Source organism: Allobosea sp. NPDC003192 (assembly GCF_050275675.1).
Taxonomy (GTDB): Bacteria; Pseudomonadota; Alphaproteobacteria; order Rhizobiales; family Beijerinckiaceae; genus Allobosea.
Genome location: NZ_JBNNPK010000019.1, coordinates 1 through 56,756 on the forward strand (window position 1 = coordinate 1; position 56,756 = coordinate 56,756).

A 56,756-nucleotide genomic window follows, 5' to 3' on the forward strand; every position below is an offset into this window, starting at 1 on the left:
CAGCCGGTCGAGGATGGCGCACGTACGCTGATCGCGACGCTCGCCGTGGCCGAAGCGGCCGCCAGCGGCAAGCAGATCGACCTGCGCGAGCGCTACGCGATCTGCTGAGCCTGCCAAGGCTTCGGGACCCGGCGTCGCGGACACCGACGTGTCATGCGCTCGCGAACTGGCGATGAAGCTCCGCCACGGCTTCGTCGAGCGCATCTGCGATCAGAGCTTCCGCCCGCAGGTTGTAGCGAACCGCGGGAAGGGCCACGTTGAGGGAGCCGAGCGCTTCGCCGTCCTCGGCTAGCACTACCTTCGCCAGCCCGGCGATCCCCGGCGTGAATTCCTCGAGCGAATAGGCGATCCCCTCCCGCCGGATCTTGTCGAGTTGCCGGCACAGCTCGGCCGAGGAGGACAGCGTATTGGCCGTGATCGGCTCGAAACTCACGCCTGCCAGATACTCGTCCCGCCAGTCCTGCGGCATATGGGCCAGGATGATCTTGCCGCCGAAGGTCGCATAGAGCGGCGCCAGATCCCCGAGCCGCATATGGGAGACCAGCCGCTGCGAAGAGCTGCATCGACCAGAAGCCCGGCATCCCTGGGCGCCGCCTGCCGCAGCAGGTCATGCGCGCTGTCGAGATCGGCGATCGTCGCATAGGGGATGAATTCAAGCATCGGTCGCAGGCCGCGGGCGTTTGCGTGCAGGCACAGGCGCCCGAAATTATTGCCGCGCCGAGCGGCTGCTGAGTCTGGCCGGGCGCCTGGCAGCAAGAGAGCCCATGCCTCGGCTGGTCCATCTCGCCGCCGTGTCGCGGGCCGACTGGGTCGCCACGGCCTTCGAAGCACTGCACCGCGCCGGGCAGCGGGCACCCGAGCTCGTCCCTGTCCCGATGAGCGATCTCGGCTCCCCGGTCATCCGGCCCCATTCAGTGCCCACGACTCCAGCCTGGCGGCGAAGCTCTCCGGCGGGGAACTCGATTGGCGCCTCGCGGCCATGCAGGCCGAAACCTTCGCCGGCCGCCCCGTATCGACCTAGGATTACCGGCGGATAGGGTCCTGATCAGGCCGGGCACGCCCCGGATTTACCGGAACGCGACGACGCCACGATCCGCAGCCATTCGACGCAACCGCTCAAGGCCACGCGGTCATCGAGAAGAAGATGCGCGTCGAAATCCGCCATGAACGGGGCCATCCGGCCCTTGGCGCGGAAGGCGTCGCGAAACGTATCGGTGCCCACGATCAAGGGAGCCAGGGCCCGGCAGACGCCCCCATAGAGATAGATGCCGCCATGCGGCAGAAAGGTCAGCGCAAGGTCGCCCGCGACCCGTCCGAGCAGGCGCAGGAAGAGATGAGCGGCCGCGACCGCCTGCTCGTCGGCTCCCGCGACTGCGGCCGTGCTGATCTCGGCGCTCGTCCCGGCCTCGCACGGCTGGCCGTCGCGGTCGCAGACGAAGGCATAGATCTCGCGCAGGCCGTTGCCGGACAGCGCGCGCTCGACTGAAGCGCGACCGCGGCCGGCCGCCAGCGCCGCCTGGAGCACGCGTTCCTCCTCGCCCTCGATCGCCAGCGTTGTGTGGCCGCATTCGGCAGCTGCGACATGGGGAGCGGCGCCGAAGGCTGGCCAGTAGCAGGCGGCAGCGTTGAAGCCGGTGCCGGCACCCAGGACCATGCGGGTGGCCCTCGCCGGCCGTGGCGTGGCCGACGCGAGCACCGTCTGAGCGGCCAGCCGCTGGGGCGCGATGAGGGCATATCCCAGGGCCTCAAAATCGTTCAGGAAACCAATGAAGGGCGCTCCGGTCAGCGCCCGCATCCCGGTCCGGCCGATGGTCCAGTCGCGGTTCGTCAATTGCGCAGCGTCCGCCGTCGGGGCCGCTGCGAGTGCAATGCAGCAGGCATCGAGGCGACGCTGCCCGAGCCGTTCCAGATAGGTTTCGACCACGGCTTCATAGCTATCGAAATCGTCGTTGGCGAAGCTGTCCAGGCTCGTGGGCACGAGCTGGCCGTCCTCGACGAGACCCAGCCTGGTATTGGTGCCGCCGATATCGGAGACCAGCGCGGTCATCGGATCGCGCTCACTGCCTCACCGCGCGCGTCGCGCATCCGGCTCGCCATGGCGTTGCTCGCCTCTCTCTGCTCAGGAGCTGATCGGCTCGGCCCGACCGGAGCGCACCGAACGATAGGCTGCATCGATCATCGCGAAGGCCTGGCGGCCGTCATCGAGCGTGACGGGCATGGACCCGCCCTCCTTCAGGGCTTTGACGAAGGCCCAGGCGACGTGCTCGTGGAAGACACCGGTCTTGAAATGCGGCACCGTCGGCAACGAGGCCCAGTTGCCGCCGCCCGGCTCGCGGCGGAACACCCTGAGGAATTCGCTCTCGCGCGTCGGGCGCGAGGCGATGTCGACGCCGCCGAGCAGGATGGTGCCTTCCGTGCCGTAGATCTCGATCGAGGTATCGGCGGCGGCGAAAGCCCAGCTCGTCGTGACCTCGGCGATCATCCCGTTCTCGTAACGGAAGACCGCTGCGGCGGTGTCCTCCACCGGCAGGCCGAAGGTGTCGGAGGAGGTCGTCGCATAAGCGCTCTCCGGCATCCCGAACAGCCAGTGCAGGAAATCAGCGGCGTGAACGCCCTCGTCGAGCAAGGTGCCACCGCCCGATTGCGCGGGATCGACGAACCAGCCTTTGCGGAAATTCGGATCGAAGCCGTGGCTGTGCCCATGCCGGATGCGCACCATTGTGATGCGACCGACAACGCCATCGCGCAGCAGATCGGCGATCTCGTGGTTCACCGGGTCGAAGCGCTTGGGAAAACTCTGCATGAAGCGGATGCCGGTCTCCCCGACGATCGCGGCGATGGCGTCGCACTGCTCCATGGTGGCGCCAAGCGGCTTCTCGCAGAGAACCGGCAACCCCCTCTCGGCAGCGGCATGGACAAGCTCGGGATGGTTCACGGTTTCCGAGCAGATCGCGACGGCATCGCTGCCGGCGAGCAGCTGCGTCAGATCAGCGACGGCGTCGATGCCATGCTGTCTCGCGAAGGCCTCCAGACGCGCGGGATAGACATCGAAGGCGCCCGCGACCGTGACGCCCTCGCTCGCCAGGAAGGCCTTCGTCCAGAAATTGGCGTGGTAATGGGCGACCCCCAGGATCGCGATCCGCAGGCTCATTTCGGGTCCAGTTCTGCTGTGGGCGCGGCCGGCACACGCCGCCCGATCCGCGCCGCCTGATAGACCGCCTCGGCGACCTCGACCGAGCGCAAGCCGGCCTCGGCGGTACCATCAGCCGGCGCGAGGCCGCGCACGACGTCGAGCCAGTGGCGGTGATGGGCTTGCCCGAGCGGCGCATCGACCAGCGGCGGGGTGACCCAGGCCTTCTCGCCGGTGAGATCCGGCGCGAAGATCGCGGCCGACCCCCGTTCCGTGCGCAGGAAAACCGTGCCGGCATCGCTGTAGAGTTCGAGCCGGAAGCGGTCGCAGCCGGCCCGCTCGGTATAGCTCATCTCATGGCTGGCGATCGCACCGTCCGCCAGACCGTAGGTCGCGGCGACCGTATCCTCCAGCTCGGTGCGGACCATCCGGTCATCGGCCAGCCGCCGCTCCGGTCGCGCGGTCCGCGCCCGCGCCGCGACGTCGTCGATCTCGCCGAAGAGATGGCGGCAGAGGTCGATCCCATGCACGCCGAGCTGCATCACGACCCCGCCCGAAACCTCGCCGGGCCGGAAGAACCAGTCGGCCCAGTCGGCGCCGGGCGTGGCATTGCGCAGCCGCAGCGAATGAACCCTGCCGAGCCTGCCGCTTGCCAGCAGCTCGCGCAGCCAGAGCACCTCCGGAAAGTAGCGGTGCATGAAGCTGACGCTGAGCGGCGCCGAAACCTCCACCGAAGCCGCGAGGATCGCACGACATTGCCCGCTGTCGAGCGCCATCGGCTTTTGCAGCAGCACGGCCTTGCCGGCGGCGAGCGCGTCGATGGCGATCCGTTCATGGGTGCTATCGGGCGACGCGATGACGACGGCGTCGATCGCGGGGTCATCGAGCACCGCCCGGTAATCGGTCTCGACGCGGGCGATGCCGAGCGCGGCAGCGCGCGCCTCAGTCGTTTCACGCCGCCGGCCAACGAGCGCCGCGATCTCGACCCCATCAGCGGCCCTGAGGCCGCCGACATGATAGTCGGCGATGAAGCCCGCGCCGATCAGCGCCACGCAGACCTTGTCTGATGGGGAGCGGCTCATGATGCCTCGCACAAGGACGCTGGTTCAGGAGAGTTGGGCGAGGCGGCCGCCAGGAGAAGGCCGCCCCATCCGGTGATCAGGGCTTCCATCGCCCCTCGATCGCGACCAGAGCCGGATCCACCGCCTTCAGCGGGGCCGTGTAGGTATAGGTCAGCACGTCCATGGGCTGGCCCGGGATGCGGTTGGTCGCCTTCAGGAAGCCGACGATCGCCGCCATGTCGTCGACATAGGCCTGATCCACCTTCGAGCCGAAGCTGTAGTCCGCCAGCAGCGCCTCGTTCATCTCGACCGGCTGCTTCTGAGCGTCGGAGAAGATCTTGATGACCTCGGCCTTGTTGGCGGGATCGGCGACATAGGCCTGGGCCTTGAGCAGCACCTTGACCAGGGCATTCGCCGCATTCGGGTTCTTGCGCACCCAGTCCTGCGAGGCGACCCAGATGGTGCGGTTGTTGGAGACGGGCGCGGCCTCGCCCTTGTTCTTGGCGAAATAGCTGGTCGTGCCGCTATGGACGATCCTGGCGCCCTGCTCCTTGACGGCGCGGTACGGGAAGGGCTCCCAGAACACCATGCCCTGGATCTCGTTGCTGGCCATCGCTGCCATCGCTTCCGGCGGCCCGAGGTTGACGGTCTTGATCTTGCTCGCATCCAGTCCGTAGCGCTTGGCGACATTGTCGAGCAGCGCGCCGGAGGTCGAGCTGACCAAGAGGCCGAGCTTGACCTTGTAGAGGTCCTCGGGGTTCTCGACGCCGGCATCCTTGCGGACGACGATCTTCTCCAGGCCGTGGCTGACGGCATTGGTGCCGAGGATCACCACCGGCACGCCGTTATGCGCCATTGAGACCGGCGGCAGGTTGCCGGGCGTCCAGAGCTGGATCTGGTCGGCGAGCAGGGCCTCGCCAGCAAGATTGCCCGAGGCGAAGGTCTTGAACTCGACGGTCTTGAAGCCGGCCTCGATGAACCAGCCCTTCTCCTTCGCGACGATATGGACGAGGAAGGGCAGGTCGGGCCCGATGCTGATCGAGAGCTTGTCGGTTTCGATCTTCTGCGCCGCCGCCGGCAGCAGGCCGGCCAGGGTCAGCAGACCGGCGAACGCCGCGGTCCGCAAATACCTAGGAAATGCCGTCATTCGAACCTCCCCTTTTTTGGTTGGATAGTCGCCTCTAGCTGCCATGCCAGCGGCCGACCCAGTGCCGGATCGCCACGCCGATGGCCGCGTCGGTCAGGAGATTGAGGGCACCGATCAAGAGGATGCCGACGATGATGACGCCGACCGAGCCGCCGGCATTGCGCTCGGCGATGATCATGTAGCCGAGGCCCCTGTCGGCCGCGATCAGCTCGGCGGCGACCAGCACGCCGAAGCTCAGGCCCCAGCCGATGCGCAGGCCCGTCGCCAGATCGGGCGCGGCCGCGGGGATCGCGACGCGCAGCAGCAGCCGCACGCCCGAAAGGCCCATGGTCTGGCCGGCGCGCAGCAGCATCGGGTCGACGCCGCGCATGCCCTGATAGGCGGCGGTGACGACCGGAAAGAAGGCGCCGAGGAAGATGATGAAGAATTTCGAAGGTTCGCCGAGGCCGAACCAGATGATCGCCAGCGGGATCCAGGCGAGCGGTGGGATCGGCCGCAGCAGCTCGACCAGCGGGCTCACCAGTAGGCCGAAGCGGCGATACCAGCCGGCGAGGACGCCGACCACGATGCCCGCGAGCGCTCCGAGGGCAAAGCCGGAGAAGACCCGGGCCAGGCTCCAGGACAGGTTCTCGCCAAGCTGGCGCGCCGTCACCCGCTCGGTAGCTGCGGCGATGGCAAGCGAGGGGCTCGGGAATACTGCTGGGTCGATCGCGCCCGTACGCACCGCTGCTTCCCAGAGCAGGATCACCGCCAGCGTGCCGATGACACCGAGCGCGATATCATTGCTGCGGAGGGCGCCCGCGCTCATCGCCGCACCTGATCGAGATTGCCGGCCCACGGCATCAGCAGCCGTTCGAGCCCGGCGAGGCCACTGGAGATCAGGAAGCCGAGCAAGCCGATCACCAGCATGCCGACGATGGTGATCTCGCTGCGATAGAAGGTGCGGGCTTCCATGATCAGGGCGCCCAGGCCCTGGATCGTGCCGATCATCTCGGCGCCAACGATGACCATGAAGCCGACGCCGAGCGCCATGCGGGCGCCGGCGAAGATGCGCGGCAGCGCCGCGGGCAGCACGACCTCGCCATAGAGTTCCGGACCCTGCAGGCCGAAGGAGCGCGCCGCCCTCACCAGCACGGGATCGACGTAGCGGACGCCGGCGATCACGTTGGACAGCATGGTCCAGAAGCAGCCATAGCCGATCAGCACAACCTTGGTCAGCTCGCCCGCCCCGAACCAGACGATGACGAGCGGCAGCAGGCTCAGCGTCGCGACCGAGCGGCAGAACACGATCAGCGGGGCGCTCAGCTTGTCGAGCACCGGCATGGCGCCGATCAGCAGGCCGAGCGGCACGGCGAGCAGGATCGCCGCGACATAGCCCTGCAGCACGCGCCAGATCGTCACGCCCGTATGGGTCCAGAGCGAGACGCCAGTGGGAAAGCCGGTCAGCGACAATTCGACGAAGCCGCGGGCGATCTTGCTCGGGGGCGGGAACTGATAGGCCTTGAGCAGGCCATGGCCGACGGCGAGCTCCCAGGCCGCGAGCAGCACGGCGATGACCGCGAGCGAGCTGGCAGCGCGGGCGAGCCGGGCGCTCATGACGACAGCTCGCTCCAGATCTCGTCATAGAGCGCGTTGAAGGCCGGCTCGGTGCGCGAACGCGGGCGCGGCATCGGCACCTCGAAGATCCGCTGGATCCGCCCGGGATTGGGCGCGAGCAGCACGATCCGGTCAGACAGCATCAGCGCTTCGTCGATCGAATGGGTAACGAAGACCACGGTCTTGCGCCTGACTTGCCAGATGCGCAGCAGCTCCTGCTGCAATTCGATGCGGGTCAGTTCGTCGAGGGCGCCGAAGGGCTCATCCATCAGCAGGATCTGCGGATCGAGCGCGAGCGCCCGGGCGATCGAGACGCGCTGCTGCATGCCGCCCGACATCTCGCGCGGATATTTGTTCGCCGCCGCCTCCAGCCCGACGAGGCGCAGCAGTTCGAGGCTGCGTTCCCGGCGCTCCTCGCTTGGCAGGCCGGCCTTGCGGAAGCCGAAGGAGACATTGCCAAGGGCGGTGAGCCAGGGGAACAGCGCATGTTGCTGGAAGACGACGCCCTGGCCCTGACCGGGGCCGGTCACCGGCCGATCGCCGATCGCGATCCGGCCGGAGGTCGCGGCGTCGAGGCCGGCGATGATGTTGAGCAGAGTGGTCTTGCCGCAGCCGCTGCGGCCGATCAGGGAGACGAACTCGTTCTCGGCGATGTCGAGGTTGATGCTGTCGAGGACCGTGAGCTCGCCGCCCTGGCGCGCGGCGAAGGACTTGTGCACGGCCTCGATCCGGATGAAGGGCGGCCGGGCCGAGCGGCGCGCCTGCGGCGTCGCGTCCGGCTCGCGCATCGAGACATTGCCGGAACGGCTCATCGACACTCCTCCCCCGGCCTTTGGACCGGCCTTGAGGTCAGGCTAATGCAAGAGGACAAATTGTAAAGTGCAATTTGTATTTCAGCGCATATAATGCCGGCAGCGAGTCGAAGCCGGCATCTGCGGTTGCAGCGCGCTGGTGGCGATTGTATGCGGCCAAGGCACGTCGCCGGCGCCGCATCGGGAGGCTGTCGAGAGGGACCCATGCGCAACGGCTCGGCGAATATCGTCCTGAGGACGCTCTACGACATGATCGAGCGGCTCGACGACGGAGCCCGCCTGCCCACCGTGCGGGACCTGATGAAGAAGCATCAGGTCAGCCAGGCGACCGTCCAGGAAGCGCTCGACCATCTCAAGAGCGAAGGCCTGCTCGTCTCGCAGGTCGGACGCGGCACCTATGTCACCCGCGGCGGAGCGATGCGGGCCGACGGGAGCGGCAGCCGGACCGGGCTCGACAGCCTTCTCATCCTGTCGAATGCCAGCATGAACGAGCGCTGCGCGCTGGTGCAGAACTACATCGTCGAGGAGATGTCGCGGCAGGACGCCAAGGTCGTGCAGATCTCCTACCACCACACCGAGCATCTGCTCGAGATCCTCAACTCGATCCCGAATTTCGACGCGGTCGTGCTGCAATCGCATTACGAGAGCATTCCCATCCGCCTGCTGCACCTGCTGCAGCAGAAAGCGAAGGCGCTGGTCGTCGACGGCCATACCGTCTCAGGCGTCGATATCGACCGCATCGGCACCGACTGGGAGGACGCGCTGGAAATGGCGCTGCGCCAGCTCGTCGATCTCGGCCACCATTCCTTCGGCCTCATCTCGATCAACACCATGGCCCAGCCGATCCTGGCGGCACGCCGCGCCTTCGGCCGCCATGCAGCGATCGAGCGGGGCCGCTTCAGCTTCCATCCACCGATCGTGCTCGAACAGGTCCAGCACCCCAGCCACAGCGTGCTCGACGCCGTCGCCGATACTCTGACGCCGCTCTTGTCTGGCGATGGCAGGCTGCCGTTCACGGCGCTGCTGACGCTCGGCATCTCCGATACGCTGGGCGTCACCCAGGGCCTGCAGCGGCTCGGCATCGACTGGCCGAACGATCTGAGCGTGGTGGTGCTCGGCCATCGCGACGTCCCGAGCGAGCATCTCGGCGTCATGACCATCGCGGGCAGCTCGCAGCGCAAGGCGGCCGAAAAGCTGGTGGAGACCATCCGGCGGCGGATCGAGCAGCCGCAGCTCTCGCCGCAGATCGTCTACCTGCATTGCGACCAGGTCGTGCGCGGCAGCACGGCGCAGCCGAAGCGGTCCTGACGAGATCGCGTCAGAGGTACATTGCAATATATATTAGACCGCGCTAGCGTGCCCGCCATAAAGACCAATAAGCGGGCGGAAACGGCATGCTTGGCGAGCGTCTCCCGGAAAGGCTGTCACCCCTGGCCTCGAAGGCAGGGGTCCGACCCTTCTACGGCGACCTGCACAATCATTGCGGCATGTCTTACGGCCATGGCAGCCTCCAACAGGCACTGAAACGGGCGCGCCGGCAGCTCGATTTCGTCTCGGTCACCGGCCATGCCTATTGGCCGGACATGCCGGTCGACGACCCGAGCGTCGCCCATATCGTCGACTTCCACGTCAAGGGCTTCGCCCGGCTGGACAGGCTCTGGCCGGGGCACTTCGCCACGCTCGCCGCAGCCGACGAGCCGGGCCGGTTCACGGTTTTCCCCGGCTACGAGATCCATTCCTTCGCCCATGGCGACTACACGATCGTCTATCGCGATCTGACACCGCGCCCGATCCTCAAGGCGGACACTCCGGCGGAGCTGAAGTCGATGCTGCAGGCCGAGGCCGGCGCGGGCGCCTTCGCCTTCCCGCACCATATCGGCTACCGGCTCGGCGCGCGCGGCATCAACTGGGCCTCGCTCGATCCGGAGCTATCGCCGGTGCTGGAGATCATCTCCATGCATGGCTGCTCCGAAACCTCGCTGATGGACCGGCCCTTCCTGCATTCGATGGGGCCAAGCGACGGCCATTCGACCGTGCGGCACGGCCTCAATCTCGGCCACCGCTTCGGCTTCCTCGGCAATACCGACCATCATAGCGGCTATCCCGGCTCCTATGGCCATGGCCGCTCCGTAGTCTATGCCGGGAGCAATGATCGCGGCGCGCTCTGGGACGCGATCATGCAGCGGCGCACCGGCGCACTGACCGGCGATAACGCCCATCTCTTCTTCACGCTCGGCGGGGCGAGGCCCGGCAGCGAGGTCGAGGCCGGCGCGGACCCCATTCTCCACCTCGAAGCCGTCGCGCCGGGGCATATCGACTATATCGACGTCATCCGGAACGGCGCGCTGGTGCGGCGCGTCGTGCCGGAGATCGCGGCCTCGCCGATCGGCGCCGATGGCGCAGAACTGGAGACGATCCTCGTCCTGGAACTGGGCTGGGGCTCGCGCGGCAAGCAACACCATTGGACCGGCTCGCTACGGGTCGAAGATGGCGAAATCCTCTCGGTCGAACCGCGCCTGCGCGGCAACGAAGTCGTCTCGCCACTCGAAGGCGACGCCGACGGGCAGGACGAGGACGAGGTCGCGCTCGACGGAAACCGGATCGGCTTCACGATCACCGCATCGTCGAACCCGAACAACATGACGCCCGCCATGCAGGCGATCGCGGCGCGCGTGCGGCTCGGCAGCGATGCCCGCTTCGTGCTCGACGCCAACGGCCAGCGTTTCGAGGTCACCGCGGCACGCCTGATGGAAGGGGCGCTGGCGGGCAATCTCGGCCCGATCGACAGCCCGGCCTTCAGGCTTTTCCCGCTGCCCCGTCCGCATCAATGGCAATGGCAGGGCCGGATCGCGCTCGAACCGCTGCGGTCCGGCGACTGGGTCTATGTCCGCATGCGCCAGGCCAACGGCCAATGGGCCTGGGCCAGCCCGGCATTCTGCCGCTGAGGGCGCGCGAATGCGGGAAGACAGTTAGCTGACGGCAGACTGACGTGGAACGGTTTCGCAGGGAGGATGACATGAGCTTCGACTTTCGCTTGCCGCGACGCGATCTCCTGAAGGGGATGGGCGCCACCAGCCTCGGCGCCGCACTTGGCACCGGCGGCATCCGGCCGCTCCACGCCAAGGGCCAGGCCCCGATCACCATCGTCGTGAACCAGTCGCCCTGGTTCGCCAGCTTCCGCCGCACGGTCGAGGCCTATGAGGCGGCGACCGGCAACAAGGTCGAGCTCGACGTCAATCCCTTTGCCGGCTCGCTTGAGAAGCAGCGCAACTCGGTCCGCGCGCAGCGCGGCCAGTACGACATCCTGATCATGAACTCGGGCTGGTTCACCGAGATGTATGCCGGCGGCTTCCTCGATGCGATCACCGACATCGACCCCGGCTTCAAGCTCGACCCCGAGATCTACACGCTCGGCGACACCATCTACTACAACGCCCAGAAGAAGACGGTGACGGCCGACGGCAAGCTGATGTCGCTGCCGGTCTCGCCGCTGATCCCGCTGCTCTATTATCGCGGCGACCTCTACAAGCAGGCCGGGCTGTCGGCGCCGAAGACCTTCGCGGAACTGGAGGCGAATGCGGCCAAGTTCCACAAGCCCCCTGGCATGTACGGCATCGTCCAGCGCGGCGCGCGCGGGCCCCACACCGTCGCCTACGACTTCTACCCCTATCTCTACGGTTTCGGTGGCGGCATCTTCAAGGACCAGTCGGCCGGCGATTACTCGGTGACGCTGAATTCGCCGGAAGGGCGCGCGGCGCTCGACTACTACATCCGCCTGGCCCGCACCGTCGGCCACCCCAAGACGGCCGCTTCCGACCAGGCCGAGGTGATCCAGGCGATGGTGACCGGCCATGCCGCGCATATCATGATGGTGATCGCCGCCTGGTCGCAGATGGACGATCCCAACAAGTCGGCCGTCGTCGACAAGATCGAGTTCGCGCCGCCGCCCTCGCAGCCAGGGCTGCCGACCGCTCCGGGCCTCGGGCACTGGCTCGCCGGCATCTCGCGGAACGTGCCGGACGATCGCAAGCGCGCCGCGGTCGAATTCCTGCACTGGTTCCAGACCAAGGACGCCCAGATGGAGACGGCGAAGGCCGGCGGCATCCCGGTGCATGCCGCCGTCTACAAGGATCCGATCGCGCAGGAGCGCAAGTTCCGCTGGATGAAGCCGCTGGCGGAGGCGCTGCCGCACGCGGTCAACATCTACCAGTTCCCCGAGGCCAACGACGTCATCGCCGTGCTCGAAATCGGGCTCAACCGGGCCGTGGCCGGCGAGATCACCAGCGTCGACGCCCTCAACGGCATGTCCGCCGAGATCCACAAGATCATGGAGAAGTACTCCTACAAGACCGGCGGGCTCCAGCCGCTCAAGTGACGTCCGGGTGGCGAGGGGAACGGGGCATGGCGGGAGCTGTGGCAAAGGGCGGTGCGCGGGCCATCGACCGGCAAATGGAGAATGCCGACCAGCGTCTCTGGCGCTGGCTGACGCTCGCTCCCGCTTTGGTGATGCTACTGGCGCTCAGCATCGTCCCGCTCTTCGGGCTGGTCCTCACCAGCTTCCAGAACATCGCTTGGGTCGAGGGCCGGGCGGTGCGCAGCTGGGCCGGGCTCGATCACTACCGCGCTTTGTTCAGCGATGCCCTGTTCGGCGCCGGCCTCTGGAACACCGGCCTGTTCGCGCTCGGCGCGGTGACCGGGCAGATGCTGCTCGGCTTCGCGCTGGCGCTGCTGGTCAGCAGGGTCAGCCGCGCCCGCGTCCTCTACCGGACCATCTTCATCCTGCCGATCCTGATCCCCGGCATCGTCATCGGCGCCATCTGGAAGCTGATGCTCAACTATGATTTTGGGTTGGCCAACCAGATCCTCGGCCTCGTCGGGCTGGGACCGGTCGACTGGCTCGGCAATGGCCAGATCGCCCTGCTCTCGGTGATCATGGTCGATATCTGGCACTGGACGCCGTTCTGCTTCCTGCTCTTCCTGGCAGGGCTGGAGTCGCTGCCGCAGGACGTCTACGAGGCCACCAAGATCGACGGCGCCAGCGCCTGGCAGGAATTGCTCTACGTCACCCTGCCATTGATGGTGCCGACCATCATCGTCACCTTCGCCTTCCGCCTCGTCCTCGCCTTCAAGGTCTTCGACGAGGTCTATCTCTTGACCAAGGGCGGGCCTGGCACCGCGACGGAGGTCATCAGCTTCACGCTCTACCAGCGCTTCTTCACCGAGGATAAGGCGGGCTACGGCTCGGCGATGTCCGTGACCGTGATCTTCCTGGTCTGCCTGCTGCTCGTGCTGGCGCTGTCGGCGCGCCGGCGCTCGGAGGGCCGGGCATGAGCGGCAGGGCGAATGCGTCCTCGGGCTGGCCGATCCACGCCGCCCTCCTCGTCAGCGCGGCGATCGTGCTGCTCCCGGTGATCTGGACCGTCACCGCGGGCTTTCGAACCCAGATTTCGCTGCTGATGGGCGAGGTCACCTTCTCGCCGGTGCTGTTCAATTTCCACGAGGTGCTGTTCTCCAAGACCTCGGAATTCCTGGTCAATTACCGCAACTCGATCGTCGTCGGCGTCGCCAGCACCCTGCTCTGCGTCGGCGCGGCGACGCTGGCCGCCTTCTCGCTCAACCGGACGCGCTGGCGCCGCTGGGTCGTGCAGGTCTTCCTTGCCTGGACGCTGGTCTTCCACATGATCCCGCCGGTAGCACTCGCCAGCGCCTGGTTCACCATGCTGCGGACCGTCGGCCTGGAGAACAGCTTCACCGGCCTGATCCTGGCGCATGCGACCCTCAACCTGCCGATGGCGATCTGGCTGATGAGCGTCTTCGTGCGCGAGGTGCCGAAGGAACTGGAAGAGGCCGCGCTGATGGACGGGGCGACCACGCCGGTCCTGCTTTGGAACGTCATACTGCCGGTCATCGCGCCCGGCCTCGCCGCAACCTCCGTCCTGACCTTCGTCTTCTCCTGGAACGAGTTCGCGGTCTCGCTGGCGCTGAGCATGAAGCAGACCGCGACCGTCCCTGTCGCGATCGCCAAATTCGCCCAGGAATTCGAGATCCAGTACACGCAGATGGCGGCCAGCGCCGGCCTTGCCATGCTGCCGGCCCTGATCGTGATGCTCTTCGCCCAACGCTACATCGTCAAAGGCCTCACCCAGGGCGCCGTGAAATAGCGCCCTGTCAGCAAGCCCGAGCCGGGAGACCAATGTGAAGGCCGTATTCGTCCTCTTCGATTCGCTGAACCGCCACATGCTCGGCTGCTATGGCGGCAAGCGCGTGCCGACGCCGAATTTCGACCGGCTGGCGCGCCGCTCGGTGAGCTTCGACCAGCATTATGTCGGCAGCCTGCCCTGCATGCCGGCACGGCGCGACATGCTGACCGGGCGGCTCACCTTCCTGCATCGCAGCTGGGGCCCGCTCGAACCCTTCGACAACGCCTTCCCGGAGATCCTGCACAAGGAGACCGGGACCTATAGCCACCTGATCACCGACCACTTCCACTATTGGGAGGATGGCGGGGCGACCTATCACAACCGCTACGATTCCTACGAGTTCGTGCGCGGGCAGGAGGGCGACCGCTGGAAGGCGATGGTCCAGCCACATTGGGAACGGCTGCGCGAGAAATACCATGCGCGCCAGTTCAGCGACGCCCGCCGCAGCTATTTCGGCCAGAACATCATCAACCGCGAGTTCATCAAGGCGGAAGAGGACTTTCCCTCGGTGCGCTGCTTCGCCGAGGGCTTCGACTTCCTCGAGCGCAACAAGGACGCCGACAACTGGCTGCTGCAGATCGAGACCTTCGACCCGCATGAGCCCTTCACCGCGCCTGCCCGCTTCAAGGAGGCCTTCGATACCGGCTGGAACGGCCCGATCCGCGACTGGCCGCGCTATGGCCGCGTCGATGAATTGCCGGCGGAATGCGAGGAGCTCCGCGCCAACTATTACGCCGTCGTCGCGATGTGCGACGACCTGCTCGGGAAGCTCCTCGACTGGTTCGACGCCAACGACATGTGGAAGGACACCGCCCTCGTCGTCACCACCGACCATGGCTTCCTGCTCGGGGAACACGACTTCTGGGCCAAGAACCGGATGAACCTCTATGAAGAGGTCGCCCATATCCCGCTCTTCCTGCACGATCCCCGCCATCCCGAGCGCGCCGGCACGCGCTCGCAGGCGCTGACCCAGTCGATCGATCTCGCGCCGACCTTCCTCGACCTGTTCGGCGCCACGCCACCGGCCGAAAACGAAGGCATCTCGCTCTGCCGCATGGCCGACGGCGCCGCGCTGCGCGACGGCCTGCTGTTCGGCTATTTCGGCGGCGCGGTAAATGTCGCCGACGGGCGCTACACCTATCACCGCTTCCCGGAAGACCTGTCGAAGCAGGAACTCTACCAGTACACGCTGATGCCGACGCACATCTTCTCGCCGTTCTCGACGGAGGAGCTGGCAGGCGCGACGATCTCGCCGCCTTTGGGCTTCACCAAGGGCGCGAACCTGCTGAAGGTGCCGGTGATCGAACGCTCGCCGATGTACAATAATTACGGCCCGGGAGGCCTACTGGAATCCGAGACGCGCCTCTATGACCTCAAGACCGACCCCGGCCAGGAAGCGCCATTGAACGACGCAGCCACTGAGGCCCGGCTCGCAGCCCTGATGCGACGCCTGATGATCGCGAATGGCGCGCCGCCTGAGGCCTTCACGCGCATCGACCTCGCCCCGGACGCGACCGGCTGACGATGCGCAAGCCGGCGAGCTTCCCGCGCCACCTCGCTGCCGACCCACGGCAGTTCGCCAGCGTGCGCCGCATCGTCCTCGGCGACGGGCCCGAGGCCGGCATCGAGACCCTGGCCTTCTCGACCGGCGGCGGGCTCGATTTCTGGGTGACCGCCGGGCGATTGATGGACATCGCGACCCTGTCCTGGCGCGGCGTCCAGCTCGGCTGGCAGAGCCCCGCCGGCTTGCGCCGCCCCGACACCGGTCCGGCCGACCGGGAGCGGCGCTTCAGCACGGCCTTCGGCGGCTTCCTCAACACCTGCGGCTTCGACCATATCCGCCAGCCGGCCGACGGACGGCCCCTGCACGGATCGGCCCCGTTCACGCCGGCGCGGCTCACCGCCTATGGCGAGGACTGGGACGCCGCCGTGCCGATACTGTTCTGCGAGGGCGAAGCCGCCTGCTGGACCCATGGCGGCCTCGGCTATCGCTTGCAGCGCCGCATCGAGGCGCCGATCGGCGGCAGCTCGCTCAGCCTTAGCGACCGCGTCACGGTGATCGGAGCCGAGCCCGCCCCGATCATGGCGCTCTACCATTTCAATCTCGGCTACCCGATGATCGAGGGCAGCACGATCGAGCTCGACGGCAAGTGTCTGGCGGGCCCGCTTTCCGTGCCCGAGGACGCGGTGGTCCCAGCCGATTTGCACCCTGCGACCTACGCGCAGGCGAGCTGCAGCGCCCACGGCAAGGCAGCGACCATCGCCTTCCACTGGGACACCATCGAACTGCCCATTCTGCAGCTCTGGCGCGATTTGCGGCCGGGCGCCGGCGTGATGTCGATCGAACCCTGTTCGATCGGGCGCCTCGACGACGGGCGCAACGCCCCGTCGCCTCTCCTCAAGCCGGGCAGCAGCCGCGTCTTCGCCATCGAGATAGACGTCACCGACCCTGGCGAGGCCTGACGCAGCCTCAACCGCGAGCGTGGATGCTCTTCCAGATCGCCAGTGGCGTCGCCGGCATGTCGAGATGACGCACGCCATGCGGCGCGAGCGCATCGACGACCGCGTTCATCACCGAGGGCAGCGACCCCGCGCAGCCGGCCTCGCCGCAGCCCTTGGCCCCAACCCGGTTGGTGGCAGTCGGGACGCCCCGGCTGATGAAGGAGAAGAACGGCACATCCGCCGCGCGCGGCAGCGCATAGTCCATGAACGAGCCGGTCATCAGCTGGCCGGCCTCGTCATAGGCCGTCATCTCGTAGAGCGCCTGGCCGATCCCCTGGACAACACCGCCATGCAATTGCCCTTCGACGATCATCGGGTTCACCACCGTCCCGAAGTCGTTGACCATGATATAGCTGGCGATCTCGACCTGCCCGGTTTCTGGATCGATCTCGACCTCGGCGATATGGCAGCCATTCGGATAGGCTGATGGCGCCGCCTTGAAGATGTGGTCGACATCGAGCGTTTGCGGGAGGTCGGCGGGAATGCTGGCATCTGTCCGCAGCCTCTCGGCGAGCTGCATGATGCCGATGGCGCGATCGGTTCCCGCGATCCTGAAGCGGCCGCCGCCGAACTCGATATCGGTCGCGGCTGCCTCCAGAAAATGCGCGGCAAGCAGCTTGCCCTTCTCGATCACCAATTCGCTCGCCTCGATGATCGCCGAGCCGCTCGCCATCACCGATTTGGAGCCGCCGGTGCCGCCGCCGGCGATCAGCCGGTCGCTGTCGCCCTGCACCAGGCGAATCCTCTCGAACGGCACGCCGAGCTGGCTCGACAGGATCTGGGCGAAGGGCGTCCAGTGGCCCTGCCCGTAATCGAGCGTCCCGGTGACGATGGTGACGCTGCCGTCGGCCTCGAAATGCAGGCCGCCCATCTCGTTGGTCGGCGGGGCTGTCACCTCGAGATAGCAGCCAATGCCGCGGCCGCGCAGCTTGCCGGCCTTGCGGCTCTTGCGCAGGCGGGCCCCGTAGCCCTGCCAGTCGGCGGCTTCGAGCGTCTGCGCGAACAGGGCCGGGAAATCGCCGCTGTCATAGACCGTCCCGATCGGCGTCGCCCAGGGCAATTGCCCCGGCTTGATCAGGTTGCGCCGCCTCAGCTCGGCGCTGTCGATCCCCATCTCGCGGGCGGCGGTATCGATCAGCCGCTCCATGAAGTAGTTGCCCTCGGGCCGTCCGGCGCCGCGATAGGCGCCGATCGGCGGGGTGTTGGTGACGGCGCATTTCGCCTGCACCTCGACCAGCGGCGTGCGGTACATGCCGACGCTGTTCTTGCCGATGTTGAGGGTCGCCATCATCGGCCCGACCGGTGAAAGATAGCCGCCCATATTGCCGATGCCGGTGAAGCGTGTCGCCAGGAAGCGGCCGCGCGCGTCGAGCGCGAGCTCGGCCTCGAACACCATGTCGCGGCCGTGATGGTCGGCGACGAAGCTCTCCGAGCGCTCGTCGGTCCATTTCACCGGCTTCTTCAGCAAGCGGGCGGCATGCAGCAGCGCGACATGCTCGGGGAAGACCGAGGCCTTCATGCCGAACGAGCCGCCGACATGGCCGGTGACCAGTCGCATCCGGCCTGCCGGAACGCCCATCGCCGCCGCGAGATTGTTGCGCAGGCCGAAGACGCCCTGGCTCGGAGCGTGCAGCGTGTAGCGGCCGGCCTTGCGGTCATAGCTGGCGATCGCCGAGCGCGGCTCGATCGGGTTCACCACGATGCGGTTGTTGACGATCCGGAGCCTCGCGACATGGGCCGCGACGGCGAAGGCGGCGGCGACCTTTTGCGCATCGCCGGAGTGGTAGTCGAGGACGAGGTTGCCGGGCACCTCGTCATAGAGAAGCGGCGCGCCCGGAGCGAGCGCCTCCTCGCCCGAGATGACGGCAGGCAGGACGTCGATGTCGAGCGCTACAGCCTCGGCGGCGTCGCGCGCCTGCACGGCGCTACGGGCGACGACGACAGCCACGGGATCGCCGACGAAGCGGACCTTGTCGGTCGCCAGCGCCATGCGCACCGGCTTGCGGATCGGCGTCCCGTCGCGGTTGGGCAAGTCGATCTGGCAGCGCAGCGGGCCATAGCCCTGCCCGTCGAGATCGGCGCCCGTATAGATCGCCACCACACCCTTCATCGCCGTCGCGGCAGAGATATCGATGCCGTTGAGCACGCCATGCGCATGTGGGCTGCGGACGAAAGCGGCATAAAGCTGCCCCTCAAGCGCCATGTCGTCGGTATAGCGCCCCTCGCCGCGAACCAGGATCGGATCCTCGTTTCGCGGCACGGGCTGGCCGATTCCGAACGACGCCGAGGAAAGCTCGGCGGGAGCTGTGCGCATGTTCATGACGAGGCACCACTGTGGAGAATTGGCCGGATCGACGGACGATTCCGCGGCCGAGAGCAGAGAGACTTGCCCGCCAGATGTCACATGGAAGGCATCGCGGTTGTCAAATGCTCCCGTGTAGGGGCTGACCCGCGCTGAACCCCACCCACGCCGACATGCGACAGCGGCGAGACTCCCTTCAACCCTGGGGAAGCGCCCTCACCGCCGATATCGTACAGCTTCTCTCCGGGATCAGCGCAGCCGCTTGACCTCGTCCGCCGTCACGCTCGGCTGCTGCCCGCCCCAATTTGCCCGCAGCCAGTTGGAGAGATCGGCGACCTGCTGATCTGAGAGTTGCCCCGCGAAGCCCGGCATCGGCTGCATGCGCTCCAGGCCAGGGAAGCGCTGGGCCGGGATGCCGGTCAGGATGACCTTGTTCAGGTTGCGCGCATCGGCCAGCCGCAGCGAGGCATTGGTCGCCAAGGGCACCACGACATGCGGGATGCCTTGCCCCTCCATGCCATGGCAGCTGGCGCAGACGGCGATGTAGCTGGCGCGGGCCGAGGCCGCGACCTCGGCGGAGACGGCGACGGGCTTCGGCGCCGCCGGCGGGGCCGCACTTTCCGGCAGCTTGTCGAGGTCGAAGAGATAGGCCGACATCGCCGCGAGGTCTTCGGCGGTGAAATACTGCGTCGAGAAGTGGACCACCTCGAACATCTGGTTGGTCATGGCGCCCTGCGCCGAGATGCCCGCCTTCATAAAGCCTGTGAACACCAGCGGGTCGAAGCCCATCCGGGTCAGCCCAGCCTTGGTGATGTCAGGCGCGATCACGCCTTCGAGCTCCGAACCCTGGAGATAGGCGCTCTCCTGCATGCCCATGGCCAGGTTGCGCGGCGTATGGCATTCGCCGCAATGGGCGAGAGCGTCGGTGAGATAACGGCCGCGATTCCATAGCGCCGAGCGCCCGGCGACCTCGGTCTTCGTGTCGGACGACAGGTTGACCAGGTTCCAGAAGGTCAGCCCCTGCCGGATGTTGAGCGGGAAAGGCATGTGGTTGGCCTTGTTCGCCACCTTCATCGGCTCGCGGCTCATCAGGAAGGCGTAGACCGCGTCGACATCGTCGGCCGTCAGCTTGCGATAGGAGGCATAGGGCATGGCCGGATAGAGATGGCCGTGCTTGCCGACGCCGTCGCGCACGGCGCGGTGGAACTCGGCGCGCGTCCAGTTGCCGATGCCATGTTCCTTGTCGGGCGAGATATTGGTCGAGAAGATCGTCCCGAGCGGCGTCTCGAACGGCAGGCCGCCGGCCCAGGGCGCGCCGCCCTTGACGACATGGCAGGCATAGCAGTCGGCGGCGACGGCGACATAGGCGCCGCGCTTGGCGAGCGCCTTCATCTGCTCGGCCGAGAGCGGCTGCTCGATCTCCCTGGCGACCACGCTGCGCTCGAACAGGCCGAGGAAGACGGCCCCCGCTGCGAGCGCACCGACGACAGCGACCGCCAGGACGGCCAGAAGCAGCTTCCTCCCCATCAGCGTTACGCCTTCACCAAGCCGGGAGTTTTGAGGGCGAGATCGCGCACCGCCTCGAAATAGCGGACATAGCCGGTGCAGCGGCAGAGATGGTGGTCGAGCGCCTCGCTGATCACCTGCTCCAGCGCCTCGCGCTTCACCGGGTTGCGCTTAAGCTGGTCGAGCAGCACCGTCGCCCCGGTGACGAAGCCCGGCGTGCAATAGCCGCACTGGAAGGAGAAATGCTCGATGAAGGCCTGCTGAACCGGCGAGAGCTCGGTGATCGCGCCATTGGCGTCGCGCTTGGCTTGGCCCTCGACGGTCCTGACCTTGCGCCCGGCGAACCAGTGCGCGCCGGTGATGCATGTCCGCATCTCCTCCAGCGAGCCGTCGGCCTTCTCCAGCACCACGGTGCAGGCATGGCAGATGCCCTGGCCGCAGCCCATGCGCGAGCCAGTGAGGTTCAGGTACTCATAGAGGAAGTCCTGCATCATCATCGTCTCGGGCACGTCGATCGGTCCGACGGCCTTGTCGTTGATGGTCAGGGAGAGCTGCTTGGTCGGAACCGTCATGCCAGCGCCTCCCTGATCCTCTCGGGCGTCAGCGGCAGGGTGTAGAAGCGCTTGCCGATGGCATGGGCGACGCCGTTCACGATTGCCGGCACCACTGCGATCATCACCACCTCGGCCATGCCCTTGGGTGGGTCGGTGTCGGAGAGCGGGGGCAGCACTTCGGCCGTCTGCTTCCAGACCGCGACATCTCCGGAGGTCGGCAACTCGTAGCGGTTCCAGTTCCAGGTGCCGTCGCCCGGCCCGTCCTCATAGAGCGGCAGGTACTCCTTGAGGGCGTGCCCGATGCCCATGGCGAGCCCGCCCTGAATCTGGCCGGAGACCAGATCCGGCACGATCTGGTTGCCGCATTCGAGGATGGAGTGGTGCGACAGCAGGCTGACCTCGCCGCTGCCGGTGTCGACGACGATCTCGGCGAGCGTCGCCATCGGCGCGTAATAGGTGACGCCGGCATTGTTGCGCTGCGCCGGCGGGTAGGAGACCGCGGCGCGCTCGACGAAATGCCAGCCGCCTTCAGTCATCAGCGCCTTGCGCTCGGCCGGCGCACCATCGCCATATTTCAGCGCCAGCGCATCGATGGGAAAGCGCCGCCGCCCGGTACCCGGCAACTCGAACTCGGCTTCCGCCCATTGCCAACGGTTGAAGCTGTGCACGGTGATGCCGGTGACGAGGCCGAGCCGGTGTGCTTCGGCCGCGACCTCGGCGAAGGGCAGGGGCTGCATTGCCGCCGCCGTGATCCCGCCATTGCTGACGCGCAGATCCTCGCGCCGCACAGCCTCCGGCGCGATCTGGCCGCCGCCGATGCCGCGCGACCAGAGCGAGCGCGCAGCCGGCCAGATCGTCAGATCGACCAGGATGCGAGCTGCCTCGCGCGTCGCATGGCCGAGATAATAGACGCTGTTGGAGGCGCTCATCGGCGAGGTGAAGCTCGGCGTCCAGCGCGGATTGGCCATCCGCTTGTCTTCTTCCTCCTGCGACAGCGTATAGGGCTCGTCGGTGGTCTCGAGCGGCATCTGCGGCCAGCGCACCTTGCCGAACACGGTCTCGTCGGGCTGCTTGCCGAGGATGGCCGCGGCCATCACCGCCTGCGACGTCGTTGCGCCCGTGCCGATCTCATGCGCGACATGCGACAGCTTCAGCCGACCGCTCGCATCGAACTCGAGCGCGCAGAGCGCAGCCTCCGCGCCGGTGCCGTAATCCTTGTGCACATGGCCGTAGCCGACGCCGTATTTCTTGCCGGGGTTGGCAGTTTCGAATTCGGCTTTGCGCCTCTGCCGGTTCACCCAGAGCGGATGCTTTTCCGCCTTGGCCAGGATTTCGTCATGGCGCAGCGCGCCGGAGGGGATCGCGCCCTGCGAGTTCTTCATCCCCGACTTCAGCGCATTGCGCTTCCGGAACTCCATCGGGTCGAGACCGAGCGCCTCGGCCGCCTCGTCGACCATCATCTCGGTCGCCGCCATGGTCTGCAGCGTGCCATAGCCGCGCATCGAACCGGCATCGACCGCGCGCGAGGATAGGATCGCCGCTGAGAAATCGCTCTTCGGCAGATAGTAGATCGACTGCGCCGCCGTCGCGCCGACCGTGCCGACCGAGACCGAGAAGTTCTCCCGTCCACCGCCATCGTTCTGGTAGCGCCCGGTCATCGCCCGGAACTTGCCGGTCTTGCGATCGATCACCATGACCTTCTCCATCTGGAAGGCATGGCGCTTCAGCGCGGTCTGGAACTGCTCATAGCGGTCATTGGCGAGCCGGACCGGCCGACCCTCGCAATAGAGCCCGGCGAGCACGCAGAAGAACGGGAAGAGCGCGTGGTCCTTGGTGCCGTAGCCGACGGTATAGCCGATCCTGAGGTCGATGCTCCCGAGCGGGAACTTCGACTTCGCCAGCATCTGCGCCGCCATCTCGGCGACCTCGTGCGGCGACTGCGTCGCGATCAGCGCGTGCAGCACGCCGGTGCCGCGCTCGTACCAGACATTGCCGTTGTCGGCCTCCATCGCGGAGGCGTCGGCGGACTGGGTCGAGTAGGAGCGCCGCAGCACCAGCACGTCATCGCCGGCATTGGCGATCTCGCGCTCGATCTCGGCCGCCGCCGCCATGCCGCGCGCCATCGCGTCGCCGTCTCCGGCGGCGGGCCATTGCGGCTCGGTCCCCTTGAAGCCGGCGCGGATCGTCGTGTCCTTCAGTGCCGAATAGCGGTCCTCGGCATCGGGGTTGCCACCGTCGATCCGGACATAGCGCGCCGCGCCATAGGGGCCGGGCGTGGTCGAGGGGCCCTCGACGCCATAGCGCACGACCTTGTTGTTGAAGCGCAGCTTGCGCTTGGCGGCGTCATAGCGGGCGAAGTCGTGATAGATCAGCATGGCGACAGGCTGTCCGAGCAGGCGCGCGGTCTGGCCCTTCGGCACGAAGAAGACGTCGCCATAGAAGCCCGGCCAGGGCGCCGGCATCGCGACGCCGTCGGCGATAAGGTCCTCCTGCAGCACCAGCCGGTCGGGCTTGAGCTCGTCGCCGAGCAGAGAGAGGTCGACGCCGTCGAAGACGCGGTCGACCCGCGTCGCATGCAGCATGAAGGCGTGCGCCTGCTCCTTCGGCCAGCCCTCGAGATCACGGGCGCGGTAATCGCGGGTGAAGGTCTTGCCGCCGGTGACCTTGGCGATGGCGTCGAGCCGGTATTTCGGCTTGCCACCGGCCAACCAGTCGGCGCCGGGCCGCGGCGGCGTCTCGATCAGTTCCGCCTGGGTGACCGCAGGCAGCAGCGAAACCTTGATGGCGATACCGGCGATGCCGCCGGCCTTGAGGAAGTTTCTGCGCGATAGCTGCGTCTTCACGCGCAACCTCCCCCGCCTTCTTGCGAGCACATCTCGCTTCTACGAATCAGTCTAAAAGCAGAGAGTGCGCGCGTATACGGGATTGTTGCTCGGGCAGGTTGCGCGGAGAGACGATCGCCGCGGGCGGGTACCTAATAATGGAAGGTCCAGAGCAGGCTTTCGCTCAGGCCCTTCAGCGCCTCGACCGCATCCGGACGCTCGCGCGCCAGCGTGGTGATCAGCGCGTCGGCCACTGCGAAGGCCGCGGTCGGCGAGTTCGGCAGGAAGCTGTTGCGGGCGGGGGCGAAGAAGGTCATGTCGGCCAGCGGCACCAGCGGCGATGACGGCCCATCGGTCAGCGCGATCAGCACGGCGCCGCGCTTCTTGGCGAACTTGGCGAGCTCCAGCGTGGCACGCGAATAGCGCGGCAGCGAGATCGCGACGACGACGTCCTGCGGCCCGGCCGAGAGCATATGGCGGACGGCGCGCTCGGGCCCGCCGCGCGAGGAGGCGAAGACGACCTCGGCATCGAGATAGAGCGCCAGCCCATCCTCGAGGAAGGCCCCGACATAATGGCTCGCGCCGGAGCCGACGATGAAGATGCGGCGCGCCTTCAGCATCAGGCCGATGGTGCGGTTGACCGTCGCCTCCTCCAGCGTCGCGATCGCTTCGTCGAGATTGGCGGCCTCGCCTTTCAGCGTCGTCGCCATCGTGGCGAAGACCGAACCAGCCGCCGCGCGGGCGTCGGCGAGGCCTTCCACGGGTGCGAGCGCGACCTTCAACGCCGTCGACAAGGCGGCACGGAAGTCGCCATAATTGCGATAGCCCAGCGCCCGGACGAAACGGGTCACGGTCGCGGTCGAGGTGCCGCTCTTTTCGGCCAGGCCCTCGATCGTCACCGTCGCCGAGTCGAGCGGGCTCTGCAGCACGAAATCGGCCGCCTTGCGATGGCCCTCACTCAGCGAGGGGTAGATCCGGGCGATGCGATTGGCGAGGTCCGTCGTCGGCTTCAGGGCGCGTGACATGGCTTTCCCGCTGATTGACGTCGGATCATTTTCATGTTTGCTACCGCGTGAAAATAAAGCTGTCAAAATCACCAGCTACGGGAACGGAGACCGACCGATGCGTCAGCGCGCATTCATCACCCTTCTGCTCGGCGCCAGCATGCTGAGCGCGCCCGCCATGGCGCAAACCCTGCGCATCGCGCTCGCCTCCGAGCCGACCGCGGTCGACCCGCATTATCACGACCTCACCCCCAACAACGCGCTCGCCCAGCACATCTTCGACAACCTCGTGCGGCAAGATGAGAAGCAGGCGCTGCAGCCCGGCCTCGCTACCTCCTGGGAGAACGACGGCAAGAACCGCTGGACCTTCAAGCTGCGCCAGGGCGTCAAGTTCACCAATGGCCAGCCCTTCGGCGCGCAGGACGTGGTCTTCACCTTCTGCCGCACGCTGAAGAACGAGACCAAGGTCTCCGATTCCTTCGCCGACATCACCGGCAATTTCGCCAAGGTCGAGACGCCCGACACCAGCACGCTGGTGATCGAGACCAAGGAGCCGGAGCCTCTGCTGCCGAACCTGCTCTCGGGCCTGCCGATCCTCTCCGCCTCGATCGTCCAGCATGGCGAGATCAAGTACGACATCGCCAGCAATTGCGGCGTCACCGGCCCCTGGCCGGCGGTCAACAACTTCAACGACGGCACGATGGCGATCGGCACCGGGCCGTACAAGCTGAAGTCCTATGTGCGGGGATCGGCGATCGAACTCGAGCGCAACCCGGACTACTGGGGTGGCCAGCAGCCCTGGGCCGCCGTGCGCTTCCTGCCGGTGACCAATGCCGGCCCGCGCCTCGCCGGCCTGCTCGCCGGCGACTATGACGTGATCGAGAACCCTGCGGCGCGCGACCTTGCCCGCATCAAAAGCGACAAGCGCTTCGGCTCAGTCATCACGCCCTCGACCCGCGTGGTCTATTTCCAGCTCGACGTCGCCCGCGACGAGAGCCCCTTCGTCAAGGCCCCCGACGGCAAGAACCCGCTCAAGGATGCCCGCGTGCGCAAGGCGATGTCGCTCGCCATCGACCGCGAGGCGATCGTCAAGCGCATCATGGATGGAGCCGCCGAGCCGGCCTACCAGTACCTGCCGACGGGCATGTTCGGCACGCTGCCGAACCCGCCCAAGCTCGCCTACGACCCGGCCGCGGCCAAGAAGCTGCTGGCCGAGGCCGGCTATCCCAACGGCTTCCAGCTGACGCTGTCCTCGACCAATGACCGCTACATCAACGACAGCCAGATCACCCAGGCGGTCGCGCAGTATCTGACCCAGATCGGCATCAAGGCCGAGGTCGACGCGATGACCCGCGCGATCTACTTCCCGCGCCGCGCCAAGAAGGAATTCAGCGTCGCGATCGGCGGCTGGGGTTCGGCGACCGGTGAGGCCGCCTCCTTCCTGCGCCAGTGGCCGCCGACCCCGAACGAGGCCAAGACCCTCGGTGGCTCGAACTATGGCGGCTACAAGAACGACGAGTTCGACAAGGTCATCCGCGCCGCGGTCTCGACGCTCGACGACAAGAAGCGCGCCGAGCTGCTGCAGCAGGCGATGAAGCTCGTCCTCGACGATGGCGCCTTCATCCCGCTCCACTTCGAGAGCGGCATCTGGGCCCATAAGGCCGAACTCGCCGTCACCGGCCGCGCCGACCAGTTCATGCTCGCCATGTCGGTGAAGCCGGCGAAGTAAGCCGGCGATCACTTCACCGAGGTTCGGCGCATGACCGCCTTCGTCCTGCAGCGTCTGATCCAGAGCGTGCTCGTGCTGCTCGCGGTCTCGGTCGTGGTCTTCCTTGCCGTCTATGGCATCGGAGACCCGATCGAACTCCTGGTCTCGCCCTCGGCCAGCGCAGCCGAGCGCGAGGCGCTGATCCGCCGCCTCGGGCTCGACCTGCCGGTCTGGCAGCAATATCTGACCTTCATGGCCAATGCGCTGAAGGGCGATCTCGGCCGCTCCTTCGTCCATGGCGTCCCCGCGCTGCAGCTGATCCTGCAGCGTTTGCCGGCGACCTTCGAACTGGTGCTGCTGGCGATGACGCTAGCGCTCGCCGCCGGCATCCCGCTCGGCCTGATGGCGGGCCTCAATCCCGACAGCCGGAGCGCCCGCATCGTGATCGCCAGCACCGTGCTCGGCTTCTCGCTGCCGAGCTTCTGGAAGGGCATGATGCTGATCCTGCTCTTCGCCGTCTGGCTCGGCTGGCTGCCGACGGCAGGGCGCGGCGAGACGGTCTCGCTCCTCGGCGTCCAGACCAGCCTTTTGACCTTGGACGGGTTGCAGCACATCGCCTTGCCCGCGCTCAACCTGGCGATCCCGAACCTTGCTCTGATCATCCGGCTCGTCGCGGCCGGCACCACCGAGACGATGACGCTGGACTATGTGAAATACGCCCGCGCCAAGGGCGTGCGCCCCAGGCGCATCGTCAACCGGCATATCCTGCGCAACATCCTGATCCCGGTCGTCACCGTCGTCGGTGTCGAATTCGGCAGCCTCGTCGCCTTCTCGACCATCACCGAGACGGTCTTCGCCTGGCCCGGCATGGGCAAGCTGCTGATCGATTCGGTCTACCAGCTCGATCGCCCGGTGGTCGTCGCCTACGTCCTCTTGGCGACGCTGCTCTTCGTCACCGTCAACTTCCTGGTCGACGTGCTCTATGCCGCGCTCGACCCGCGGGTGAAGCTCGCCGGAGAGCAGGCATGAGCCTCGACGCTCCCCGCCTCGCCGGCCCCATCCAGGCCGACACGCCCCTGCGCGAAAAGGTGCTGCGTCATCTGCGCAACCGCCCGACGACGCGCGGCGCCGCGATCCTGCTCGGCATCATGGTGGCGCTCGCCTTGCTCGCTCCATTCATCACGCCGCAGAACCCGCATGATCTCGGCTCGCTCAGCGTCATGGACAACCGGCTGGCCCCGGGCGAGCAAGGCATGAGCGGCTTCACCTTCTGGCTCGGCAGCGACGCGCAGGGCCGCGACATGCTGAGCGCCATCCTCTACGGGCTGCGCACCAGCCTGCTCGTCGGCCTCGCCTCGACCATCGGCGCGCTCTCGATCGGCATCCTCGCCGGGCTCGCCGCGGCGCAGTTCGGCGGCGTGGTCGACGCCGTGATCATGCGCATCGTCGACTTCATGCTCGGCTTCCCCTCGATCCTGGTCGCGCTGGTGCTGCTCGCCTCGATCGGACGCGGTGTCGACAAGGTCATCCTCGCCATCGTGCTGGTGCAATGGGCGCAATATGCTCGCCTAATGCGGGCGGCGGCGCTGGTCGAGCGGCGCAAGGAGTATATCGAGGCAGCCGTGAACTTCGGCCTGCCGACCCGCCACATCATGCTGGCGCATCTGCTGCCGAACTCGGTCGGCGCCGTGCTCGTCGTCGCCAGCATCAGCATCGCCTCCGCGATCACGCTGGAGGCGACGCTGTCCTTCCTCGGCGTCGGCGTGCCGGTGACGCAGCCCTCGCTCGGCCTGCTCATCGCCAACGGCTTCGAATTCCTGCTCTCCGGCGAATACTGGATCGCCGTCTTCCCCGGCATCGCGCTCGTGCTCCTGATCATGTCGCTCAACCTCGTCGGCGATCGCCTGCGCCGCAGCTTCAACGTGCGTGCATGAGCGAGGCTCCCCTCCTTTCCGTGCGCGGCCTCAAGACCGTGTTCCATGCGCAGGACGGCGCCTGGCCGGCGGTCGACGGCGTGGATTTCTCCGTCGCCAAGGGCGAGGTGCTCGGCCTCGTCGGCGAATCCGGCTCGGGCAAGTCGGTCACCGGCTTCTCGCTGGTGCAGCTGATCGACCCGCCGGGCGAGGTCGTGGCGGGCGAAGTCCTGTTCGACGGCAACGATCTGCGCGCCGCCTCGCAGGAGCGGCTGCGGCAATTGCGCGGCGACCGGATCGCGATGATCTTCCAGGACCCGCTGATGACGCTGAACCCGGTGCTCAGCATCGGCGAGCAGATGAGCGAGGCTATTCTGGAGCATCGCGCCTGCAGCCGGCAGGAAGCGCTAGAGAAAGCCGCCAAGGCGCTGGCCCGCGTCGGTATCTCCTCGCCGGAGGCGCGCCTCAAGCAGTACCCGCACGAATTCTCGGGCGGCATGCGCCAGCGCGTCGCGATCGCGACCGCGCTTCTGAACGATCCCGATCTGATCATCGCCGACGAGCCGACCACGGCGCTCGACGTCACCATCCAGGCGCAGATCCTCTACGAGGTGCAGAAGCTCTCGCGCGATAGCGGCGCCGCGGTGATCTGGATCACCCATGACCTCGCGGTCGTGGCCGAACTCGCCGACCGGGTGGCGGTGATGTATGCCGGCCGCATCGTCGAGATCGGCGAGGTCGAGACTGTGCTCGACCGGCCGCGCCATCCTTATACGCTCGGCCTGCTCAACTCCTCCGCCACCATGGTCGAGCCCGGCGAGCGCCTGCACCAGATAGACGGCATGGCGCCGCGCATCGACTCGCGGCCCTCCGGCTGCCCGTTCCGGCCGCGCTGCGAGCGGGCGCTGCCGGTCTGCGCCGAGAGCGATCCGCAGCCGCAAGCCCATGACGGCCGGACCCTGCGCTGCCACAACCCCGTGCCGGATCAGGTGGCGGCATGAGCGAGACCCTGTTCGAGTTGCGCGGCGTCCGCAAATATTTCCGCGGCAAGGCCAATATGGCCGAGCGCATCCTGACCGCGATCGGCCGGCACGCGCCGCCCTCCACCCTGAAGGCGGTTGACGGCGTCGATCTCAGCGTCCGCAAGGGCGAGGTACTCGGCCTCGTCGGCGAGTCCGGTTGCGGCAAGTCGACTTTGGCGCGCATCGCCACCGGTATCCTGCCGCCGACGGAGGGCGAGGTCTTCTACAAGGGGCGCTCGGCCGCGGCGCTGAAGGGCAAGGACCGGCTCGATTATCTGCTGAAGGTGCAGATGATCTTCCAGGACCCCTACGCCTCGCTCGATCCGCGCATGCGGGTGAGCCGGATCGTCGGCGAGGCGCTTTCGGTCCACAAGCTCGTGCCGAAGGCGGAAATCGACGGCGCGGTCGACCGGGCGCTCAGCGAAGTCGGGCTCGATCTCGCCTATCGCGAGCGCTACCCGCACCAGTTCTCCGGCGGCCAGCGCCAGCGCATCGGCATCGCCCGGGCGCTCGCGGTGAAGCCGGATTTCCTGGTCTGCGATGAGCCGGTCTCGGCGCTCGACGTCTCGATCCAGGCGCAGGTGATCAACCTGTTCATGGATGTGCGCGAGCGGCACGGGCTGACCTATCTCTTCGTCAGCCATGATCTCGGCCTCGTCCGCCATATCAGCGACCGCGTCGCGATCATGTATCTCGGCCGCATCGTCGAGATCGGCAGCGCGACCGCGATCTTCGCCGAGCCGGCGCATCCCTATAGCGCTGCCCTGATCAAGGCGATCCCCTCGGCGGCGCGGCGCAAGAGCAGCTTCCAGCCGCTCAAGGGCGAGTTGCCCTCGCCGCTTTCGCCGCCCTCCGGCTGCCCGTTCCATCCGCGCTGCGAGCACGCCATGGCGATCTGCCGCGAGGTCCGCCCGGATCTCCAGGAGATCGCGCCCGGCCGCAGCGCCGCCTGCCACCTGCACACGACAGCGAAAGCCGCATGACCACGCTCACTCTCGATCCGCCGCAGGGCCGCAGCACACTACCCTTCATCGACGCCCGCCATCCGGAGCGACCGCTGGAGATCAATTTCTACCGGCCGGCTCGTCATCGTCCCGAGGATGAAGTCGTGTTCGTGCAGCACGGCATGCTGCGTAATGGCGACGACTACCGCGACTTCTGGATCGAGGCCGCCGAGAAGCACAATCTGCTGATCGTCGCGCCGACCTTCGGCAACGGACACTTTCCCCAGGCCGAGGGCTACAATAACGGCCTCGTCGTCGGAGAGGATGGCACGATCGCCGCTTCCGACGACTGGCTCTACGCCGTGCCGGCCCGCGTACTGGCGGCGTTGCGCCAGGCCGGCGTCACCACGCGCGACAAGGTCAAGCTGTTCGGCCATTCCGCCGGTGGCCAGTTCGTCCATCGCCTGCTGGCGACGCAGAGCGAGACGCCTTACGAGGTCGCGTTCCCCGCCAATTCCGGCTGGTACACGCTGCCGACGCTGGAGCGGCGCTTTCCGGAAGGGCTCGGCGGGCTCGGCCTCGGCGAGGCGGAACTCAAGCGCTGGATCGCCTGGCCGATGGTGATCTTCGCCGGCGACCAGGACATCGTCACGGATGATCCCAACCTGCCGGCGCAGCCAGAAGCGCTGGCGCAGGGGCCGATGCGTTATGCCCGCGCCCATTTCATGCTCGACTTCGCCAGGGCGGAAGCAGCCCGCCGCGGCCTGCCCTGCAACTGGACGCTGATCACCGTGCCCGGCATCGGCCATGACGGCGCGGCGATGTCGCGCGCCGCCGCTGCCTGGTGGTATGAAGGCCGCATCCCGTCGGTCGAGGAGCTGAAGCCGGAGGCGACGGCAGTCGCCTGAGGCTCGACCGGCCAAGCCCGATCTGCGACATCTCACCTGCGGGCATGGTGGAGGCAGATCGCGATGAAGCTGCTGCTGGCGGGTGCGACAGGTCTGGTCGGCAGCCATGTGCTGGCGCAGGCGCTCGCCGATCCGCGCATCGATGCAGTGATCGCTCCAACGCGCCGCGCCCTGCCGGCCCATCCGAAGCTGCTGGCACCCACCGTCGATTTCGAGGCGCTGCCCGAGGAAGCGCCGTGGTGGGCCGCCGATGCCGCGATCTGCGCGCTCGGCACGACCATCGGCAAGGCCGGTTCGCAGGACGCCTTCCGGCGGGTCGATCACGACTATCAGCTTGCCGTCGCCCGGCTCGCCAGCCGGCACGGGACGCCGAGTTTCGTGCTGAATTCGGCGCTCGGGGCCAATCCGGGCTCGCGCATCTTCTACAACCGGGTGAAGGGCGAGCTGGAGCGTGACCTCGCCAGCCTCGACTTCGCCTCGCTCACCTTTGTCAGGCCGGGTCTGATCGGCGGCGAGCGCAGCGAGAGCCGTCCGGCCGAACGCGCCGCACTGGTCATGATCGGCATCCTCCGCCCGGTGCTACCGCGCGCCTGGCGCATTAACCCTGCCGGGCGCATCGCCGCCACCATGATCGAGGCCGCCATCGCCGGCAGGCCGGGGACACATGTCGTCGGCTCGGCAGAACTGGTCTGAGCGAGAGCGGCAAGGGCGGGTGATGACGACGGGACGACAGACCGATGTAATCGTGCTCGGGGCCGGCATCGTCGGCGTCAGCACGGCTCTCCATCTGCAGGAACGCGGCCGCAAAGTCCTGCTGGTCGACCGCAGCGAACCCGGCGCCGAGACCAGCTATGGCAATGCCGGGCTGATCGAGCGTGCCTCGGTCATCCCCTATGCCTTCCCGCGCAGCCTTGCGACGCTTCTCACCTTCGCCTCGAACCGCTCGATCGCCGTGCGCTATCGGCCTGTGACGCTGCTGCGGATGGCGCCCTGGCTGGCGCGCTATTGGTGGCACTCGGCGCCCGGCCGGCTCGACCAGCTGGGGCGCGCCATCCTGCCGCTGATCGAGCGCTGCATCGACGAGCATCGCCACTTGACCAAAGCCGCCGGCACCGAGGCGCTGATGCGCGGCGAGGGCTGGATCGAGCTCTACCGCACCCGCCGGAGCTTCCAGGACGCCGCGAGAGCCGCGGAAGAGCTCACGTCCTACAACCTCGCCTACGATCTGCTCGACGAAGCCGCATTGCGGGCACGCGAGCCGGGACTGCTGCCAGGCATCATCGCCGGCGCGGTGCATTGGCGCGATCCGGTGACCGTCAGCGATCCCGGCGCGGTGACGCGCGCCTATGCCGCCCTCTTCACTACGCGCGGCGGCCAGTTTCTGCACGCCGACGCCAGCGCTCTGCAGCATGACGGTTCCGGCTGGCGACTGCCGGCCGGCGTCGAGACCTGGCAAGCGACAGAGGCTGTCGTCGCGCTGGGACCGTGGTCGAACGATCTCTGCGGGCGGCTCGGCTATCGCTTTCCGCTCGCCTTCAAGCGCGGCTACCACATGCATTACGCAACCGCCGAGGGAGCTGCCCTGTGCCACCCGCTCTGCGACGTTCAGGCCGGCTTCGTGCTGACCTCGATGACGCGCGGCATCCGCCTGACCACCGGCATCGAGCTTGCGGCGCGTGACGCCCCATCTGATTCCTGGCAGCTCGACCAGGCCGAACACGTCGCCCGCCGGATCATGCCGCTGGGCCAGCGCCTCGATGCCGAACCCTGGCGCGGCGCCCGGCCCTGTCTGCCGGACATGCTGCCGATCATCGGCCCGGCGACGCGGCATCGTGGCCTCTGGCTCGCTTTCGGCCACGCCCATCACGGCTTCACGCTCGGTCCCGCGACCGGGCGATTGCTGGCCGAGATGATGACCGGCCAGGCGCCGTTCTGCGATCCCGCGCCGTTCGCGGCCACTCGCTTCGCGGGCTGATCTAGGCTGCCTTGCGCTTCTCCGCCGCGTGCTGCTCTTCGGAGACCCCTGCGCGCCAGTAGCTGACGACCAGATGCGCATCGATCTCGGGGCGCAGGTACTGACGCGCCGCCGCACGGATTTCGCGGAAGGCAGCGTGCTCGCATGCGGCCCAGAGATAGAGGCTGCCCTCGCCCGCCGGCCAGTCCAGCGTTGCCAGGGCATCCGTCAGCAGGCTGGTCGAACCCGGCGCGGCGCCGTCGCGATGGAGCCAGCGCAGGCTGACCCCATCCGGCATGGCCAGAGGCTGGCGCTCGGCGGCATCGGCGATCTCGACCAGCGCCAGCCCGGTCGCACTCATCGGCAGGTTCTCCAGCATGCGAGCAAGTGCCGGCAGACCGGTTTCGTCGGCGAGGAAGAGATAGCGCTCGGCGTGCTTCAGGCCGCGCCCGCCCGGCCCGGCCATGCCGATACGGTCACCGGCCTGCACGCGCGCCGCGAAGGCCGAGCCCGGCCCGGCATCATCATGCAGCACGAAATCGATGGCGAGCGTGCCGGCCGCCGCATCGATCTCGCGGACCGTGTATTTGCGGATCGCGGGCCGCTGCTCAGCTGGCGGCGATTGCAGCAGGCCGTCGGCGCCGATCATCGGCCAGACCGGCTCGGCAAGACCCGCCGGCGGAATGAACAGGCGCACATGCAGCGCCTCCAGCGAATCGTAGCGGGCAAGCTCCCCGCCGCGGAAGCGGATGCGCCGCATACGCGGCGTCAGCTGCTCGACGCCGGTCACGGTCAGCACACGGAAATCCGGCGGCAGCATCGGCTCGGCGCCGTCGCCGCTCCAGCGGATCGTCAGCGCGGCGCCCTCCGGCGCGAACTCGACGGCATGGCTCGCGATCGCGAACTTGCTGCCTTGCAGCCGGGCGAGATCGGGCGCTTCGATCACGACGGACAGCGAACCCGGCTCCGTCCTCAGCTCGGCCCTGCTGTCGCCGAACAGGATCGTCGTCACACCGTCGGCCTCGCTCACCTCAGCCTCATGCTCGACGAGGTGTTCGCAGAGCGGGCGCAGCACGGCGACGGGATCAGGCAGGGTGATGCGCGCTGCGGCGCGAAGCATGGTCATCGGGGTGGTCCTGTCGTTGCCTGGTCGCTCAGGGCTTCGCCTGGCCGGGGCCTGCGACCCAGAGCGCGCCGTCGAGCGGGATCGCCGAAAAGCGGTTGGAGATCTCGTCCAGCGTCGCCTGCGGATCGACATCGGCGAAGCGGTCGGGGTGGAACCATTTCGCCAGCCGCTCGATCGCGACGATATGGAGCGGGTTGTCGTTGAACAGGTGCCAGAGCCCGTAGGCGCGGCGATTGCGCACGGCTGCGAGCGCGGCGAGGCCGGGCCGTCCCAGCAGCGCGACGAAGCTATGCGCTGCCGTCTCGCGGGAGACGCCCAGTCCGAGGACGAGGCCGTCGAGCTTGGCCAGATGCGTTCCCCCTGTCGCGACATAGATTGCGGGGTCGGCGGCCAGCAGTTGCTCGAGGCTGATCTGCCCGGTCGCGCCGGGCAGGATCGCGGCGGCGATGTTGTGCCCGCCGGCCGCGCTGATGAAATCGTCGAAAGTGCCCTTGCCCGGGGTCTGGCAGCAATCATAGCCGCCGGCATGGGCGTGCATGAACACCGAGGGCCGCTCGGCTCCGCGCAGGCGCTCCTCGATCAGCCGGCGCCGCTCCTCATAGAAGCGGATATAGGCCTGCGCCCGCTCCTCGTGGCCGATCAGCTTGCCGAGGATGCGCAGGCTCGGCAGCGTGTCGCGCATCGGCTGCAGGAAGAAGTCGACGACGGCGACCTTGATGCCGGCCGCCTCGAAACGCTCGACGAGATCGCCCGGCCCGCGCCGCGTGCCGGCGAGCGAGCGGCTGAGGATGACGAGGTCAGGCGAGAGCGACACCGCCTTCTCGAAGGAGAAGCCGTCCTGCGTGCCGCCATCGCCGACGGTCGGCACACTCTCGATCGCCGGAAACTTGGCGAGATAGCGGGCATAGGCGTCGGGGTTCTGCCGCCGATGATCGGCGCCCCAACCGGCGAGCAGGCTGATCGGATCGGGGTGGATCAGGCCGAGCGCATTGAGCTGACGCCCCTGGGCCAGCACGATCCGCTTCGCCGGAGCCGGCAGGGTCACGCTGCGCCCGAGCAGGTCGGTGACCGTGACCGGCTCAGCGCGGGCAGGCGATGCCAAGGCCGAGAGCAGCACGGCAGCGGCAAGCAACAGCCGCATCAGGAGCTGTGCAGGCGAAGCGATCATGGAGCGTCCTTTTTCCCGGCGCCATCGCCAAGCGTGAACGCGACCGCGCGCGACAGCATCGCCGGGACGACCGAGATATGGTTCTCGCCGGTAAAGACGACGTGCTCGCAATCGACGCGCCCTGACGCCGCCAGCGCCCTGGCCATCTCGGTGGCATTGTCGACCATCCGCGCCATGCGCAGGCGCTCGGCACGCTGCGGATCGCGCCGCGCGCTGTCGCTCTGCTCTTCGCCGCCAACGGTGAGTAGCAGGCGCGGAGTGTCCGCCGCCGCGGGCGAGCGCAGGAACCGCTCGCACGTCGCCAGGATGGCGCGCTCCTCCCACCAGATCGAAGGGCTGCCGGCGACATGGCTGCGGAACAGGCCGGGACGCGTGAAAAGCGCATGGAGGGCGAAGAGCCCGCCAAAGGAATGGCCGGCCAGCGACAGCCGCGCCCGATCGATCGGCGCGAGCCGTTCCACCTGCGCCAGGATCCCACCGATGATGAGATCGAGGAAGCGGTCGGCGCCGCCCTCCGCCGGCAGGAGATCCCGCCGGCGCCGCTCGGCATCGAAGGGGGCGGCCCCGGGATAGCCGATGCCGACGATGACGGCCGGGCCAACTCCGGTGACCTCGGCACGCGCCGCCTGCAGCCGCGCGGCGGACAGTGCAGCTGGGAACAATGCATCGCCGTCGACGAGGACCAGGACCGGAAAGCCGCCAGGCGGCGCCGGCTCGGGCGAGATCGCCACCAGCAGCCGGTACTGCGCCCCGCCGGGAGCGGTAAAGGCTAGGCTATGCGTATGCGGCAGCTCGACCGGCCGGGTAGCCGGGACCTCGGGCCCCTCGAAGGCGAACCGCTCCGGCCGCAGCATCGCGCCTGCCCTTACCAGCGATAGGACAAGGTCGCGAGGACGGTGCGGCGCAGGCCGAAGGAGCACTGCACGGTGCCGTAGCAACCGGCGACATACTCCTTGTCGAACAGGTTCTGCGCGTTGACCTGCACCTTCCAGCCCTTCATCGCGGCATTGGCGGCGCCGAGATCATAGCTGATCGCGGCATCGACCATCGTGTAGTCGTCGGTAAAGAAGGTGTTGCCGGGATCGCCGGCGCCCTTGCCGACATAGCGCACGCCAGCACCCAACCCCAGGCCGGAGAACAGGCCGGTCTTGAAAGTGTAATGCGCCCAGAGCGAGGCCATATGGCGCGGCACCACCGTCGGCCGCTTGCCGAGATCGACGCCCGTGCTCTTGGTCACCTCGGCGTCGGTAAAGGTATAGGCTGCGACGAGATCGAGATTGTCGAAAACGGTCGCCCGCGCCTCGACCTCGACGCCGCGCGCCCTGACCTCGCCGGTCTGGATCTGGAAGCCGGGATTGTTGAGATCCGCCACCTGCACATTGGTCTGGATCAGCTGATAGGCAGCAGCCTGCAGGAAGGCGTTGTAGCCCGGCGGCTGGTATTTGAAGCCGGCTTCGTATTGCTCGCCCTCGGTCGGCTTGAACGCGACGCGATTGAAGGTCGTCCCTGCCACCGGTTCGAACGAGGTCGAATAGCTCGCATAGGGTGCAAAGCCGTTGTCGAAATTGTACATCAGCGCGACGCGGCCGGTATTGGCTGTGTCGTCCTGCTTGGTCAGCGCGCCATTGGTCATATTGCGCGTGCGTGCCATCGCGCGGTCGAAGCGGCCGCCGACCACCAGCGAGAGCCGGTCGAGCTTGATCTGGTCCTGGATATAGACGCCGTATTGCTCCGCGACCTGGCCCGTGCCCGGAATCGCCGGCACCGCGAAGGGGCGGCGACCATAGACCGGGTTGAAGGCGTTCAGCGTCTGCACGGTGCCGCCGGCACCGGTGAAGGCGGTGCCATCGCTCCAGTAGCCGTCGACGCCGAACAGCACCTTGTGGGTCAGCACGCCCGTGCGGAAATCGGCCTGGAGCTGGTTGTCGATGCCGAAGGTCTGCGCCTTCTCGTTCGAGGCGGTGACGCGGCGGGTCAAAGTGCGCTGGTCGGCACCAAGCGAGGCGGCCGCGACGGTGCGATTGCGGGATTCGAGATCGCTGTAGCGGACGTTCTGACGGACGCTGAAGACGTCGTTGAAGCGATGCTCGAAGGCATAGCCGAGCGTCAGGTGATTGCGGCTATAGCCTTCGTAGCCGGGCTCGCCCGGGAAGAAATTGCTGCGGATCTTGCCGTTGCGGTTGGGCAATGCCGTACCGACCGAAGGGATGAAGCCGTAGAAGCCGGTCTCCGGATCGCGCTGGAACGAGGTCAGCAGCGTCAGGCTCGTCGCCGCATTGGGCTGGAAGGTGACTGAGGGCGCGATGTAGAGGCGCTCTTCCTTGGTGAAGTCGACCTGCGTGTCGGCGGCGCGGCCGAGCCCGACGATGCGGTAGAGGATCGTCTTGTCAGGGGTCACCGGCCCGCCGATATCGAAGGCGAGCTGCTTGCGCTCGAAGCTGCCGAACTGAAGCTGGACCTCGCCATGCGCCACGTCGCGCGGGCGCTTGCTGACCATTTCGATCAGGCCGCCGGGCTTGACCTGGCCGAACACCACCGAAGCCGGGCCGCGGATCACCTCGACGCGCTCCAGCCCCCAGGGCTCGACCGCCGGCACCAGGAAGTTGACGCCGCGCTGCAATCTCAGGCCGTCGAGGAAGTTGACGAAGCCGGCGCCGGTGCCTGCGCCACCGAAGCCGCGGATGAAGACGCTGTCATAGCGGCCCATCGACAGGCGCGTCTCGCCGAGCACGCTCGACGAATAGCGCAGCGCCTGGCTGACGCTCTGGGCGCCCTGATCGTCCATCTGCTGGCGGGTGACGACGGTGATCGATTGCGGCGTCTCGATCAGCGGCGTGTCGGTCTTGGTCGCGCTCTCGCTGCGCCTGGCGACATAGCCGTTGACCGGCCCGCTTGCGCGCTCGCCCTGGACCTCGATCGTGTCGAGGCTGACCGTGCCGCCAGCCTGCGCTAGTGCCTCGCAAGACCAGGCGGCGATGATGGCGCCGAACGCAACGCCAGCAGCCAATGCCGCGCGATTGCCAGTGATGAGAACCCCAGTCATGCCTTCGCCCTTGCCCCTTCGCCGTTCTGGCGACCCGTCGGCGGGTTCTTTCAGGAAGCATGCTGCGCCGGCAACGCCGTCGGCTTTCGATTGCGGCAGTATTTCTTTCGGCGCAGTTTCGAGCCTTTCCAGCTCTGAAACAGGAGCGCTCCGTCACCGCAGCGCGCTCGGCGGCATGCCGAAGCGCTTGCGGAACAGGCTGGAGAAATGCGCCGGCGTGTAGCCGACGCGGAAGGCGGCCTCGGCGATGCTGGCCTCGCCCTTGGCGATCAGCGTATGCGCCTGCTGAAGTCGCTGTTCCTGCAGATAGCCGAAGACGCTGGTGCCGAACTCGGCGCGGAAGGCCGAGGTCAGCTTGGTCGGGTTGAGGCCGGTGGCGCGGGCGAGCTCGGCGAGGCTCGGCGGCTGCTGCATCGCAGCGACCAGCATGTCCCGGGCGGCATGGACCTGCTCGCGCGTCCGGGCCGGGAGCCGCGCGGGGCGCAAAGGCGGCTGCCCGACGATCCGGTCGAGCGCTATGGCGGCTAGCTCCAGCGCCTTGCCGGCGAGATAGAGCCGCCGCAGCGGCGCCGCCACCGGGCACGTCGCGATCTCAAGCGCGAGCGCGCAGAGATCGGCATCGGCCGGGCGCACCCAGATGCCGGCATCCCCGGCTCCGGCCAGAGCGAACAATTGCTGCATCGGCGCGGCGAATTCCCGCTCGACGAAATCGAGAGCGAACTGCATCAGCACGCAGCGGACCTCGCCGCCGCTGAGGCCAGTGCGCTGCTGGACATGGTCGCCGCTGTTCGCCGCGACCAGCAGGGCCGGTCCGCGAACCAGCACGGCCGGACGATCATCGAGCTCGAGGGATTGTCGCCCGTCGAGCATGACCGCGATCTTCAAGCCCCGGCGCATCGGCCCGACCACGCGCTCGCCTTCCGGGTTCGGAAATGTCCCGGCCGACAGCGATAGCTGCTGCGAGAACAGCGGCAAGCCCACCAAGGATTCGTGATCGGAAACTGGCTGAAGCGCATTCACACTGGCAGCATAATTCAATGCCTTTCCACCTCAAAACCTTGGCTTCAGTTTAAAAATCTTCCAAGGTCAGCGCGACTCATCGCGTTGTTTCATTCACTGGCGGGACTCTCCGACATTCCGCGACTGATGCCAGATGGGGCTGACGTGGAAGCAGCGGGGCGGGCCGGCATTGGGAAGAGTGGCCTCAGGATTGATCTTCATCCCTTGAGGTGGTTAGGTCCATTCATGCGATTTCGGTCCGCCATCCGGGGCCTGACCCTTCGACTTAGCCGCCCGGCGCTGTGAGCGCCGGGTTTTGAAGGCCTGTCTCTATCGCATGACGGCGCAGCAGAGCCCTGAGCAGGCCTGACGCCGCATCCTTCGCAAGGGTTGTCCCATGACCACGATGCCGATTTCCAAGTACCGCGCCTATGCGCCGGTCAATCTGCCTGACCGCAAATGGCCCTCGCAGGTGCTGACCAAAGCGCCGATCTGGTGCTCCGTCGACCTGCGCGACGGCAACCAGGCGCTGATCGAGCCGATGGGCGTCGATCGCAAGAACCGCATGTTCAACCTCCTGGTGAAGATGGGGTTCAAGGAGATCGAAGTCGCCTTCCCTGCCGCATCCCAGACCGATTTCGACTTCGTCCGCTCGATCATCGAGAGCGGCGCCATTCCCGACGACGTCGCGATCCAGGTTCTGACGCAGTGCCGCTCCGAACTGATCGAGCGCACCTTCGAGGCGGTGAAGGGCGCCAAGAACGTCATCCTGCACTTCTACAACTCGACCTCGACGCTGCAGCGCGACGTAGTCTTCCGCTCCGACCGCAAGGGCATTGTCAAGATCGCGACCGATGCTGCCGCGCAAATCAAGGCGCTGGCCGCGCAGGCGCCGGAGACGAACTTCACCTTCGAATATTCGCCGGAGAGCTTCACCGGCACCGAGCTCGACTACGCCCTGGAGATCTGCGAGGCGGTCAAGGCGGTTATCGGGCCGACGCCGCAGAAGAAGCTGATCCTCAATCTGCCGGCGACCGTCGAGATGGCGACGCCGAACGTCCATGCCGACCAGTTCGAATGGTTCGGCCGCAACATCTCCGACCGCGACAGCGTGCTGCTCTCGATCCATCCGCATAATGACCGCGGCACGGCGGTCGCCGCCGCCGAGCTCGCGCTGATGGCCGGCGCCGACCGTGTCGAGGGCACGCTGTTCGGCAATGGCGAGCGCACCGGCAATGTCGACATCGTCACCATGGCGCTGAACCTGTTCACGCAAGGGGTCGATCCCGAGCTCGACCTGCGCGATGTCAACGAGATCCGCAGCGTCGCCGAATACTGCACGCAGCTGCCGGTGCACGAGCGCCACCCCTATGTCGGCGAGCTCGTCTACACCGCCTTCTCCGGCTCGCATCAGGACGCGATCAAGAAGGGCTTCGATGCGCAGGAGAAGCGCAACGACCCGCTCTTCCAGGTGCCCTATCTGCCGATCGACCCCAAGGATGTCGGCCGCGACTACGAGGCGGTGATCCGGATCAACTCGCAATCCGGCAAGGGCGGCATCGCCTATATCCTGCAGGCCGATCACGGTCTCGACCTGCCGCGCCCGCTGCAGATCGCCTTCTCCAAGATCGCCCAGGAGCAGATGGACGAGGAGGGCAAGGAGCTGACCAGCGCGGTGCTCTGGTCCCTGTTCAGCAAGACCTACCTCTTGAGCGATGCCCCGCTGGAGCTGATCACGCACAAGACCTTCCCGGCGGCGCAGGGCTCGCGCACGCTGACGGCGGAACTCAAGCAGGACGGCGCGATCCGGACGATCGAGGGCGTCGGCAACGGCCCGATCGACGCCTTCGTCGATGCGCTGAAGACGACCTATGGCGTCGAGTTCTCCTTCCTCGACTATCACGAGCACGCGGTCGGCCGCGGCGCCAACGCCACCGCCGCCTGCTATGTCCAGCTCCAGGACGAGAAGGGCCGGGTCGTGCACGGCGTCGGCATCGACCCGAATATCGTCATGGCCTCGCTCAAGGCAGTGCTCAGCGGCATGCAGCGGGTGATGGCCGGGCAGACGGGCTGAAGTTCCGCTGTCATTCAAAGCCGTCCGGTTCGCCTGGTCGGAGACGATAGAGACGCGGGAACCCTCTCCTGGAAGGAGAGGGCAGGGTGAGGTGTGGGCGGCCTGACCAGTTCCGTGAGCGCCGACCGCGCGGTTGGGGTCAGGCTACCGTTTCCGCTCCGAACACCTCACCCCTACCCCTCTCCTTCCAGGAGAGGGGTTCCCCGCGCCAACCGAGTACCGGCGCGATCAGCGCGACGAAGTCGGCGATGATCTGGCGGTAGTCCGCGATTGCGAAATTGTAGGGCAGTTCCAGCCGCAGCATATCGACCAGCGGCAGGATCGGATCGGCCTGAAGCCGCTCGACGATCTCGGCCGCGGTGCCGACAAGGTCGGGCGTGAACAGCGTCCGGCGCTCGCCTTGCGGCGCCAATGTCCGCTCATGCCGGCTTTCGGCATAGTCGCGATAGCGCTGGCGCGTCGCTGTGTCGGCGCTGTCGAGCGGTACGATCACACGGCCAACCGCGATCTTCGGCTCGCCCTCCCCCCGCCAGTGCGAGCGAAATGCCTCGATATGGCGGCTTTGCACGACGAAGAAATCGTCGGTGTCCTCGCCCGTATTGAGATTGCCGATGAGCAGATGGAAGCCGTTCTCGGCGGCCCAGCGGGCCGAGCGCAGCGAGCCGCCGCCATACCAGAGCCGCTGCCTTAACCCCGGTGCATGCGGGCGCAGGCGCGGGCGATGCTCGCCGGCAGCGGAGCTGATGCGGCTGTCGGCATCACCGAGCCAGTAGCCATCCAGATTGTTGGCGAGCCTGGCGACGCGGGCATGCGAGAAATCGTAAGCGGCGGGATCGGCATCGAAGAAGCGCTCGCCCAGCAGCTTGCCGAAGGGTGGCGGGCCGGCGCTCAGGCCGACATTGAGCCGCCCGCCGGAGAGGACGTCGACCAGCGAGAGGTCCTCGGCCAGCCGGAACGGGTTCTCGTAGCCCATCTGGATCACGGCGGTGCCGAGCCCGATCCGGCTGGTGCGCTGGCTCGCTGCCGCGAGGAAGGTCGCGGCCGAGGAGACGCCGGGCTCGAGATGGCGCTGGCGCACCCAGGCGCTGTCGAAGCCGAGCGCCTCGCCATACTCGAAGAGCGCGAGCGTCTCCTCAAGGCCGGCGCGCGGATCGGCGTCGTCGTAATTGCCGGGCGTCAGGAAGGCGATGTGCCGGATGGCGAGCTTGGACATGGCGTTTTCAGTATTTCGGCAGGCCGGGCGGATTGGTCTCGGATCGGTCGAGCGCCTCCCCTTCCAGGCTCCAGCGCGCCAGCGATGCCCGGAACTTGCCGTTGGCGATCAGCCCGTTGGTCGCGATGGTCAGCGCATCGACCAGGCCGCTGCCCTTGCGCGTGGTGATCGCGACATCCGATTTCAGCGGCCAGCCGGCGCTGAGCGTGCCGACGCGCCTGATGTCCTTGTCGCGCGCCGCGATGAAGACGAGCTGCGCATGCGGCTGGACGATGACGTCGACCCGGCCCGAGCGCAGCGCGACCAGCCGCCCGGCTTCGTCGTCGAAGAGCTGGAGCTCGATCGGCTTCAGGCCGGCGGCGACGTTCTGCTTGCTCCATTCGACCAGGATGCGCTCCTGATTGGTACCGCCCCCAACGCTGATCTTGAGGCCGGCGGCATCCTTCGGCTCCCTGATCTCGGTGACCTTGCTGTCGGCCCTGACGAAGAAGCCGTGCAGGCCGTGCCGATAGGTCGAGAAGTCGAACTTCTCCTTGCGCTGCTCGGTGACGCCGACATTGGAGATGACGGCGTCGTACTTGCCCGAAGCCAGCCCCAGCGGCCAGTCGGCCCAGGCGATCGGCTGCAAATCGAGCTTGAGACCAAGGCTGTCGGCAATGAGCTGGGCAAAATCGGCATCGGCGCCGACCACGGTCTTGGCGTCGGTCGCATAGGTCGCGAGCGGCGGCCCGCCCGGGCTCACCGCCACTGTCAGCACGCCCGGCTCGGTGAATTTGAATCCCTTCGGGATCGCAGCGATTGCCTCCGGCTGCTTCTCCGCCCTCACCCGCCCGGATTGCTCCGGCCCGAGATCGAACGGCGCCTGGGCCAGAGCCGGATCCCGCGCTTGGCCAAAGATGGCCCAGCCACCGAGGAGAAGCGCCAACATGGCACGCGCTCGCAACATCATCGTCTTCCCTGTTCCCTGATAGGGCGGGCGCCGCGCACTGCCGCAGCGCCCGTCGCACTCACTTCGCCGGCAGTCCAGGCGGGTTGGTGCGCGACTGCTCGATCGCCTCGGCCGCGAGGTTCCAGCGTCCGAGCGCCTTGGCGTAGTTGCCGTTGCCGATCTGGGTGTTGACGGCATGGGTGATCGCCTCGGCGAGCCCGGCGCCCTTGCGGGTGGTCACCGCGATCTCGGCCAGCAGCGGCCAGCCGCCGGAGAAGTTGCCGGCGAGGCGGGTCTTGTTCTCCTGCGCCGCCTTGAAGCTGAGCAGGGCGTTCGGGCCGAGATAGGCGTCGGCGCGTCCCGTCTCCAGCGCGAGATAGAGCACCACGTCATCGTCATAATACTGGACCTCGGCCGGTTTCAGCCCGGCCTTCACATTCTGCTCGTTCCAGCGCAGCAGGATCTGCTCCTGATTGGTGCCGGAGCCGACGATGACCTTGAGGCCGGCGACGTCGCGCGGCTCGCGAATCTGGATCTCGTTGTCCTTCTTCACATAGAAGCCGAGCAGGTCCTTGCGATAGGTCGAGAAGTCGAACTTCTCCTTGCGCTGCTCGGTGACAGTGATGTTCGAGATCGCCGCATCGTATTTGCCGGAGGCGACGCCGAGCGGCCAGTCGGCCCAGGAGACCGGGACGATCTCCAGCTTGCGGCCCAGCGCATCGGCGACGAGCTGGGCGATATCCGGCTCCGAACCGACGATGCTTTTGGTGTCGCTCGCATAGCCGGCAAAAGGCAAGCGGCCGGTAGCGTTGGCGACGGTGAAGACGCCGTCCTTCACGAACTTGGCGTCCTTGCCGATCAGCTTGATCGCAGCTTCGTCGCGCTGCGCCCGCGGCCGGCCGGGCTGTTCGGGCGAGAGGTCGATCGCCTGCTGGGCGAGGCCGAGCGAGGGGAGAAGCGCGCCGGCCGAGGCAGCCCCGAGCAGAGCGAGCGTGTTGCGTCTGGTGATCATGGCTTAACTCCCAGGAAAATGAGGGTCAGAGGACCTTGGCGAGGAATTCGCGGGTGCGGGGATGGTCGGGCTCGGCGAAGACGCGAGCCGGCGGGCCGACTTCGAGGATGCGGCCGGCCTCCATGAAGACGACCTCGTCGGCGACCTCACGGGCAAAACCGATCTCATGGGTGACGATGACCAGCGTCGTGCCGGAGCGGGCGAGCTCCTTGATGACGTCGAGCACCTCGTTGACGAGCTCGGGATCGAGCGCCGAGGTCGGCTCGTCGAAGAGCAGCACCTTGGGCTTCAGCGCGAGCGCCCGGGCAATGGCGACGCGCTGCTGCTGGCCGCCGGAGAGCTGACGCGGATAGGCGTCGGCCTTCTCGGCGAGGCCGACGCGGGCGAGCAGTTCGCGCGCCTCGGCCAGCGCCTGCTCGCGGCTGACACCGCGCACCGAAAGCGGCGCCTCGATGACGTTCTCGATCGCGGTCAGATGCGGGAACAGGTTGAAGCTCTGGAACACCATGCCGACATCGACGCGGCGCTTCAGGATCTCGCGCTCCTTGAGTTCGTAGAGCGTGTCGCCGTCCTGGCGGTAGCCGATCAGCTCGCCGTCGATGGCGATGAAGCCCTCATCGACGCGTTCGAGATGGTTGATCGAGCGCAGCAGGGTCGACTTGCCCGAGCCGGACTGGCCGATGATCGCGGTGACGCTGCCGGGCCGCAGCGCCAGGCTGACATCGTCGAGCACCTTGAGCGGGCCAAAACTCTTCGAGACGTTGCTGATGCGGATCTCGCCGCCGCTGCGCCGCAAGCTCGCCAGCGAAGGAGCCGCCGTGGCGGAAGAACTCGGCTGGGCCAAAGCAGCCTCGGTACGCCGCGCTGCTGCGGCATCGCGCGAGCGGCCCAAGCGAGCCAGTACCAGCCCGATCAGCGAGGGCGGCGGATTGCGCAGCGCGCCGCGCGAGTAATAGCGCTCGATATGGTGCTGGACGAAGGAGAGCACGCTCAGGATGACGAGGTACCAGACCGTCGCCACCATCAGCAGCGGGATCACCTCGAGATTGCGCCGGTAGATGATCTGGATGGTGTAGAACAGCTCCGGCAGCGCCAGGATGTAGACCTGAGAGGTGCCCTTCGCCAGCAGGATGATCTCGTTGAAGCCGTTGGGCAGGATGGTGCGCATCGCCTGCGGCAGCACGATCCGCGAGAACTGGCGTCGTCGCGGCAGGCCGAGCGCGGCCGCGGCCTCGTGCTGGCCCTGGTCGACCGAGAGGATGCCACCACGAACGATCTCGGAGGAGAAAGCGCCGGCATGCAGGGTCAGCCCCAGCACCGCCGCGAAGAACGGCGTGATCAATTGCGTCGTCGACCAGGAGGCGAAGGTGATCTCGGTGAAGGGAACGCCGAGCCAGACCGTCGAATAGAGATAGCCGAGATTGTTGAGGATCAGCAGCAGCACGATCAGCGGGATCGAGCGGAACAGCCAGACATAGGCCCAGGACAAAGAGGCCAGCAGCGGCGAGCCCGAGACGCGCGCCAAGGCCAGGCCGGTACCGAGCAGGAAACCGAGAACAGTGCCGAACAAGGTGAGCAGCAAGGTTCGGCCGAGCCCTGCCAGCACCGGCTCCGAGAAGAACCATTCGGCGAAGACGTCCCAGCCCCAGCGCGGATTGGAGAGGACCGAGTTCGCGACCGCGAAAATCACGACAACCGCGAAGACGGTGCCGATGGTGCGGGCCGGATAGCGCGCCGGCACGATGCGGTAGCGGCTGAAATCGCGGGTCGGCGGTGTGCTATGGGCGCGCGTCGGCAGGCCCGCGAAATCGCTGGCGAGGCTCATGGCTGGTCTCGTTTTCTGTTGATGCGGCGGGCGGCGCGATCAGGCGGCGCTGGCAGGCAGTTGCTCGGCGGGCGGGCGCAGCTTGTAAGCGGCTACCGCGAGGTCCTTCTCGAAAGCGAGCTTCTTGTAGACCTCGGGATCGACCGCGGGATCGAACAGCGGCGTGTAGCCGGTGTTGAGGTAGAGGTCCCGCGCCTCGGGCTGGCGGAAGCCGGTGGTCAGGAAGATCTTGCCATAGCCTTGGCGCACCGCCTGCGCCTCCAGTTCCTCGACGACGCGCCGAGCGAGGCCCTGGCGGCGGAAGGCATTGTCGGTCCACATCCGCTTCAGCTCGGCGGTCTGCGCGTCATAGCGCTTGAAGGCGCCGCCGGCGATGGCGCGGCCGCCGCGGAGCAGCAGCACGAAATTGCCCTCGGGCGGCGCGAACAGCGATGCGGGGTAGCGGCTCATCTCGGCGCCCGGGGGCTCGCCGAAATAAGTGCCATAACGGGTGGCGTATTCCCAGGTCAGCTGCTCGACCAGGGGCTGGGCGAGCGGATCGAGCGGGGTGGTGTAGAAGAATTCGTCGGCCATGGGACAGCCTCTCGGAAAGCGGGATTCTGGAAACGGGTTCAGGCCTTCAGCCGGCCTTGCGCGGCACGGTGGCCGGGGCGGGGCGGGCATAGCGGCTCTCGCGGCGCGGCAAGCCGAGATGGTCGCGCAGCGTTTCGCCCGGCAGGCTGCGATCGTAGACGCCGCGCGCCTCCAGCTCCGGAATCACCAGCTCGACGAAATCGTCGAGCCCCTGGCCGATCACCGGGAAGCCGAGGATGAAACCATCCGCCGCCTGCTTCTCGACGCGCTCGATCAGGATATCGGCGATCTCTTCGGCAGAGCCGATCAGGTCGGCGCGCGGTGTCGCAGCTTCCAGCGCCGCCTCGCGCAGGGTCTGGCGCTTCAGGGCGGCGGTGCGCTTGATCCGGTCGGTGGTCGAGCGGAAGCTGTTCTTGCCGATCTCGCCGAGCTCCGGGAAGGGCGCATCGAGCGGGTAGGCGCTGAAATCGTGATGGTCGAAATAGCGGCCGAGATAGGCGAGCGCCTCGTCGATCGAGACGAGATCGCGGATCGCCTGGTACTTGTCCTCGGCCTCCTTGCGCGTGCGGCCGACGATCGGGCCGGCGCTCGGGAAGATCTTGACGTCGTCGGCGAGCCGCCCCTGCGCGATCGCGCTGGTCTTGATGCTGCGGTAGAAGGCCTGGCCCTCCTCCAGCGAGACATGGTTGGCGAAGACCGCATCGGCATGGCGGCCGGCGAGGCCGATGCCCGCATCGGAGGCGCCGGCCTGGAACAGCACCGGCTGGCCCTGCGGCGAGCGCTGGATGTTGAGCGGGCCCTCGACCTGGAAGTAGCGGCCCTTGTAGCCGAGCGTGTGCAGCTTCTCGCGATCGAAGAAGCGGCCGGCCTCGCGGTCGCGGACGAAGGCGTCGTCGTCCCAGGAATCCCAGAGCCCCTTGGCGACGTCGAGGTATTCGTGGGCGATCTCGTAGCGCAGCGAGTGCTCGGGATGCGCGCGGCCATAATTGCGGCCGGAGCCTTCCAGCGGCGAGGTCACCGCGTTCCAGCCTGCGCGCCCGCCGGAGATCAGGTCGAGCGAGGCGAATTGCCGGGCGATGGTGAAGGGGTCGCTATAGGAGGTCGAGACCGTGCCGACGAGGCCGAGCTTCTTCGTCGCCGTCGCCAGCGCTGAGAGAATGGTCAGCGGCTCGAAGCGGTTGAGGAAATGCGGGATCGACTTCTCGTTGATGTAGAGCCCGTCGGCGACGAAGGCGAAGGCGATGCCGTTCTCCTCGGCCTTGCGGGCGTTGCGGATGAAGAAGTCGAGATTGACGCTGGCATCGGCCGGATTGCTCGGATGGCGCCAGGCGTTCATGTGGCTGCCGGGGCCCTGCAGCATCAGGCCGAAGGTGAGACGGGTCTTGCTCATCGGGTTCTCCTGTCGGCTCAGGCGGCGAGCGCCGGTGCATCGCCGGCGAGCAGCGTGATCGAGGCGAGGCGCTGGGCGGTCGCGGCGGCCGGGGTATCGATGACGAATTCGGCGATGCCGAAGCGGGCGGACAGCGCATCGAGCTCGCGCCGGACGTCCTCGGCGGTGCCGGCGAGGATGCTCGGGCGGCGGATTTCGGTGGTGTAGGACGCCGCTCCGGCCTGGCGGGCGAACTCGGCCGCCTGTTCCTCGCTGCCGAGATTGACGCTCTGGCCATTGTCGAGAGTCAGCCTGACGACACGCAGCGGCTCGGTCAGCGCCCGCGCCTCCTCGGCCGTCGCAGCTGCGAGGGCGGCGAGGCCGAAGAGCGGCGGCTGCCTGGCGCCGGCGTTGGCATAAGCATTGAGGCTGGCCTCGATTGCCTTGGGATCGCCGTTGAGCTGGCCGGCGAAGACGAAGCGCCAGCCGCGCTCGGCTGCTAGCCTTGCACTGTCAGGGCTGGCGCCGAGCAGAAAGCGCTCGACCGGCGCAGGCGGCCTCGGCAGAGCCTGCGCACCGGCGAGGAGATCGCTGGTGTCGAGCGATCCGGCGAGGAAGCCGTCGAGTTCCGCCAGCAAGGCTTCGAAGGAGCGGGCCCGCTCCGGGTCGTGCTGGACGCGCAGCGCCCTGGTCGAGAGCGGCAGGCCGCCCGGTGCCTTGCCGACGCCGAGATCGATGCGATCAGGCGCCAGCGCCGCGAGCAGGTTGAAGGTCTCCGCGACCTTGTAGGGGCTGTAATGCTGCAGCAGCACGCCACCGGAGCCGATGCGGATGCGGCGGGTGCGGGCGACCAGATGGGCGACCAGGATTTCCGGCGCGGAGCTGGCGAGGCCCGGAAAGCCGTGATGCTCGGCGAGCCAGAAGCGGTGATAGCCGAGCCGCTCGGCGGCCTGCACCAGCGCGATGGTGCGCTGCAGGGCGTCGACCGCGGTCTCGCCGTCGAGGATCGGGCTCTTGTCGAGCAGGCTGAGGGAATAGGCCATGGGATGTCTCGCCGGGGTCAGATGCCGCGCAGGCCGAGCGCCGTGCGCGCCTCCTCGGCCGTCCAGCCGAGGCGCTCGTAATCGCCGCGCCAGTAGACCAGCGCCGCATCGTCGCCGCCGAGCCTGACCTCGCGCACCCGGCCGATGACGATGGCGTGCGAATGCCGCTCGATCAGCTCCTCGACCTCGCAGTCGAGCGCCGCCAGCGCGCCTTCCAGCAGCGGCGCGCCGGTGACGCCTTCCGTCCAGCTCGCCCCGGCATAGCGCGCCTCGCCCTTCTCGCCGGCGCGGCCGGCGAAGCGGTCGGCGATCTGCTTTTGCGTCGCGTTGAGGAAGTTGACGCCGAAGCTGCGACGGCGGGCGAGCACCGGGAAGCTCGACGAGCTCAGATTGAGCCCGAACATCACCGTCGGCGGCTCGGCGGAGAGCGACGCGAGCGAGGTGACTGTCAGGCCGGTGCGGTCCGCACCCTGCCCAGTCGTGATCACGCTGACGCCGCCGGCGAGATGGCGCAGCGCCGCCCGGAAGCTCGGCGCCTCGGCTTGCGCTGACGTAGCTCGATCGAAGGGACGAGATGATGCGGCTATAGGAGTGACGAGCGAGACGACAGTCATGAAGGCCTCGGCTGGCGGGAGGACGCAGCAAGGCGCGCGTCGCCATGAAGCGGCGCTCTGGCCGGATGAGCCGGCATGCTGATGCTGCTGGGGAACGATTGGTCCTGCGGTCAGGCCACAGGACGAGAACTCAGTAACATCGCAACGAGTTGTCGGGATGCTCGAGGCCTAAGCTATCACCTTGTCGCATCGACGTGTCTCCGTATCCGGAGCCCACGAGTTTCTCGTGGCGCTTTTAGCATTGTTGACGCGGTGCAAGCTGCTCCAGCAAATCCCACGACCAAGCGCAGTTGTCAGCGCTCGATACTGATATTCTTCCTGCGAAAACATGCAGGGTCAATGAAATGTCTTTTCAAAGATGCCCCCCGCAGGAGGCGGAAGCGCTCGCCTCCGGCCGCTGGCGCGGCAGGTTTCTGCTCTACCGCCGCTCAGGCCGCAGCGGTGCGGCGCTGGCGGAGCAGCCGCCAGGCCGGCGTCAGCAGGATGGCGGCGCTGAGCACGGCCAGGATGACCGCGATCGGGGTCGAGACCAGCGCCGAGGCGTTGCCGCCGGAGATGGTCAGCGCCAGCCTGAGCTGGCTTTCCACCATCGGCCCGAGCAGCAGGCCGAGGACGATCGGTGCGCTCGGATAGTCGAGCCGCTCCAGCACGTAACCGATCAGCCCGACGCCGAGCAGCACCCAGAGGTCGAACAGCGAGTTGTTGACCGAATAGACGCCGATGGTGACGAAGAGCAGGATCACCGGTGCGAGCACGATGCGCGGCAGACGCAGCACCTGGCCGAAGATGCGCGTCGCCGCCAGGCCGCCGACGATGGCGAGCAGGAAAGACGTCACCAGGAACTGCAGCATGAAGCCGTAGACGATGTCCGGATGCTCGCGAAAGAGCTGCGGGCCAGGCCGCAGGCCATGCACCAAGAGGCCGCCGAGGATGACCGCGGCGACACCGGAGCCGGGAATGCCGAGCGCCAGCGCCGGGATCAGCGAGGCGGCGTTGTCAGCGCCGTTGCCGCATTCGGAGGCGGCGACACCCTCGGGATTGCCATGGCCGAAGGTCTCAGGGCTACGGGCGACGCGCTTGGCCTCGTTATAGGCGAGGAAGGACGACATGCTGCCGCCGGCGCCCGGCAGGATGCCGATGATGATGCCGATGATCGACGAGCGGATCCAAACTGGCGTGAAGAAGCGCCATTGGCTCAGCGCCGAGCCCTGACGGTGCAGCTTGAGCTTGTCACCGCTCATGCCGGTCTTCACCGCTTCCTCGACGATCTGCAGCACCGGCGGCACGGCGAATAGCCCCGTCAGCAGCACGATCGCGCTGAAGCCGTCGAGCAGGTCGAGCTGGCCGAAGGTGAAGCGCTCGGTGCCGTTGGAGATGTCCTGGCCGACGGCGCCGATCAGCAGGCCGATGCCGCAGGCGATCAGGCCCTTTGGCAGGTCGTCGCCGAGCAGCGAGGAGACGGTGGCGAGGCCGAGGATGCCGAGCCAGAAATACTCGGTCGGACCGAACAGCAGGCTGAACGAGACCAGAGGGGGTGAGAGCAGGATCAGCGAGATCGAGGATAGTACGGAGCCGATCACGCCCGAGAGAAGCGCGACCTGCAGCGCATAGGCCGCCTGCCCCTTCTGGGTCATCTTGTAGCCGTCGAGCACGGTCGCGACCGAGGCCGGGGTACCCGGCACGCGCATCAGGATCGCGGGAATAGCGCCGCCATAGGAGCCGCCATTGTACATGCCGGCCATCATACCCAGCGCGAACATCGGATCGAGCCCGAAGGTCAGCGGGATCAGCACGGCGAGGCCCGTGACGACGGTCAGGCCGGGCAGGCAGCCGACCACGAGGCCGGCGATCAGGCCAATGAACATGGCGAGGACGTTCATCGGGGCGAAGACGAGCGGGATGGCGTGCAGCAGCGCGTCGATCATCTGAGCTTCGCCAGCAGGGGTGAGAGGAGATCTTCCGGGATCGGGCGGCCGAGCGCGTAGACGAAGATCAAGAGGATCGAGACGACGCAGACGATCCCGACCACGGCCGCGAGCCCCCAGCGCCGGAAACCCACCGCCGCCGGCAGGAATATGCAGAGCGCCAGGCTCGGCAGGATGAAGCCGATCAGGCTCACCGCAGCGAAATAGGCGACGAGCGCCGCGATGCCGATGGCGAGGCGCGGACCGTGCTCTGCGAAGGCGCCGGGAGTCGGCTTGCTGCGAAGCCGGCGCAGGACCTCGCGCGCCGCGATCCACAGGCCGAGCACCGCCATGCCGGAAGCGATCGCGACCGGATAGGCGGCGCTCTCGACCGGATAGCTCGACGCCGTCGCGATGACCGCGAGCGAGACCGCGACGAGGACGAGCGCGAAGACGATCTCGACCGGGCTGCGCGAGCGACCCTCGGGCGCAGCCGGCGCGGCGGCGTCCGTCACTTCCACGGCGTCGCCTTCCAGGTCGCCTCGAGATCGGTGGTGGCGCGGTCGAGGAAGGCCTTGAAGTCGCCGGAGGCGAGATATTGCAACGGAATCTCGGCCTTCTTGGCAGCGTCGAGATATTCGGGATCCTTCAGCGCCTGGTCGATCGCCTTCTCCAGCTTGGCGACGACTTCGGCCGGCACACCCTTGGGCGCGGCAATGCCGCGCGAGGCCCCGACGACGACATCGTAGCCGGCCTCGCGGAAGGTTGGCGCCTCCGGCAGGTAGGCGGAGCGCTCAGCACTCATCACGCCGATCACCTTGATATTGCCCTCGCGGGCGATCTGAAGCGCCTCGGATAGGTTCATCGTCGCGGCCGGGACATGGCCACCGAGCACGGCCTGACGGACCGGGGCGGTGCCGCCGAAGAAGGCCGGGGTGAACTTGGTGCCGGCGAGGCGCTGGAAGTTCAGCAAAGCAATATGCTCGGAGGAGCCGCTGGCGCCGGAGGTGCCGATCACGAGCGGCGTCGAGGCCTTCTTCGCGGCGTCGATCAGATCCTTCAGCGAGCCATATGAGCTGGTCTTCGGCACGACCAGAACGCCGGGATCGTAGACGAGATTGGCGATCGGCTGCAGGTCGCCCATCTTGAACTTGGTCTTGCCCTCGACGACCAGCGCATTGATCGCCGGGGCGTTGATGAAGCCGATCGTATAACCGTCGGGCTTGCCTTGGGCGACCGCGGTCCAGCCGATCTCGCCGCCAGCCCCGGGCTTGTTGATCACGCCGATGCGGGCATTGCCGCCGAGATATTTCTCCATGTAGCGGGCGATCGAGCGGGCGGCGACGTCGGTGCCGCCGCCGGGCGCGAAGGCGACGATCATCTCGATCGGCTTCTCCGGATACTCGGCGCGGGCGGCGCCGGTCGTGAGGAGCGTCGCCGCGAGGACTGCAGAGATCGACAGATGCTTGATCATCGAGGCGCTCCTTCAGGAGGTGGAAACGGTGAGGTCGGCAGGCATGGCGTCGGCATCGGTCCATTCGTCGCCGAGCAGTTCGGGCGTGTCATAGGCAACGAGCGAGCGGTAATGCGCCTCGCGGTCGGCGACGAAGAGGGCGCGGGCAATGCCGCGGCCGAGCCGGTCGGCGCCGGCGCTGACGGCCGGAATATCGCCGGACAGCTTTCCGTGGCTCAGCATCGCCGGATAGTTGAAGCAGTGGATCCGCGCCAGCGCCGGGCAACTTCCGGGCTGCTTCTCCTGGAACTCGAAGGACGGGCCGAGATCCGGCGCGCTTTCCAGCTCGGCATTGTCGATCCCTTCGGGAACGTAACGATCCTTCCAGAAGCGGATGAAGGGCGCGACGGCGGCGAGTTCCGGCCGCTCGCCGAGATCGACCGAGAAGCCGGTGGCGAAAATCAGGAAGTCGAGGATGTAGGTGCCCTTCGGCGTCGTCAGCGCCAGCGCGCCGTCACGCTCCTGCAAGTCGAGGATCGGGCTGCCGAGATGGAAGCGGGCATTGGCATGGCGTGAGACGCGCGAGGTCGAGTCGCGCGGCGGCGGCGTCTGCGCCTTCAATGCGTAGTCGAAGAAGCGCCATTTCCAGTCATCCGGCAGGCCGGCGACGCCGTGGACGACGCCCTGGCTGCCGATGCCGGTGAACTTGTTGATGCGCGGCAACTCCTTGCGGCGGATGAACAGGTCGAGGCCGGCGACACCGTGCTCCAGCGCCGTCGCGGCATTGTCCATGGCCGAGGCCCCGGCGCCGACCACGCCGACACGCTTGCCTCTCAAGGCGGTGAAATCGATGTCGTCGGCGCTGTGCGCCCAGAAGCGGCGATCGACAGCCTCGGCGATCGGCGGCACCCAGGGCGCGCCGAGCCCGTCGCGGCCCGTGGCGAGGACGAGATGGCGGGCAAAGATGGTGCGGGAACCCTTGGCATCCGAGACCGTCAGCGCCAGCAGATCGCCCTGCTGCATGACTGCGTCGACCGACACGCCGTTCTCGACCGGCAGATTCAGCACCTTCCGGTACCAGACGAGATAGTCCATCCACATCGGTCGCGGAATCTTGCCCAGCGCCTCCCAGGCGGTACGGCCATGTTGCGCTTCGTACCAGGCCCTGAAGGTCAAAGCGGGCAGGCCGAGCGCCGGGCCGGTGAGCTGCTTCGGCGAACGCAGCGTTTCCATCCGCGCATAGGTCACCCAGGGCCCTTCGCGGCCGGCGGGGGCGCGGTCGAGCAGCACGATGTTCGAGAGGCCGAGCCCCTTCAGCGCCCCGGCGGCGGCGAGGCCGCACATGCCGGCGCCGACGATCACGACGTCACGGACGCGCTGGCCCTCATACTCACGCGGCGGCACCCAGTCCTTGGCCGGCCATTCCAGCCACTCCAGATCCTGGCGCAGGCGCTGCTCCAGCGCCGGCAGGCCGGTCGGGACGGGAGAGACCGCGTTCATGCCGCGCCCCGGATCGGCTTGGGGCCGAACAGGTCGGCCATCAGGCGCTCGCGCGCGGTCGGCGGGTGCTTGACGAAACCGGGCAAAGTCTCGCGCGAGATCGCTTCCAACGCCGCGATCAGCCCGTCGACCAGCGGCGTCGCCGGGCGGCCATAGGGCGTCACCACGCCCCAGAGGAAGGAGATGGGCACGTCGAGCTTGCGGATTGCGACACCATCGAGCGGCATGCCGTAGGCGATCACCGGCTCGAGGATGGCGATGCCGAGCCCGGCGCGTGCCGCCATCAGCGCGGTGTTCGAGGTGTTGGCGTCGAGGAGACCGGCGGGCCGAACTCCGGCCCGCTCCAGCGCCGCATCGACGCGCCGGCGCCAGCGGAAAGGGTTGGCCATGGCGATCAACCGGCGGCCGGCGACCGCGGCGAGCGGGATCGTCTCCGCCTCCGCCAATGGATCGTCGGCGCGCACGGCGACGACGCAGGGCGCCTCGCCGATCCAGTGCAGTTCGAGGGCGGGATGATCGACCGGCAGGCTGGTGACGCCGATCTCGGCGACATGGGTCGCAACCGACTGCACGACCTGCTCGGCCAAGGCTGCGCGGATATGGACCTGCCCGGGCAGGGCGTACTCACCGAGGCGCGCCAGAGCGGCGGGCAGCATGCCGGCAGCGAAGGAGGCGATCGAGGCGATTTCCAGGGAACGCGGCTTGTCGGCAGCGATCGCGTCGGCGCGCTCGCGCAATTGCCGGAGCCAGGCGATCACCGGCTCAACCTCCTGATGGAAGCGCAGGCCCTGTTCGGTCGGCGTCACCCGCGGCCCGGCGCGGTGCAGCACGCTGAAGCCGAGCGTCTCTTCCAGCTCCTGGATCTGCCGGGTCAGCGCCGGCTGCGAGCGGCCAAGCAGCTTTGCGCCGCCGGTGATGCTGCCGGCGGAGAAGACTGCGGCAAAGGCTTCGAGCTGGCGTAGGTCCATGCGTTCACGGGCTGGATCATTATTCCTAAATCGGATGATAGATACTCCTTGATGCCGGTCAAGCATGAAGCATAGGCTGGCGGCGATCGCTTCGCAGGCAGCCTGGGAGAGAATGCGGATGAGCAGCCCCCATCTCATCGAAACCCTGTCCGGCGCGGGCTCAAGCCTCGCCGGAGTGCTGGCCGAGCGGGCCGAAATCCTCGGCCTCAGCCAGGCGGCGCATGACGCCGTGCTGCTGCCGCGCGAGCCCGGCGGCATCAGCCATGCCGAGCGAGCCGCGCTCGCCGTCCGCATGGCGCGCGCCAACGCCGATGGCATTCTCGCCGAGCACTATCAGGGTCTGCTCCGCCAGGCCGGCGAGAGCCCTGCCCTGCTCGCCATCGCCGTGGGCGCCGGTCCCGTTGCGGGTAGCGACACGCGGCTGCGCGCGATCACCCGCCATGTCGACCTGGTGACGCTCTCGCCCAAGGACGCGACCAAGGCCGACATCGCCGCGCTCAAGGCTGCCGGCCTGTCCGAACCCGACATCGTCCGGCTCGCCGAATTGATCGCCTTCGTGAACTACCAGGCTCGCGTCATCGCCGGCTTGAGGCTGCTGGGAGCCATCGCATGAGCACCGTCGTCCACGAATTCACCGCCAAGGTCCCGCGCTGGTCCCCCTATGTCACGCCGGTCGTTCTCGCCGAGGCGACGCCGGAGCAACTCGACGCCATGCAGGTGACGCCGTCGAACAAGAAGATCTCGGATTACGTCCTGACGCTGGCGCATGATCCGGAATCGCTGAAGGTGCGCTCGCCTTTGTTCAACGCGATCATGTACGGCAAGGGCGGGTTGTCCTCGGCCGAACGCGAGCTCGGCG

49 protein-coding genes and 1 pseudogene (1 of these 50 running past the window's edge) are annotated in these 56,756 nt (G+C 67.5%); 19 read left to right on the forward strand and 31 right to left on the reverse strand.

The features are described from left to right. Positions 1-151: 151 nt before the first annotated feature. Positions 152-547: pseudogene (locus ACQKLX_RS22385) on the reverse strand (IclR family transcriptional regulator domain-containing protein); the annotation flags it as partial. 62 nt (positions 548-609) lie between these two features. Here ACQKLX_RS22385 and ACQKLX_RS22390 point away from each other — a divergent pair. Next, positions 610-732: a hypothetical protein gene (locus tag ACQKLX_RS22390; RefSeq protein WP_427363766.1), complete on the forward strand. Its 123-nt coding sequence runs from the start codon at positions 610-612 to the stop codon at positions 730-732. Positions 733-1,045: 313 nt separating this feature from the next. Here the strand turns inward: ACQKLX_RS22390 and ACQKLX_RS22395 are convergent, their stop codons facing one another. The 7 genes from ACQKLX_RS22395 to ACQKLX_RS22425 form a co-directional block, all read right to left on the reverse strand. After that, positions 1,046-2,047 carry a glucokinase gene (locus tag ACQKLX_RS22395; RefSeq protein ID WP_427363767.1) on the reverse strand — a complete coding sequence of 334 codons (1,002 nt, stop codon included), beginning with the start codon at positions 2,045-2,047 and terminating at the stop codon, positions 1,046-1,048. A gap of 72 nt (positions 2,048-2,119) precedes the next feature. Next, the gene (locus ACQKLX_RS22400) at positions 2,120-3,151 is read right to left on the reverse strand and encodes a Gfo/Idh/MocA family protein (RefSeq protein WP_427363768.1); all 1,032 of its coding nucleotides are present in this window, start codon (positions 3,149-3,151) and stop codon (positions 2,120-2,122) included. Next, positions 3,148-4,212 (reverse strand): Gfo/Idh/MocA family protein, encoded by a 1,065-nt coding sequence (locus ACQKLX_RS22405; RefSeq protein WP_427363769.1) that lies wholly within the window; start codon positions 4,210-4,212, stop codon positions 3,148-3,150. The genes ACQKLX_RS22400 and ACQKLX_RS22405 overlap by 4 nt, the downstream gene beginning before the upstream one ends. 76 nt (positions 4,213-4,288) lie before the next feature. Next, complete coding sequence (locus ACQKLX_RS22410; protein WP_427363770.1) at positions 4,289-5,338, reverse strand: ABC transporter substrate-binding protein; 1,050 nt, start codon at positions 5,336-5,338, stop codon at positions 4,289-4,291. Positions 5,339-5,372: 34 nt separating this feature from the next. Then, complete coding sequence (locus ACQKLX_RS22415; protein WP_427363771.1) at positions 5,373-6,146, reverse strand: ABC transporter permease; 774 nt, start codon at positions 6,144-6,146, stop codon at positions 5,373-5,375. Further along, entirely contained in the window at positions 6,143-6,934 is a 792-nt protein-coding gene (locus ACQKLX_RS22420) for an ABC transporter permease (protein ID WP_427363772.1), read from the reverse strand. Before ACQKLX_RS22420 ends, ACQKLX_RS22415 begins: the two co-directional genes overlap by 4 nt. Further along, complete coding sequence (locus tag ACQKLX_RS22425) at positions 6,931-7,746, reverse strand: ABC transporter ATP-binding protein (RefSeq protein ID WP_427363773.1); 816 nt, start codon at positions 7,744-7,746, stop codon at positions 6,931-6,933. The genes ACQKLX_RS22420 and ACQKLX_RS22425 overlap by 4 nt, the downstream gene beginning before the upstream one ends. 204 nt (positions 7,747-7,950) lie before the next feature. Between ACQKLX_RS22425 and ACQKLX_RS22430 the strand changes: the two genes are divergently transcribed. The 7 genes from ACQKLX_RS22430 to ACQKLX_RS22460 all read left to right on the forward strand — a co-directional run bounded on the left by ACQKLX_RS22430 (position 7,951) and on the right by ACQKLX_RS22460 (position 16,409). Continuing rightward, the gene (locus tag ACQKLX_RS22430; RefSeq protein ID WP_427363774.1) at positions 7,951-9,054 is read left to right on the forward strand and encodes a GntR family transcriptional regulator; all 1,104 of its coding nucleotides are present in this window, start codon (positions 7,951-7,953) and stop codon (positions 9,052-9,054) included. An 86-nt stretch (positions 9,055-9,140) separates the two neighbouring features. Further along, positions 9,141-10,691: a CehA/McbA family metallohydrolase domain-containing protein gene (locus ACQKLX_RS22435; RefSeq protein ID WP_427363775.1), complete on the forward strand. Its 1,551-nt coding sequence runs from the start codon at positions 9,141-9,143 to the stop codon at positions 10,689-10,691. A 71-nt stretch (positions 10,692-10,762) separates the two neighbouring features. Then, on the forward strand, positions 10,763-12,121 hold the full coding sequence (locus tag ACQKLX_RS22440) for an extracellular solute-binding protein (protein WP_427363776.1): 1,359 nt from the start codon (positions 10,763-10,765) through the stop codon (positions 12,119-12,121). A gap of 26 nt (positions 12,122-12,147) precedes the next feature. Then, a complete protein-coding gene (locus ACQKLX_RS22445; RefSeq protein WP_427363777.1) occupies positions 12,148-13,077 on the forward strand; it encodes a carbohydrate ABC transporter permease in 930 nt (309 codons plus the stop codon). Beyond that, a complete protein-coding gene (locus ACQKLX_RS22450) occupies positions 13,074-13,907 on the forward strand; it encodes a carbohydrate ABC transporter permease (protein ID WP_427363778.1) in 834 nt (277 codons plus the stop codon). Before ACQKLX_RS22445 ends, ACQKLX_RS22450 begins: the two co-directional genes overlap by 4 nt. Positions 13,908-13,941: 34 nt before the next feature. Further along, a complete protein-coding gene (locus tag ACQKLX_RS22455) occupies positions 13,942-15,468 on the forward strand; it encodes a sulfatase (RefSeq protein WP_427363779.1) in 1,527 nt (508 codons plus the stop codon). Positions 15,469-15,470: 2 nt separating this feature from the next. After that, positions 15,471-16,409, forward strand: a complete 939-nt coding sequence (locus ACQKLX_RS22460) for a DUF4432 family protein (protein ID WP_427363780.1) — start codon at positions 15,471-15,473, stop codon at positions 16,407-16,409. A gap of 7 nt (positions 16,410-16,416) precedes the next feature. On the opposite strand, the gene ACQKLX_RS22465 is transcribed toward ACQKLX_RS22460, so the two are convergent. The 5 genes from ACQKLX_RS22465 to ACQKLX_RS22485 form a co-directional block, all read right to left on the reverse strand. After that, on the reverse strand, positions 16,417-18,768 hold the full coding sequence (locus ACQKLX_RS22465; RefSeq protein ID WP_427363781.1) for a xanthine dehydrogenase family protein molybdopterin-binding subunit: 2,352 nt from the start codon (positions 18,766-18,768) through the stop codon (positions 16,417-16,419). A 231-nt stretch (positions 18,769-18,999) separates the two neighbouring features. Then, positions 19,000-20,277, reverse strand: coding sequence for a cytochrome c (locus ACQKLX_RS22470; RefSeq protein ID WP_427363782.1), 1,278 nt, complete (start codon positions 20,275-20,277; stop codon positions 19,000-19,002). Between the two features lie 5 nt (positions 20,278-20,282). Next, complete coding sequence (locus ACQKLX_RS22475) at positions 20,283-20,828, reverse strand: (2Fe-2S)-binding protein (protein WP_427363783.1); 546 nt, start codon at positions 20,826-20,828, stop codon at positions 20,283-20,285. Continuing rightward, positions 20,825-23,653 carry a xanthine dehydrogenase family protein molybdopterin-binding subunit gene (locus ACQKLX_RS22480; protein ID WP_427363784.1) on the reverse strand — a complete coding sequence of 943 codons (2,829 nt, stop codon included), beginning with the start codon at positions 23,651-23,653 and terminating at the stop codon, positions 20,825-20,827. Before ACQKLX_RS22480 ends, ACQKLX_RS22475 begins: the two co-directional genes overlap by 4 nt. Before the next feature lie 131 nt (positions 23,654-23,784). Continuing rightward, entirely contained in the window at positions 23,785-24,657 is an 873-nt protein-coding gene (locus ACQKLX_RS22485) for a MurR/RpiR family transcriptional regulator (protein WP_427363785.1), read from the reverse strand. 97 nt (positions 24,658-24,754) lie between these two features. Between ACQKLX_RS22485 and ACQKLX_RS22490 the strand changes: the two genes are divergently transcribed. The 8 genes from ACQKLX_RS22490 to ACQKLX_RS22525 all read left to right on the forward strand — a co-directional run bounded on the left by ACQKLX_RS22490 (position 24,755) and on the right by ACQKLX_RS22525 (position 33,106). Continuing rightward, positions 24,755-26,365: an ABC transporter substrate-binding protein gene (locus tag ACQKLX_RS22490; RefSeq protein WP_427363786.1), complete on the forward strand. Its 1,611-nt coding sequence runs from the start codon at positions 24,755-24,757 to the stop codon at positions 26,363-26,365. A 30-nt stretch (positions 26,366-26,395) separates the two neighbouring features. Beyond that, a complete protein-coding gene (locus tag ACQKLX_RS22495; protein ID WP_427363787.1) occupies positions 26,396-27,373 on the forward strand; it encodes an ABC transporter permease in 978 nt (325 codons plus the stop codon). Then, positions 27,370-28,278: an ABC transporter permease gene (locus tag ACQKLX_RS22500; RefSeq protein WP_427363788.1), complete on the forward strand. Its 909-nt coding sequence runs from the start codon at positions 27,370-27,372 to the stop codon at positions 28,276-28,278. The genes ACQKLX_RS22495 and ACQKLX_RS22500 overlap by 4 nt, the downstream gene beginning before the upstream one ends. Then, complete coding sequence (locus tag ACQKLX_RS22505; protein WP_427363789.1) at positions 28,275-29,258, forward strand: ABC transporter ATP-binding protein; 984 nt, start codon at positions 28,275-28,277, stop codon at positions 29,256-29,258. Before ACQKLX_RS22500 ends, ACQKLX_RS22505 begins: the two co-directional genes overlap by 4 nt. Continuing rightward, entirely contained in the window at positions 29,255-30,262 is a 1,008-nt protein-coding gene (locus ACQKLX_RS22510) for an ABC transporter ATP-binding protein (RefSeq protein ID WP_427363790.1), read from the forward strand. The genes ACQKLX_RS22505 and ACQKLX_RS22510 overlap by 4 nt, the downstream gene beginning before the upstream one ends. After that, positions 30,259-31,131: an alpha/beta hydrolase family protein gene (locus ACQKLX_RS22515; RefSeq protein ID WP_427363791.1), complete on the forward strand. Its 873-nt coding sequence runs from the start codon at positions 30,259-30,261 to the stop codon at positions 31,129-31,131. The genes ACQKLX_RS22510 and ACQKLX_RS22515 overlap by 4 nt, the downstream gene beginning before the upstream one ends. Before the next feature lie 63 nt (positions 31,132-31,194). After that, positions 31,195-31,824 (forward strand): Rossmann-fold NAD(P)-binding domain-containing protein, encoded by a 630-nt coding sequence (locus tag ACQKLX_RS22520; RefSeq protein ID WP_427363792.1) that lies wholly within the window; start codon positions 31,195-31,197, stop codon positions 31,822-31,824. A 22-nt stretch (positions 31,825-31,846) separates the two neighbouring features. Then, on the forward strand, positions 31,847-33,106 hold the full coding sequence (locus ACQKLX_RS22525; protein ID WP_427363793.1) for an NAD(P)/FAD-dependent oxidoreductase: 1,260 nt from the start codon (positions 31,847-31,849) through the stop codon (positions 33,104-33,106). A 1-nt stretch (position 33,107) separates the two neighbouring features. Here ACQKLX_RS22525 and ACQKLX_RS22530 read toward each other — a convergent pair whose 3' ends face one another. The 5 genes from ACQKLX_RS22530 to ACQKLX_RS22550 form a co-directional block, all read right to left on the reverse strand. Beyond that, a complete protein-coding gene (locus tag ACQKLX_RS22530; protein WP_427363794.1) occupies positions 33,108-34,211 on the reverse strand; it encodes a DUF2218 domain-containing protein in 1,104 nt (367 codons plus the stop codon). 28 nt (positions 34,212-34,239) lie between these two features. Beyond that, complete coding sequence (locus ACQKLX_RS22535) at positions 34,240-35,379, reverse strand: ABC transporter substrate-binding protein (protein WP_427363795.1); 1,140 nt, start codon at positions 35,377-35,379, stop codon at positions 34,240-34,242. Next, the gene (locus tag ACQKLX_RS22540; protein WP_427363796.1) at positions 35,376-36,233 is read right to left on the reverse strand and encodes an alpha/beta hydrolase; all 858 of its coding nucleotides are present in this window, start codon (positions 36,231-36,233) and stop codon (positions 35,376-35,378) included. Before ACQKLX_RS22540 ends, ACQKLX_RS22535 begins: the two co-directional genes overlap by 4 nt. Before the next feature lie 11 nt (positions 36,234-36,244). Further along, positions 36,245-38,422 (reverse strand): TonB-dependent siderophore receptor, encoded by a 2,178-nt coding sequence (locus ACQKLX_RS22545; RefSeq protein WP_427363797.1) that lies wholly within the window; start codon positions 38,420-38,422, stop codon positions 36,245-36,247. 153 nt (positions 38,423-38,575) lie between these two features. Then, positions 38,576-39,403 (reverse strand): helix-turn-helix transcriptional regulator, encoded by an 828-nt coding sequence (locus ACQKLX_RS22550; protein WP_427363798.1) that lies wholly within the window; start codon positions 39,401-39,403, stop codon positions 38,576-38,578. A 424-nt stretch (positions 39,404-39,827) separates the two neighbouring features. Here ACQKLX_RS22550 and leuA point away from each other — a divergent pair, with 424 nt between their 5' ends. After that, positions 39,828-41,495, forward strand: coding sequence for a 2-isopropylmalate synthase (leuA, locus tag ACQKLX_RS22555; RefSeq protein ID WP_427363896.1), 1,668 nt, complete (start codon positions 39,828-39,830; stop codon positions 41,493-41,495). Between the two features lie 139 nt (positions 41,496-41,634). Here the strand turns inward: leuA and ACQKLX_RS22560 are convergent, their stop codons facing one another. The 13 genes from ACQKLX_RS22560 to ACQKLX_RS22620 form a co-directional block, all read right to left on the reverse strand. Further along, positions 41,635-42,708, reverse strand: a complete 1,074-nt coding sequence (locus ACQKLX_RS22560) for an LLM class flavin-dependent oxidoreductase (RefSeq protein WP_427363799.1) — start codon at positions 42,706-42,708, stop codon at positions 41,635-41,637. A gap of 7 nt (positions 42,709-42,715) precedes the next feature. Continuing rightward, positions 42,716-43,636, reverse strand: coding sequence for an ABC transporter substrate-binding protein (locus ACQKLX_RS22565; RefSeq protein WP_427363800.1), 921 nt, complete (start codon positions 43,634-43,636; stop codon positions 42,716-42,718). Positions 43,637-43,715: 79 nt separating this feature from the next. Beyond that, entirely contained in the window at positions 43,716-44,648 is a 933-nt protein-coding gene (locus ACQKLX_RS22570; protein WP_427363801.1) for an ABC transporter substrate-binding protein, read from the reverse strand. Positions 44,649-44,673: 25 nt separating this feature from the next. Beyond that, complete coding sequence (locus ACQKLX_RS22575; RefSeq protein WP_427363802.1) at positions 44,674-46,473, reverse strand: amino acid ABC transporter permease/ATP-binding protein; 1,800 nt, start codon at positions 46,471-46,473, stop codon at positions 44,674-44,676. Positions 46,474-46,512: 39 nt separating this feature from the next. Further along, the gene (locus ACQKLX_RS22580; RefSeq protein ID WP_427363803.1) at positions 46,513-47,046 is read right to left on the reverse strand and encodes a GNAT family N-acetyltransferase; all 534 of its coding nucleotides are present in this window, start codon (positions 47,044-47,046) and stop codon (positions 46,513-46,515) included. A 46-nt stretch (positions 47,047-47,092) separates the two neighbouring features. Next, positions 47,093-48,436, reverse strand: coding sequence for an LLM class flavin-dependent oxidoreductase (locus tag ACQKLX_RS22585; protein WP_427363804.1), 1,344 nt, complete (start codon positions 48,434-48,436; stop codon positions 47,093-47,095). Positions 48,437-48,453: 17 nt separating this feature from the next. Then, on the reverse strand, positions 48,454-49,458 hold the full coding sequence (locus tag ACQKLX_RS22590) for an MsnO8 family LLM class oxidoreductase (RefSeq protein WP_427363805.1): 1,005 nt from the start codon (positions 49,456-49,458) through the stop codon (positions 48,454-48,456). 17 nt (positions 49,459-49,475) lie between these two features. After that, complete coding sequence (locus tag ACQKLX_RS22595; RefSeq protein ID WP_427363806.1) at positions 49,476-50,072, reverse strand: flavin reductase family protein; 597 nt, start codon at positions 50,070-50,072, stop codon at positions 49,476-49,478. Between the two features lie 428 nt (positions 50,073-50,500). Then, positions 50,501-51,997, reverse strand: a complete 1,497-nt coding sequence (locus tag ACQKLX_RS22600) for a tripartite tricarboxylate transporter permease (RefSeq protein ID WP_427363807.1) — start codon at positions 51,995-51,997, stop codon at positions 50,501-50,503. After that, positions 51,994-52,497: a tripartite tricarboxylate transporter TctB family protein gene (locus ACQKLX_RS22605; RefSeq protein ID WP_427363808.1), complete on the reverse strand. Its 504-nt coding sequence runs from the start codon at positions 52,495-52,497 to the stop codon at positions 51,994-51,996. The genes ACQKLX_RS22600 and ACQKLX_RS22605 overlap by 4 nt, the downstream gene beginning before the upstream one ends. Beyond that, complete coding sequence (locus tag ACQKLX_RS22610; protein WP_427363809.1) at positions 52,488-53,450, reverse strand: Bug family tripartite tricarboxylate transporter substrate binding protein; 963 nt, start codon at positions 53,448-53,450, stop codon at positions 52,488-52,490. The genes ACQKLX_RS22605 and ACQKLX_RS22610 overlap by 10 nt, the downstream gene beginning before the upstream one ends. Before the next feature lie 12 nt (positions 53,451-53,462). Further along, positions 53,463-54,929 carry an NAD(P)-binding domain-containing protein gene (locus ACQKLX_RS22615; RefSeq protein ID WP_427363810.1) on the reverse strand — a complete coding sequence of 489 codons (1,467 nt, stop codon included), beginning with the start codon at positions 54,927-54,929 and terminating at the stop codon, positions 53,463-53,465. Then, positions 54,926-55,897 (reverse strand): LysR family transcriptional regulator, encoded by a 972-nt coding sequence (locus tag ACQKLX_RS22620; RefSeq protein WP_427363811.1) that lies wholly within the window; start codon positions 55,895-55,897, stop codon positions 54,926-54,928. Before ACQKLX_RS22620 ends, ACQKLX_RS22615 begins: the two co-directional genes overlap by 4 nt. Before the next feature lie 118 nt (positions 55,898-56,015). Between ACQKLX_RS22620 and ACQKLX_RS22625 the strand changes: the two genes are divergently transcribed. Both ACQKLX_RS22625 and ACQKLX_RS22630 read left to right on the forward strand, forming a co-directional pair. Next, positions 56,016-56,510, forward strand: a complete 495-nt coding sequence (locus ACQKLX_RS22625) for a CMD domain-containing protein (RefSeq protein WP_427363812.1) — start codon at positions 56,016-56,018, stop codon at positions 56,508-56,510. After that, positions 56,507-56,756, forward strand: partial view of a peroxidase-related enzyme gene (locus ACQKLX_RS22630; RefSeq protein ID WP_427363813.1) — the start only. It continues 326 nt past the right edge of the window; the window shows 250 of its 576 coding nt (coding positions 1-250); its start codon is at positions 56,507-56,509; its stop codon lies beyond the right edge, outside the window. The genes ACQKLX_RS22625 and ACQKLX_RS22630 overlap by 4 nt, the downstream gene beginning before the upstream one ends.

Coding starts and splice junctions, on each gene's coding strand:
- ACQKLX_RS22390 (WP_427363766.1), top strand. CDS start 610: ATGCGCGCTGTCGAGATCGGCGATCGTCGCATAGGGGATGAATTCAAG.
- ACQKLX_RS22395 (WP_427363767.1), bottom strand. CDS start 2,047: ATGACCGCGCTGGTCTCCGATATCGGCGGCACCAATACCAGGCTGGGT.
- ACQKLX_RS22400 (WP_427363768.1), bottom strand. CDS start 3,151: ATGAGCCTGCGGATCGCGATCCTGGGGGTCGCCCATTACCACGCCAAT.
- ACQKLX_RS22405 (WP_427363769.1), bottom strand. CDS start 4,212: ATGAGCCGCTCCCCATCAGACAAGGTCTGCGTGGCGCTGATCGGCGCG.
- ACQKLX_RS22410 (WP_427363770.1), bottom strand. CDS start 5,338: ATGACGGCATTTCCTAGGTATTTGCGGACCGCGGCGTTCGCCGGTCTG.
- ACQKLX_RS22415 (WP_427363771.1), bottom strand. CDS start 6,146: ATGAGCGCGGGCGCCCTCCGCAGCAATGATATCGCGCTCGGTGTCATC.
- ACQKLX_RS22420 (WP_427363772.1), bottom strand. CDS start 6,934: ATGAGCGCCCGGCTCGCCCGCGCTGCCAGCTCGCTCGCGGTCATCGCC.
- ACQKLX_RS22425 (WP_427363773.1), bottom strand. CDS start 7,746: ATGAGCCGTTCCGGCAATGTCTCGATGCGCGAGCCGGACGCGACGCCG.
- ACQKLX_RS22430 (WP_427363774.1), top strand. CDS start 7,951: ATGCGCAACGGCTCGGCGAATATCGTCCTGAGGACGCTCTACGACATG.
- ACQKLX_RS22435 (WP_427363775.1), top strand. CDS start 9,141: ATGCTTGGCGAGCGTCTCCCGGAAAGGCTGTCACCCCTGGCCTCGAAG.
- ACQKLX_RS22440 (WP_427363776.1), top strand. CDS start 10,763: ATGAGCTTCGACTTTCGCTTGCCGCGACGCGATCTCCTGAAGGGGATG.
- ACQKLX_RS22445 (WP_427363777.1), top strand. CDS start 12,148: ATGGCGGGAGCTGTGGCAAAGGGCGGTGCGCGGGCCATCGACCGGCAA.
- ACQKLX_RS22450 (WP_427363778.1), top strand. CDS start 13,074: ATGAGCGGCAGGGCGAATGCGTCCTCGGGCTGGCCGATCCACGCCGCC.
- ACQKLX_RS22460 (WP_427363780.1), top strand. CDS start 15,471: ATGCGCAAGCCGGCGAGCTTCCCGCGCCACCTCGCTGCCGACCCACGG.
- ACQKLX_RS22465 (WP_427363781.1), bottom strand. CDS start 18,768: ATGAACATGCGCACAGCTCCCGCCGAGCTTTCCTCGGCGTCGTTCGGA.
- ACQKLX_RS22470 (WP_427363782.1), bottom strand. CDS start 20,277: ATGGGGAGGAAGCTGCTTCTGGCCGTCCTGGCGGTCGCTGTCGTCGGT.
- ACQKLX_RS22475 (WP_427363783.1), bottom strand. CDS start 20,828: ATGACGGTTCCGACCAAGCAGCTCTCCCTGACCATCAACGACAAGGCC.
- ACQKLX_RS22485 (WP_427363785.1), bottom strand. CDS start 24,657: ATGTCACGCGCCCTGAAGCCGACGACGGACCTCGCCAATCGCATCGCC.
- ACQKLX_RS22490 (WP_427363786.1), top strand. CDS start 24,755: ATGCGTCAGCGCGCATTCATCACCCTTCTGCTCGGCGCCAGCATGCTG.
- ACQKLX_RS22495 (WP_427363787.1), top strand. CDS start 26,396: ATGACCGCCTTCGTCCTGCAGCGTCTGATCCAGAGCGTGCTCGTGCTG.
- ACQKLX_RS22500 (WP_427363788.1), top strand. CDS start 27,370: ATGAGCCTCGACGCTCCCCGCCTCGCCGGCCCCATCCAGGCCGACACG.
- ACQKLX_RS22505 (WP_427363789.1), top strand. CDS start 28,275: ATGAGCGAGGCTCCCCTCCTTTCCGTGCGCGGCCTCAAGACCGTGTTC.
- ACQKLX_RS22510 (WP_427363790.1), top strand. CDS start 29,255: ATGAGCGAGACCCTGTTCGAGTTGCGCGGCGTCCGCAAATATTTCCGC.
- ACQKLX_RS22515 (WP_427363791.1), top strand. CDS start 30,259: ATGACCACGCTCACTCTCGATCCGCCGCAGGGCCGCAGCACACTACCC.
- ACQKLX_RS22520 (WP_427363792.1), top strand. CDS start 31,195: ATGAAGCTGCTGCTGGCGGGTGCGACAGGTCTGGTCGGCAGCCATGTG.
- ACQKLX_RS22525 (WP_427363793.1), top strand. CDS start 31,847: ATGACGACGGGACGACAGACCGATGTAATCGTGCTCGGGGCCGGCATC.
- ACQKLX_RS22530 (WP_427363794.1), bottom strand. CDS start 34,211: ATGACCATGCTTCGCGCCGCAGCGCGCATCACCCTGCCTGATCCCGTC.
- ACQKLX_RS22535 (WP_427363795.1), bottom strand. CDS start 35,379: ATGATCGCTTCGCCTGCACAGCTCCTGATGCGGCTGTTGCTTGCCGCT.
- ACQKLX_RS22540 (WP_427363796.1), bottom strand. CDS start 36,233: ATGCTGCGGCCGGAGCGGTTCGCCTTCGAGGGGCCCGAGGTCCCGGCT.
- ACQKLX_RS22545 (WP_427363797.1), bottom strand. CDS start 38,422: ATGACTGGGGTTCTCATCACTGGCAATCGCGCGGCATTGGCTGCTGGC.
- leuA (WP_427363896.1), top strand. CDS start 39,828: ATGCCGATTTCCAAGTACCGCGCCTATGCGCCGGTCAATCTGCCTGAC.
- ACQKLX_RS22560 (WP_427363799.1), bottom strand. CDS start 42,708: ATGTCCAAGCTCGCCATCCGGCACATCGCCTTCCTGACGCCCGGCAAT.
- ACQKLX_RS22565 (WP_427363800.1), bottom strand. CDS start 43,636: ATGTTGGCGCTTCTCCTCGGTGGCTGGGCCATCTTTGGCCAAGCGCGG.
- ACQKLX_RS22570 (WP_427363801.1), bottom strand. CDS start 44,648: ATGATCACCAGACGCAACACGCTCGCTCTGCTCGGGGCTGCCTCGGCC.
- ACQKLX_RS22575 (WP_427363802.1), bottom strand. CDS start 46,473: ATGAGCCTCGCCAGCGATTTCGCGGGCCTGCCGACGCGCGCCCATAGC.
- ACQKLX_RS22580 (WP_427363803.1), bottom strand. CDS start 47,046: ATGGCCGACGAATTCTTCTACACCACCCCGCTCGATCCGCTCGCCCAG.
- ACQKLX_RS22585 (WP_427363804.1), bottom strand. CDS start 48,436: ATGAGCAAGACCCGTCTCACCTTCGGCCTGATGCTGCAGGGCCCCGGC.
- ACQKLX_RS22590 (WP_427363805.1), bottom strand. CDS start 49,458: ATGGCCTATTCCCTCAGCCTGCTCGACAAGAGCCCGATCCTCGACGGC.
- ACQKLX_RS22595 (WP_427363806.1), bottom strand. CDS start 50,072: ATGACTGTCGTCTCGCTCGTCACTCCTATAGCCGCATCATCTCGTCCC.
- ACQKLX_RS22600 (WP_427363807.1), bottom strand. CDS start 51,997: ATGATCGACGCGCTGCTGCACGCCATCCCGCTCGTCTTCGCCCCGATG.
- ACQKLX_RS22610 (WP_427363809.1), bottom strand. CDS start 53,450: ATGATCAAGCATCTGTCGATCTCTGCAGTCCTCGCGGCGACGCTCCTC.
- ACQKLX_RS22615 (WP_427363810.1), bottom strand. CDS start 54,929: ATGAACGCGGTCTCTCCCGTCCCGACCGGCCTGCCGGCGCTGGAGCAG.
- ACQKLX_RS22620 (WP_427363811.1), bottom strand. CDS start 55,897: ATGGACCTACGCCAGCTCGAAGCCTTTGCCGCAGTCTTCTCCGCCGGC.
- ACQKLX_RS22625 (WP_427363812.1), top strand. CDS start 56,016: ATGAGCAGCCCCCATCTCATCGAAACCCTGTCCGGCGCGGGCTCAAGC.